The 57,671-nt window shown below is 64.5% G+C and carries 47 protein-coding genes (2 of these 47 running past the window's edge); 24 read left to right on the plus strand and 23 right to left on the minus strand.

Going from position 1 to position 57,671, the window contains the following annotated elements:
* A protein-coding gene (gene prfB, locus SR858_RS10640) for a peptide chain release factor 2 (RefSeq protein ID WP_154819790.1) occupies nt 1-679 on the minus strand; the annotation gives its coding sequence in 2 pieces (ribosomal slippage) (nt 1-597 and nt 599-679; 1,104 coding nt in all) (it extends 426 nt beyond the left edge of the window).
* Between the two features lie 88 nt (nt 680-767).
* Nucleotides 768-1,409, minus strand: a complete 642-nt coding sequence (gene udk / locus SR858_RS10645; protein ID WP_019920765.1) for a uridine kinase — start codon at nt 1,407-1,409, stop codon at nt 768-770.
* 170 nt (nt 1,410-1,579) lie between these two features.
* Here udk and SR858_RS10650 point away from each other — a divergent pair, with 170 nt between their 5' ends.
* The 4 genes from SR858_RS10650 to SR858_RS10665 all read left to right on the plus strand — a co-directional run bounded on the left by SR858_RS10650 (nt 1,580) and on the right by SR858_RS10665 (nt 7,048).
* The gene (locus SR858_RS10650; RefSeq protein WP_019920766.1) at nt 1,580-3,610 is read left to right on the plus strand and encodes a bifunctional 2',3'-cyclic-nucleotide 2'-phosphodiesterase/3'-nucleotidase; all 2,031 of its coding nucleotides are present in this window, start codon (nt 1,580-1,582) and stop codon (nt 3,608-3,610) included.
* 119 nt (nt 3,611-3,729) lie between these two features.
* A complete protein-coding gene (locus SR858_RS10655) occupies nt 3,730-4,458 on the plus strand; it encodes a Crp/Fnr family transcriptional regulator (protein WP_019920767.1) in 729 nt (242 codons plus the stop codon).
* The gene (locus tag SR858_RS10660) at nt 4,455-6,173 is read left to right on the plus strand and encodes a hybrid sensor histidine kinase/response regulator (RefSeq protein WP_019920768.1); all 1,719 of its coding nucleotides are present in this window, start codon (nt 4,455-4,457) and stop codon (nt 6,171-6,173) included. Before SR858_RS10655 ends, SR858_RS10660 begins: the two co-directional genes overlap by 4 nt.
* A complete protein-coding gene (locus SR858_RS10665; protein ID WP_019920769.1) occupies nt 6,170-7,048 on the plus strand; it encodes a response regulator in 879 nt (292 codons plus the stop codon). The genes SR858_RS10660 and SR858_RS10665 overlap by 4 nt, the downstream gene beginning before the upstream one ends.
* Here the strand turns inward: SR858_RS10665 and SR858_RS10670 are convergent.
* On the minus strand, nt 6,980-7,843 hold the full coding sequence (locus tag SR858_RS10670; protein ID WP_084669845.1) for a transposase: 864 nt from the start codon (nt 7,841-7,843) through the stop codon (nt 6,980-6,982). The genes SR858_RS10665 and SR858_RS10670 overlap by 69 nt on opposite strands.
* Before the next feature lie 130 nt (nt 7,844-7,973).
* Here SR858_RS10670 and SR858_RS10675 point away from each other — a divergent pair, with 130 nt between their 5' ends.
* The 3 genes from SR858_RS10675 to SR858_RS10685 all read left to right on the plus strand — a co-directional run bounded on the left by SR858_RS10675 (nt 7,974) and on the right by SR858_RS10685 (nt 10,472).
* Complete coding sequence (locus SR858_RS10675; protein WP_026637088.1) at nt 7,974-8,813, plus strand: aldo/keto reductase; 840 nt, start codon at nt 7,974-7,976, stop codon at nt 8,811-8,813.
* A gap of 26 nt (nt 8,814-8,839) precedes the next feature.
* Nucleotides 8,840-9,922: a DUF4272 domain-containing protein gene (locus SR858_RS10680; RefSeq protein ID WP_019920771.1), complete on the plus strand. Its 1,083-nt coding sequence runs from the start codon at nt 8,840-8,842 to the stop codon at nt 9,920-9,922.
* Between the two features lie 109 nt (nt 9,923-10,031).
* Nucleotides 10,032-10,472: an RcnB family protein gene (locus SR858_RS10685; RefSeq protein ID WP_019920772.1), complete on the plus strand. Its 441-nt coding sequence runs from the start codon at nt 10,032-10,034 to the stop codon at nt 10,470-10,472.
* 58 nt (nt 10,473-10,530) lie between these two features.
* Here the strand turns inward: SR858_RS10685 and SR858_RS10690 are convergent, their stop codons facing one another.
* Nucleotides 10,531-11,292: a lipase secretion chaperone gene (locus tag SR858_RS10690; protein WP_084669847.1), complete on the minus strand. Its 762-nt coding sequence runs from the start codon at nt 11,290-11,292 to the stop codon at nt 10,531-10,533.
* The gene (locus tag SR858_RS10695) at nt 11,292-12,221 is read right to left on the minus strand and encodes a glycoside hydrolase family 43 protein (protein WP_040377538.1); all 930 of its coding nucleotides are present in this window, start codon (nt 12,219-12,221) and stop codon (nt 11,292-11,294) included. Before SR858_RS10695 ends, SR858_RS10690 begins: the two co-directional genes overlap by 1 nt.
* Nucleotides 12,222-12,479: 258 nt before the next feature.
* Here SR858_RS10695 and SR858_RS10700 point away from each other — a divergent pair, with 258 nt between their 5' ends.
* Complete coding sequence (locus tag SR858_RS10700) at nt 12,480-14,363, plus strand: carbohydrate-binding module family 20 domain-containing protein (protein ID WP_322534551.1); 1,884 nt, start codon at nt 12,480-12,482, stop codon at nt 14,361-14,363.
* A 25-nt stretch (nt 14,364-14,388) separates the two neighbouring features.
* Here the strand turns inward: SR858_RS10700 and SR858_RS10705 are convergent, their stop codons facing one another.
* The 5 genes from SR858_RS10705 to SR858_RS10725 are packed head-to-tail and all read right to left on the minus strand — an operon-like array spanning nt 14,389 to nt 18,641.
* On the minus strand, nt 14,389-14,718 hold the full coding sequence (locus SR858_RS10705) for a DUF2288 domain-containing protein (RefSeq protein WP_019920776.1): 330 nt from the start codon (nt 14,716-14,718) through the stop codon (nt 14,389-14,391).
* A 1-nt stretch (nt 14,719) separates the two neighbouring features.
* Nucleotides 14,720-15,409 carry an RES family NAD+ phosphorylase gene (locus SR858_RS10710; protein ID WP_019920777.1) on the minus strand — a complete coding sequence of 230 codons (690 nt, stop codon included), beginning with the start codon at nt 15,407-15,409 and terminating at the stop codon, nt 14,720-14,722.
* Nucleotides 15,409-15,843, minus strand: coding sequence for an antitoxin Xre/MbcA/ParS toxin-binding domain-containing protein (locus SR858_RS10715; RefSeq protein ID WP_019920778.1), 435 nt, complete (start codon nt 15,841-15,843; stop codon nt 15,409-15,411). Before SR858_RS10715 ends, SR858_RS10710 begins: the two co-directional genes overlap by 1 nt.
* Nucleotides 15,844-15,895: 52 nt before the next feature.
* On the minus strand, nt 15,896-17,590 hold the full coding sequence (gene recJ, locus SR858_RS10720; protein WP_019920779.1) for a single-stranded-DNA-specific exonuclease RecJ: 1,695 nt from the start codon (nt 17,588-17,590) through the stop codon (nt 15,896-15,898).
* A gap of 1 nt (nt 17,591) precedes the next feature.
* A complete protein-coding gene (locus tag SR858_RS10725; RefSeq protein WP_019920780.1) occupies nt 17,592-18,641 on the minus strand; it encodes a hypothetical protein in 1,050 nt (349 codons plus the stop codon).
* A 308-nt stretch (nt 18,642-18,949) separates the two neighbouring features.
* On the opposite strand from SR858_RS10725, the gene SR858_RS10730 reads away from it, so the two are divergent.
* From SR858_RS10730 to SR858_RS10785, 12 genes are all read left to right on the plus strand, one after another.
* Entirely contained in the window at nt 18,950-23,743 is a 4,794-nt protein-coding gene (locus tag SR858_RS10730) for an SdrD B-like domain-containing protein (RefSeq protein ID WP_019920781.1), read from the plus strand.
* Nucleotides 23,744-23,791: 48 nt separating this feature from the next.
* Nucleotides 23,792-24,529 carry a PEP-CTERM sorting domain-containing protein gene (locus SR858_RS10735; protein WP_019920782.1) on the plus strand — a complete coding sequence of 246 codons (738 nt, stop codon included), beginning with the start codon at nt 23,792-23,794 and terminating at the stop codon, nt 24,527-24,529.
* Between the two features lie 95 nt (nt 24,530-24,624).
* The gene (locus tag SR858_RS10740; protein ID WP_019920783.1) at nt 24,625-25,890 is read left to right on the plus strand and encodes a lipoprotein-releasing ABC transporter permease subunit; all 1,266 of its coding nucleotides are present in this window, start codon (nt 24,625-24,627) and stop codon (nt 25,888-25,890) included.
* Nucleotides 25,891-25,908: 18 nt separating this feature from the next.
* Nucleotides 25,909-27,174: a lipoprotein-releasing ABC transporter permease subunit gene (locus SR858_RS10745; protein WP_019920784.1), complete on the plus strand. Its 1,266-nt coding sequence runs from the start codon at nt 25,909-25,911 to the stop codon at nt 27,172-27,174.
* Complete coding sequence (gene lolD / locus SR858_RS10750; RefSeq protein WP_019920785.1) at nt 27,167-27,922, plus strand: lipoprotein-releasing ABC transporter ATP-binding protein LolD; 756 nt, start codon at nt 27,167-27,169, stop codon at nt 27,920-27,922. Before SR858_RS10745 ends, lolD begins: the two co-directional genes overlap by 8 nt.
* A 28-nt stretch (nt 27,923-27,950) precedes the next feature.
* Nucleotides 27,951-28,751 (plus strand): TatD family hydrolase, encoded by an 801-nt coding sequence (locus tag SR858_RS10755; protein WP_019920786.1) that lies wholly within the window; start codon nt 27,951-27,953, stop codon nt 28,749-28,751.
* A gap of 115 nt (nt 28,752-28,866) precedes the next feature.
* Nucleotides 28,867-29,715 (plus strand): CsgG/HfaB family protein, encoded by an 849-nt coding sequence (locus SR858_RS10760; protein WP_019920787.1) that lies wholly within the window; start codon nt 28,867-28,869, stop codon nt 29,713-29,715.
* Nucleotides 29,716-29,787: 72 nt separating this feature from the next.
* Complete coding sequence (locus tag SR858_RS10765; RefSeq protein WP_026637093.1) at nt 29,788-32,319, plus strand: DNA internalization-related competence protein ComEC/Rec2; 2,532 nt, start codon at nt 29,788-29,790, stop codon at nt 32,317-32,319.
* A 122-nt stretch (nt 32,320-32,441) separates the two neighbouring features.
* Nucleotides 32,442-33,275 (plus strand): alpha/beta fold hydrolase, encoded by an 834-nt coding sequence (locus tag SR858_RS10770; RefSeq protein ID WP_019920789.1) that lies wholly within the window; start codon nt 32,442-32,444, stop codon nt 33,273-33,275.
* Nucleotides 33,276-33,329: 54 nt separating this feature from the next.
* The gene (dcd, locus tag SR858_RS10775; RefSeq protein ID WP_026637094.1) at nt 33,330-33,896 is read left to right on the plus strand and encodes a dCTP deaminase; all 567 of its coding nucleotides are present in this window, start codon (nt 33,330-33,332) and stop codon (nt 33,894-33,896) included.
* 56 nt (nt 33,897-33,952) lie between these two features.
* The gene (locus SR858_RS10780) at nt 33,953-34,684 is read left to right on the plus strand and encodes a class I SAM-dependent methyltransferase (RefSeq protein WP_019920791.1); all 732 of its coding nucleotides are present in this window, start codon (nt 33,953-33,955) and stop codon (nt 34,682-34,684) included.
* Between the two features lie 112 nt (nt 34,685-34,796).
* A complete protein-coding gene (locus tag SR858_RS10785; protein ID WP_084669849.1) occupies nt 34,797-35,180 on the plus strand; it encodes a FlxA-like family protein in 384 nt (127 codons plus the stop codon).
* On the opposite strand, the gene SR858_RS10790 is transcribed toward SR858_RS10785, so the two are convergent.
* Genes SR858_RS10790 through SR858_RS10800 form a run of 3 tightly spaced genes read right to left on the minus strand, consistent with a single transcriptional unit; the run spans nt 35,177 to nt 38,624 of the window.
* Nucleotides 35,177-36,376 (minus strand): PrpF domain-containing protein, encoded by a 1,200-nt coding sequence (locus SR858_RS10790; protein ID WP_019920794.1) that lies wholly within the window; start codon nt 36,374-36,376, stop codon nt 35,177-35,179. The genes SR858_RS10785 and SR858_RS10790 overlap by 4 nt on opposite strands.
* A 3-nt stretch (nt 36,377-36,379) precedes the next feature.
* Complete coding sequence (locus tag SR858_RS10795) at nt 36,380-37,927, minus strand: sensor histidine kinase (RefSeq protein WP_019920795.1); 1,548 nt, start codon at nt 37,925-37,927, stop codon at nt 36,380-36,382.
* Nucleotides 37,928-37,931: 4 nt separating this feature from the next.
* A complete protein-coding gene (locus SR858_RS10800) occupies nt 37,932-38,624 on the minus strand; it encodes a response regulator transcription factor (protein ID WP_019920796.1) in 693 nt (230 codons plus the stop codon).
* 203 nt (nt 38,625-38,827) lie between these two features.
* Between SR858_RS10800 and SR858_RS10805 the strand changes: the two genes are divergently transcribed.
* The 3 genes from SR858_RS10805 to SR858_RS10815 all read left to right on the plus strand — a co-directional run bounded on the left by SR858_RS10805 (nt 38,828) and on the right by SR858_RS10815 (nt 41,115).
* Complete coding sequence (locus SR858_RS10805) at nt 38,828-39,442, plus strand: Spy/CpxP family protein refolding chaperone (protein WP_019920797.1); 615 nt, start codon at nt 38,828-38,830, stop codon at nt 39,440-39,442.
* Between the two features lie 69 nt (nt 39,443-39,511).
* Complete coding sequence (locus SR858_RS10810; RefSeq protein ID WP_019920798.1) at nt 39,512-40,147, plus strand: hypothetical protein; 636 nt, start codon at nt 39,512-39,514, stop codon at nt 40,145-40,147.
* An 80-nt stretch (nt 40,148-40,227) separates the two neighbouring features.
* A complete protein-coding gene (locus SR858_RS10815; protein WP_019920799.1) occupies nt 40,228-41,115 on the plus strand; it encodes an intradiol ring-cleavage dioxygenase in 888 nt (295 codons plus the stop codon).
* A gap of 53 nt (nt 41,116-41,168) precedes the next feature.
* Here the strand turns inward: SR858_RS10815 and SR858_RS10820 are convergent, their stop codons facing one another.
* The 3 genes from SR858_RS10820 to SR858_RS10830 all read right to left on the minus strand — a co-directional run bounded on the left by SR858_RS10820 (nt 41,169) and on the right by SR858_RS10830 (nt 44,462).
* The gene (locus SR858_RS10820; protein WP_019920800.1) at nt 41,169-41,360 is read right to left on the minus strand and encodes a YqaE/Pmp3 family membrane protein; all 192 of its coding nucleotides are present in this window, start codon (nt 41,358-41,360) and stop codon (nt 41,169-41,171) included.
* Between the two features lie 135 nt (nt 41,361-41,495).
* Nucleotides 41,496-43,748 (minus strand): arginine/lysine/ornithine decarboxylase, encoded by a 2,253-nt coding sequence (locus tag SR858_RS10825; RefSeq protein ID WP_019920801.1) that lies wholly within the window; start codon nt 43,746-43,748, stop codon nt 41,496-41,498.
* Between the two features lie 228 nt (nt 43,749-43,976).
* Nucleotides 43,977-44,462 carry a dihydrofolate reductase gene (locus tag SR858_RS10830; RefSeq protein ID WP_019920802.1) on the minus strand — a complete coding sequence of 162 codons (486 nt, stop codon included), beginning with the start codon at nt 44,460-44,462 and terminating at the stop codon, nt 43,977-43,979.
* A gap of 194 nt (nt 44,463-44,656) precedes the next feature.
* On the opposite strand from SR858_RS10830, the gene SR858_RS10835 reads away from it, so the two are divergent.
* Nucleotides 44,657-47,548, plus strand: coding sequence for an insulinase family protein (locus SR858_RS10835; protein ID WP_040377542.1), 2,892 nt, complete (start codon nt 44,657-44,659; stop codon nt 47,546-47,548).
* 72 nt (nt 47,549-47,620) lie between these two features.
* Here the strand turns inward: SR858_RS10835 and SR858_RS10840 are convergent, their stop codons facing one another.
* The 7 genes from SR858_RS10840 to SR858_RS10870 all read right to left on the minus strand — a co-directional run.
* Nucleotides 47,621-48,340: an alpha/beta fold hydrolase gene (locus tag SR858_RS10840; RefSeq protein WP_019920804.1), complete on the minus strand. Its 720-nt coding sequence runs from the start codon at nt 48,338-48,340 to the stop codon at nt 47,621-47,623.
* Nucleotides 48,337-49,308: a thymidylate synthase gene (locus tag SR858_RS10845; RefSeq protein ID WP_019920805.1), complete on the minus strand. Its 972-nt coding sequence runs from the start codon at nt 49,306-49,308 to the stop codon at nt 48,337-48,339. The genes SR858_RS10840 and SR858_RS10845 overlap by 4 nt, the downstream gene beginning before the upstream one ends.
* Before the next feature lie 250 nt (nt 49,309-49,558).
* On the minus strand, nt 49,559-51,082 hold the full coding sequence (locus SR858_RS10850) for a DEAD/DEAH box helicase (RefSeq protein WP_040377658.1): 1,524 nt from the start codon (nt 51,080-51,082) through the stop codon (nt 49,559-49,561).
* A gap of 80 nt (nt 51,083-51,162) precedes the next feature.
* Nucleotides 51,163-52,251, minus strand: a complete 1,089-nt coding sequence (locus SR858_RS10855; protein WP_019920807.1) for a threonine aldolase family protein — start codon at nt 52,249-52,251, stop codon at nt 51,163-51,165.
* 43 nt (nt 52,252-52,294) lie between these two features.
* The gene (locus SR858_RS10860) at nt 52,295-54,172 is read right to left on the minus strand and encodes an ABC transporter transmembrane domain-containing protein (RefSeq protein ID WP_019920808.1); all 1,878 of its coding nucleotides are present in this window, start codon (nt 54,170-54,172) and stop codon (nt 52,295-52,297) included.
* 28 nt (nt 54,173-54,200) lie between these two features.
* Nucleotides 54,201-55,292 (minus strand): lipocalin-like domain-containing protein, encoded by a 1,092-nt coding sequence (locus SR858_RS10865; protein ID WP_051120282.1) that lies wholly within the window; start codon nt 55,290-55,292, stop codon nt 54,201-54,203.
* Nucleotides 55,292-57,671 carry the 3' portion of an FtsX-like permease family protein gene (locus tag SR858_RS10870; protein WP_019920810.1) on the minus strand. Its footprint extends 191 nt past the window's final position, so 2,380 of the gene's 2,571 nt are visible here — the last part of the coding sequence; the start codon falls outside the window, past its right edge — the gene reads right to left on this strand; it ends in the stop codon at nt 55,292-55,294. The genes SR858_RS10865 and SR858_RS10870 overlap by 1 nt, the downstream gene beginning before the upstream one ends.

Consider the following 57,671-nt stretch of genomic DNA (forward strand, 5'->3'; position numbering starts at 1 on the left):
CGGGTACACGAACAGCGACGTGAACGACGTGTGGCGGCCGTTGGCCGAGTCGAACGGCGACTTGCGCACCAGGCGGTGCACGCCGGTTTCGGTGCGCAGGAAGCCATAGGCGTATTCGCCCTCGACCTTGATGGTGGCGGTCTTGATGCCGGCCACCTCGCCGTCGGACTGCTCCATGACTTCAACCTTGAAGCCTTTGCGGTCGCAATAGCGCACGTACTGGCGCAGCAGCATCGAGGCCCAGTCCTGGGCTTCGGTACCGCCGGCGCCGGCCTGGATGTCGATGAAGCAGTTGTTCGGGTCCATCGGATTGTTGAACATCCGGCGGAATTCCATGCCCTCGATGACCACGCGCACGGATTCGGCATCGACAATCAGCGCTTCCAGCGTGTCGTCGTCGCCTTCTTCCTTGGCCATGGCGAACAGGTCGGCCATGTCCTTGAGGTCGGTGTCGGCCTTGGTCAGCGCGAACACGATGGCTTCCAGCGATTTTTTTTCCTTGCCGAGATCCTGCGCCTTTTTAGGGTCGTTCCAGATCGTCGGGTCTTCCATTTCTTCGTTTACCTGCTCGAGCTTCTCTGACTTTTTATCGAAGTCAAAGATACCTCCGAAGTTCGGCTTCACGCGACGTCAGGTCGGTGAGCAGGGCGGAGAGGGAGTTGATGCGTTCGGCTTCCATGTTTTCTTCTTTTCTAAGGGCGAAATCAAACCCTAGATTATACGCTATGAAAGCCCAACAATCTTCCCCCTCGCGCCAATCGGCCGGATCAGCCGCGCTTCAACTGCTTGATCACGCTTGCCACCTTGGCGGTAATTACATCGATCGCCGGGCCGTTGGCGCCGTGCGGGAAAATCACGTCGGCGTTGCGCTTGGTCGGTTCGATGAACTGCTTGTGCATCGGCCGCACGGTGTCCATGTACTGGCCCACCACGCTCTCGACCGAGCGGCCCCGCTCCGTGATGTCGCGCTGCATGCGGCGGATGAAGCGCACGTCGGACGCGGTATCGACGTAGATCTTCAGCGACATCATGTCGCGCAGGTCGGCGTCGTACAGGGCGAACAGGCCTTCGATCACGATCACCGGCGCCGGCTTGACGGGGATGGTGCGGGTGGAGCGGTTGTGCAGGGTGAAGTCGTACTCGGGCATCTCGATCGACTCGCCGCGGCGCAGGGCCTGGACGTGCTGCACCAGCAGCGGCCACTCGAAAGCGTTGGGGTGGTCGTAATTCTGGTCGGGGCGCAGTTCGGGCGCCAGGTGCGACTGGTCGCAGTAGTAATCGTCCTGCATCACCACCGAGACCATGTCGGAACCGAAGGCGGAGAGGACCTGCTGGGACACCGTGGACTTGCCACTGCCGCTACCGCCTGCGACACCAATAATAAACGGTTGGAATGGGATATTGTTCATACCCCGCATGATACCGGAACCGCGCCTTTACCGACAGAGACCAATGGCGGCAGATTCATGCAAAAATGCGCAGGATGGCTTAAAAATCAACCTTGCATTCAATTGTATATGCCTTGATTCGCGCCCGATCGCTGCGTATTATGCTGCGATCCTCCCTGATCTGATGACTTATGCCGCTGCTGCCGCCTTTCCCCCGTCTCCGACTGTTATCCACCATCCTGCTGGCCGGGGCAGGCAACCTGGCCGTCGCTGCCACTCCGGCTGCCACGCCGGCCGGCTCCCAAGCGACCATGGCCCTGCTGGAGACCACCGACCTGCATGCCAATGTCCTCAGCTACGACTACTACAAGCTCAAACCCGAGCCGGCGCTCGGGCTGGAACGCACCGCTACCTTGATCCGCCAGGCGCGCGCCCAGTACCCGAACAGCCTGCTGCTCGATAACGGCGACGCCCTGCAAGGCACGGCCTTGTCGGATTATCAAGCCAAGGTGGCGCCGGTGCAGTGCGGCCAGCTGCCGGCCATCTACAAAGCGATGGACTTGCTGGGCGTTGATGGCGCCGGCATCGGCAACCATGAATTCAACTACGGCCTGCCGTACCTGAACCAGGTCACCGGCAGCGCTTTCGATGTGGACGGGGTGCCGGCCGATGCGCCGCGCTGCGCGGGTCCCACATTCCCGATCGTGCTGGCCAACGTGGTCAGCACCCGGTCGGGCAAGCCGCTGTTTGCGCCGTACAGCATCCTCACCCGGCAAATTTCCGCCACCGGCCCCGATGGCAAGCCGGTCACCGCCACCATCAAGGTGGGCATCATCGGCTTCGCTCCACCCGAGATCCTGGCATGGGACAAGCGCTGGCTCGATGGCAAGGTGACCGCCGAAGGCGTGCGCGAGACTGCGCAAAAATTCATTCCGATCATGCGCGCGCAAGGCGCCGACCTGATCGTGGCGCTCTCGCACGGCGGCATCGATGGCGCGCCGTACACGCCGGCCATGGAAAACGCCAATTACTACCTGGCGCAGGTGCCGGGCGTGGACGCCCTGCTGATCGGCCACTCGCACCTGCCGTTCCCGCTGGCGACCAGCACGGTCGCGCAATTCAACCTGCCGGGCGTGGACAAGGCCAGGGGCACCGTGCACGGCGTGCCGACCGTGATGGCCAGCCTGTGGGGCAAGCACCTGGGCGTGATCGCGCTGCACATGACCTACGACGGCCAGCGCTGGAATATCGACAAAACCCGCACCACGGTGGAAGCACGCAGCATCCGCAACGCCGACGGTACTTACGTGGCGGCCGATCCGGCCGTGGCGCAACTGGTGGCGGCCGAACACGAGGCCACCATCCGTTACGTGCAAACCCCGGTGGGCAACAGCGACTTCCGCATGTCGTCGTACTTTGCCGATGTGGGGGATGTCAGCGCGGTGCAACTGGTGAACCAGGCCCAGACCGATTACGTGCGCAACTACGTGCAGGCCAATTTGCCACAGTATGCCGCGCTGCCGGTGCTGTCGATGGCGTCGCCGTTCAAGACCGGCGCTGCCGGCGTGGGCGACTACACCGATGTCAAGCCGGGCGCGCTGGCGCTCAACAACGCCGCCGACTTGTACCTGTATCCGAACGAGCTGCACGCGGTCAAGGTCGATGGCGCGGGGCTCAAGGCGTGGCTGGAAAAGTCGGCCGAGCGTTTCAACCGCATCGATCCGGCGGCCACCGCGCCGCAGGAATTGATCAATACCGGTGCGGCCGGTTATAACTTCGACATGCCCACCACGGCCGACATCAGCTACCAGATCGACGTGACGCGGCCGGTCGGCCAGCGCATCGTGGCCTTGAGCTGGCAGGGCGCGCCGGTCACGCCGGGCCAGCAATTCCTGGTCGCCACCAACAACTACCGCGCCAGCGGCGGCGGCAATTTCCCGGGCCTGGACGGCAGCCAGACCGTGGTGGCCGCGCCCGACAGCAGCCGCGACGTGCTGATTGCGTATATCCGCAAGACCCGGAACCTCACGCGTGCCGCCAACGGCGCCACCCGCAGCTGGCGCTTCGCGCCCGTGCAGGTGGCCGGCCCCGTGGTGTTCCATGCCGCGCCCGGCATGATCGGGCTGGCTGGCGAGGCGGGTTTGACGGGCGTCACCGAGTTGCAGGCCGACGACGGCGGCGGCAAGGGGTTTGCATTGTATGCGGTGGACCTGGCGCAATAGTTACCTGATAACCGTGCGCGACGCATGGCGCACGGCATTGTGTGTTACTGTGCGCAACGGTCCTCGTTAACCGTCCCAGTAGACCGCCTAGTTGACGACTGGAACCCAGGACCGTCTTCATGCGTCTTAACAATCCCAATCAAAACCACCTGTTGGCGGCGCTGCTCGACGCCGAGTTCGACCGGCTGTCGCCATACCTCGATCCGATCATGATGCGCCTGGGCGATGTGCTGTACGAGTCCGGCGCCGCCATCAACCACGTCTATTTTCCGACGTCGTCGATCGTCTCGCTGCACTACGTGCTGGAAAACGGCAGCTCGTCGGAGATCGCCGGCGTGGGCAACGAGGGCATGCTGGGTATTTCGCTGTTCATGGGCGGCAACACCACGCCGAGCCGCGCCGTGGTGCAGACCGCCGGCCATGGCTATCGCCTCAAGTCCCACCTGCTGCTCGAGGAATTCAACCGCGCCGGCCCGGTGATGCGCCTGCTGCTGCGCTACACCCAGGCGCTGCTCACGCAGATGTCGCAGACCGCCATCTGCAACCGCCACCACACGGTAGACCAGCAATTGTGCCGCTGGCTGCTGCTGACCCTCGACCGATTACCCACCAGTGAGCTCACCATGACCCAGGAACTGATCGCCAACATGCTGGGCGTGCGCCGCGAAGGCGTGACCGTGGCTGCCGGCCGCCTGCAGGCCAGGGGCTACATCAGCAACCGGCGCGGCCATATCTCGGTGCTCGACCGCCACGGCCTCGAAGGCGATGTGTGCGAATGCTACGAGGTGGTCAAGAAAGAATTTGCCCGCTTGATGTCCGACGTGCGCCAGCGCCAGGAGGTTAAATGAACGCCGGCCTGCCCGTGGCAAAACTGCTGCTCGAGGCCGATGCACTGCAAGCGGCCATCCATAACAGCGCCAATTTTTGCAGCATCGCCACCGATGTCAACGGCGTGATCCAGATCTTCAACGTCGGCGCCGAGCGCATGCTGGGCTACAGCGCGGCCGAGGTGCTCAACCACGTCACGCCCGCCGGCCTGGCCGATCCGCTGGAGGACGTCGAACGCGCTGCCGCCCTGAGCCTGGAAGCCGGCGTGGAAATCGCGCCCGGCTTCGAGGCGCTGGTGTTCAAGGCCTCGCGCGGCATCGAGGACAGCTACGACACCACCTTCATCCGCAAGGATGGCAGCCGCCTGCCGGTGAGCATGTCGGTCAGCGCGCTGCGCGACGCCGGCCAGAGCATCATCGGCTACCTGTTGATGGGCACCGACAACACGGCCCGCAAGCAGGCCGAGCGTGAGCAGGCCCTGCTCGACCAGCGCCTGCGCGAGCAGCAGCTGGCGCTGCAGGACACCAACGTGGAACTGGAAGCGGCGCGGGCGCTGGCCGAGAAGGCCAACCTGGCCAAGTCCGAATTCCTGTCGGCGATGAGCCACGAGCTGCGCACGCCGCTCAATGCGGTGCTCGGTTTCGCGCAGTTGCTGGCGTCGGACAAGCCGCCGCCGACCGTGTCGCAACAGCGTTCGCTCGACCAGATCCTCAAGGGCGGCTGGTATTTGCTCCAGCTAATCAACGAGATTCTTGATCTTGCCATGATCGAATCTGGCAAGGTGACGATGTCGCAGGAGTCCATGGGCCTTGCCGAAGTGCTCAAGGATTGCCAGTCGCTGATCGCGCCGCAGGCGGAAAAACGCGGCATCCGGCTGTTTTTTGCCGCCATGAGCGAGCCGTTTTACGTCCATGCCGACCGCACCCGGGTCAAGCAGGTGATGATCAACCTGCTGTCCAATGCCATCAAGTACAACCGCCGCGGCGGCATGGTAATCGTCGAATGCGCCCAGGCCGAAGGCGCTCGCGTGCGCGTGAGCGTGACCGACACCGGCGCCGGCCTCGATGAAGACCAGGTCGAGCAGCTGTTCCAGCCGTTCAACCGCCTCGGCCAGGAGGAAGGCGCGGAAGAGGGCACCGGCATCGGCCTGGTGGTGACCAAGCAGCTGACCGAATTGATGGGCGGCGAGATCGGCGTGTTCAGCGAAGTGGGCGTGGGCACCACGTTCTGGATCGAGCTCGCGGCCAGCGTCGAGCCGGTGCTGGAAATTGCCGCATCCGACCTGCCGCCTGCGGTGGCCGATGGCGCCGGTGCGCCGTTGAAAACCCTGCTGTACATCGAAGACAATCCGGCCAATCTGAGCCTGGTGGAGCAGCTGGTGCTGCGCCGCAGCGACCTCAAACTGCTGACCGCCATCGACGGCTATGCCGGCATCGAACTGGCGCGCACCTATCAACCGGACGTGATCCTGATGGACATCAACCTGCCCGGCATCAGCGGCTTCGGGTGTTTGAAAATTTTGCAGGATGATGCCGCTACCGCGCATATCCCGGTGCTGGCGCTGTCGGCCAACGCCATGGCGCGCGACGTGGAAAAGGGCGTGGAAGCGGGCTTTTTCCAGTACCTCACCAAGCCGATCAACGTCACCCAGTTCATGTGCGCACTCGACGAAGCGCTGGCCTTTGCCGCCGTCCATGGCAGCCCGCACACCCCCACCGAGGAAACCGCATCATGATAGACCCATCCGACATCCGCGCCGCCCAGATCCTGATCGTGGACGACCAGGAAGCCAACGTCATGCTGCTCGAGCAGATGCTGGCCAACGCCGGCTACACCAACGTGCACAGCACCATGGACCCGTTCCAGGTGGCCGGCCTGCACCTTGAAAACCACTACGACCTGATCCTGCTCGACCTGCAAATGCCGGGCATGGACGGCTTTGCGGTATTGAAAGCGCTGCACGACATCGAGCCCGATGGCTATGTGCCGGTGCTGGTGGTCACGGCCCAGCCCAACCACAAGCTGCGCGCGCTGCAGGCAGGCGCCAAGGACTTCATCGGCAAGCCGTTCGACCTGCTCGAAGTGGAAACGCGGATCCAGAACATGCTCGAAGTGCGCCTGCTGCACCGCAAGCTGCGCCGCTACAACCAGCAGCTCGAATTCACGGTACTCGAGCGCACGGCGCAGCTGCGCGAAAGCGAAGCACGCTTCCAGCGCTTTGCCGAACTGTCCACCGACTGGTACTGGGAACAGGATGCCGATGGCCAGCTGGTGAACTGCCACGGCCCGGTCGCCGACATGGTGGGACTGTCCGGCGCCGCCACCGGCGGCTGGGACGTGGCCGAACGCGCGGAACTGGAAGCGAACATCGCCGAACGCAGACCGTTCCTCGACTTTATCTACAGCCGCACCGCCGAGAGCGGCGCCGTCCAGTACCTGCAGGTGAGCGGCGAACCGGTCTTCGACGAAGCGAGCCGCTTCATCGGCTACCGCGGCGTGGGCCGCGACGTCACCGCCATGGCCACCCACTTCACTTCGGGGTCAGTGCCGACATTTGGACACGAGCTCGGCGTTTTCGATGCTTCTGATCGCCCGGCTGACGGTCTTTGACGATACGCCGAAGAATGTCGCGATCTGCTGCATGGTGTACGCAGTTGAAAAATATGCCCGCGCCATTGCTTCGTCGCGCCGCGGATAAGCGGCGCGATATTCGGGAAGAGACAGCAGGGTGGCGCGTCGTTGGGCCTTGGTTATTGCCACCATGTTGTTGACCGCCCGATTGCCACAGGCTTGGGCAATGAAATGGTCATTTCCCAGCAATAGCTGATGCCTGGTTTGCTCCAGCGGACTGGCGACTCCTATCCCTGCCAGCACGAAGCGGCAATATAGTGTTGCAGCTTCGTTACGGTCGACGGCAAAGTGCTCCAGAATGCCTTCGGCGTCGAACCAGGTCGGTACTGTCATGCTGCCGGTGAGGTAACCGTGGCTGCTCCACGGCCACGCGTCAATTGATGTCACAGCCCCGGCGCGCAGCGGGTTGAGGATCACATAACGGATGAGTTCGAGCAGGTATGATTCGCGTTGCACGAGTATTGCCTTGTAACGGCCTTGAAAGACATGGCCCACCAGTGCGTGGCGGCGATTGAAATACTGCGAATAGCTACCGTTTAATACCCGCATACCCTGCGCCAGGTTGCCGTCGACAGTTTCCACGACCAGGTGGTAGTGGTTGGTCATCTGGCAAAAGCCCATCACAACGAAGTTGTAGCGCTGGCAAACCTGTTCCAGGATGGAAAGCCATACCCTGCGGTCCACGTCGTCGCGATAGATCGCTGCCCGCCGATCTCCGCGAGAGGTGACGTGGTAGAGGGCTCCCGCGTACTGCACTCTTAATGGTCTGCTCATTATCCGAAGCTAACCCTTCCGTGACGACGCATGACTGTGCAAGATCAAAAAAGTTCAAAAATGTCCGAATGTCGGCACTGACCCCGAAGCTGTACACTAGCTGGTCTTTGATGGTCACCGGAGTACGGCAATGAAAACAGTCACATTTGCGTCCGGCGTCAGCGTGCCGGTGCTGGGGCAGGGAACGTGGAATATGGGCGAGGATGCTTCGCGCAAGGCCGCCGAGGTGCGGGCCTTGCAGCTGGGCCTCGACCTGGGCATGACCCTGATCGATACCGCCGAGATGTACGGCGAGGGCGGCGCCGAGGAAGTGGTCGGCGCCGCGCTGGCCGGGCGGCGCTCCGAGGCCTTCCTGGTCAGCAAGGTATATCCGCACAACGCCAGTTTCGACGGCGTGCGCGAGGCGTGCGAGCGCAGCCTGCGGCGCCTGCGCGTCGAGTCAATCGACCTGTACCTGCTGCATTGGCAGGGCCACCACCCGCTGGCCGAAACCTTCGACGGTTTCGAGGCGCTCAGGCAGGCCGGCAAGATCGGGGACTATGGCGTCAGCAATCTCGATCTGCCCAGCATGGAGGACGCGGTCGGCTATGGCGCCCCGGCCACCGACCAGGTGCTGTACAACCTGCTCAAACGCGGCATCGAGTTCGACCTGTTGCCGTGGTGCCGCGCGCGCGGCATGCCGGTGATGGCATATTCGCCGCTCGTGAGCAGTGGGCGCGAACAGGCCGCCTTGCTGGGCCACCCGGCCCTGCGCACGGTGGCCGATGCGCATGACGCCACGCCCGCGCAGATCGCCCTGGCCTGGGTGCTGCACCAGGATGGCGTGATCGCTATCCCCAAGGCGGTCGATCCTGTACACTTGCGCGCCAACCGCGCCGCCGCCGACATCCGGCTCACCAGCGGCGACCTGGCCGCGCTGGACCGCGCCTTTCCGCCGCCGCGCCGCGCGCGTGCGCTGGACATGAGATAACTATGCGATAACTGCCGATCACCACTATGTTCAAACGACTCAAGCAACTGCTCAACCCCACGCCGCCGGCGCCGCAAGGCGACGAAATCCTGGTCAACGCCTACGCCACCGTGGCCCACCTGCCGCCGCGCGACTTCCCGCACGTGACGGGCGGCCTGCGCGGCCTGGCCGATCCCGAGCTGGCCAGGCACCTCAACGGTTTCATGCACCATGTCGCAGATGCCGGCCAGGGCAAGATGACGCGCACCCGCTACCACGTGATCCGCCACATCCAGCGCGTGCAGCAGCATGCCAGCCTGGCGCTGGCGCCGGCCGACATGCCGGCCATGCTGGCGTGGGCCCAGGACGCCAACGCCATCCTGTTCATGGCCGACGGCAGCGTGCTCGATCCGCAGGGTCGCGCGCTGCTCAAACCCGCTGCCGCCGATGGTGATTCGCAAGCGGCGCTGCCATACCCGCCCGCGGCGTGGGACCGCAAGGCCCGCACCGATGCGTTCCTGGCCCAGCGCCAAGTGACGGTGCCGGCCGACCTGCCGCCCGTGGTCTCCGAGCCCGAACTACGCCTGCGCACGCCGGAAGACGTATTGCGGCGCATGCTGGCGCTGTTCGTCGTGGCGATCCGCGCCGAGTCGTTGACGGGCGAGCGCCCGATTGCGGTGGCCGACCTGCAGCAGCGCTTTCCGCCGGCGTTTGCCGGTCTCACCGAACTGGAACGCGACTTCCTGGCCAAGGATGCGCCCACCGCGCAGGAAATCACCCAGTTCCTGTGGCGCTATGAGGCGATCCTGGTGCTGCAATGGGCGCTCGGTTTGCAGGAAGCGCTGCCGTTCCCCGACGCGATCTGCGATGTGGCGGCCATTTCCAGCACCGTCATCGAACGCGGCACCGAAGGCTTGCGCAAGCAGCCGGTCGTGCGCAGCGCTGCCGAGGTACTCGACGCACTGGACCTGCACTACCGCCTGCACTGGGCCTCGCGCCAGGCGCTGCTCAAGAAAACTGCGGTGCCTGCGGGCCTGAACGACAGCGTCCTGCAGGAGCGCCACCACGCGCTGAACTGGCTGGTGCGCTTCGAGGACCGTGAATGGGACGAGGTCGATACGCCGACCTGAGCCGCCTAAGTAAAACCCGTATGTACGCTACCGAACGGAATCAAATGTTTACCGAGAGTATATTTCACTGATCCCAGAGCAATCCTTGGGCTTAACTGAAGGAGCGAACATGAACAAGAAAATTATCCTCGGCGCAGTATTGGCAGCATTCGTGGGCACGATGGGCAGCGCCATCGCCCAAGGTCGCGGCAACGACGACCATCGCGGTAAACCCGACAAGCACGACAACAAGGGCAACAACAAGTACAAGGACAAGCACGACGACCGTCGCGACTTCGATGGCGATCGCCGCAACGACCGCTACGATTATCGCCATGACAATCGTGGCGCGAACAACGGCGCCCATCGTGGCGCCGGTCCGCGCCACGACCTGTACAAGGGCCATCGCCTGCCGCCGCAGTACCGCAGCAAGCAGTACGTGGTGGACAACTGGCGCACCCATCGCCTGAGCGCACCACCGCGCGGCTACCACTGGGTGCAGACCGGCGCCGACTACGTGCTGGTGGGGATCGCCACCGGCGTGATCGCGACACTGATCCTGTCGAATTGATCTTGACGGTAGTAGCAATGACGGGCCGCAGCGATGCGGCCTTTTTTTCGTCCGCAGTTCAGCGTGGCGCGCGGCCGATTGCCGCGTCGATCACTTCGCGCATGTGCTGCGCGTGCAGCCGCTCCTCTTCGGTCGCCGCACGGGCCGACCCATGGGCCGGCCCAGCGGCTGGCTCGCGGGCTTCGGCCAGCGCCTGTTCCAGGTAGGCGTCTTCCGTGCCGAACCACTGATCCGCGACCTCCGCACCCAGCAAGCGCTCGCGCAGCTGCCGGCGCTGCGCCTGCCAACTTGCCAGCCGGTGCAGGTCGGGATCGTCGCCTAAATTTTGTGCCGCCAACAGCGTGGCATGAGCGGCCAGATAGCGGTCGTACCGTGCGGCCAGCGCTTGCGCCTCGGCTGCGGCGCCACCGGGCAGCCTGCGGTGCAGGTGGTCATTGAGTTGTTGCAGGCGCTGCGGATTGCGTCGGTCGTTCAAATACCGCTCCATCACCATTCGCAGCGCGTGGTCGGCAACCAGTCGCTGGTCGTCGGTCAGCGCCAGGTCGGGCGGAACCGCAGGCAGCAGGGCACCCCGCGCGTGCGCAGTGGCCGTGTTCGCAGACTGGTCTGCCGGCGGCGAATCGCCAGCCGCGCCGGGCGGCGCTGGCATCGGGCCGCCTGGCGTGCCGGCTGCGCCGGTTGCCATCGCGTGGTCGGCCGGCCGTGCAGCCGTTGCCGGCAATGGCAATCCCGGTGCGACCATGCCCGGCGCCATTGCCGCTGCCAGCACCGTGGCGGCGAGCACCAGCGTGGCTGCCGCTACCATGGGCGCTGCCTGCATCAGTAGGACGGCCAGCCGTTGGTGAAGAACAGGTCGCTCATGAACAGCACCGGGGTGTAGTTGTTCTGGCTGTCGAGCGCATGGCGCGCCAGCACGCCATTGCTGATCGACTCGGCGCCCGGCGCGATGAAGCGGCCGCCACCCGCATCGAGCACGGTACCGCCGCCATTGCGCATGTCCACGCCGTTCTTGTCGAGGTACGGTCCCGTGACACTGGTCGAGCGGCCGTAGGCGATACGGTAGGTGCTGTTGGCGCCGTCGCAGCATTTACCCTTGGAGACGAACAGATAGTAATACGAACCATTGGCCACGATGAACGGGTTTTCGATGCCGATCGAGTCGGTTGCCAGCCGGGTCCTGGCACCAAAAGGTTTCAGGGTGTTGGCATCGACCCGCGTAATGTAGATCCCGGTCCAGAACGAGCCATAGCTGAGCCAAGGCTGGCCGGCTTTGTCGACGAAGAAATTGGGATCGATGGCGTTGAAGTTGTCGCCGGGAGCCGAGGTGATGACGACGCCCTGGTCCACCCAGTTACCCTGGGCGATGCTCGATGCCGTGGCCAGCCCGATGGCCGACTTCTGGCTGCCGAAGGTCGACACCGCGTAGTACAGGATTGCTTTGCCATTCCACTCGTGCAGATCGGGCGCCCATACCTGCTTTTTATTGCCGTTGTACTGGCCCCACCACGACAGGCCGTTGCCGAAAATCGGCACGCCCTGGGTCCACGCGCGGCCGTTGGCCGAGTACTTGACGCCGACACCGTTGTCGCTGGTTTCCACGATCCACCAGGTGCTGGCGGCCTTGTACAGGTGCGGATCGTGGGTGACGATATCACCGGTCAAGGTCCAGGTGGCGGCAGCCGCGCCGGCCGAGGCGATGGCCAGGCAGCCGGCGGCCGCCCATTGTTTCAGGTGCTTCAGGGTTGTCATGAGGTCTCCGTTTTTTTTATCGATGCCGTTGCTGCGGCAGTACCTCATGCTGTGCCCGGTTCGCTTGCGCGTCTAATCAAATTTTTGAGTGCAGCGATATCGTGAAGCGTATCGCTGCTACAAATATATATGTAGTCAGATTACTAAAAAATGTGGTTAAAGAGGAAAATATTTTCTGCATGATGTGCGAATTGAATGTAGTTCTGCTACATTTTGTGCGGGAGACATGATTCCCAAAAACATAACGACAAGGACACGATGATGACCCAGACGAGACTACGCAACATCGCGCGCATGCTGTGCGCCGCCGGCCTGCTCGGCGCTGTCATGGCGCCCGCGCACGCCGCCCTCAACCCCGCCGACACGTCGGTGCAAATGTTCCGCTGGAAGTGGAACGACATCGCCAAAGAATGCACGAGCTTCCTCGGCCCGCAGGGCTTCGGCGCCGTGCAGGTGTCGCCGCCGACCGCTGCGGCCAGCCTGGGCACGTGGTGGGATGTGTACCAGCCGGTCAATTTCAATTCCCTCAAGAGCAATATGGGGACCGAGGCCGAGTTCAAGGCCATGGTCAACACCTGTCATGCGGCCAAGGTACGCATCTACGTGGACGTGGTGGTCAATCACGTGGCGGCCGGCGCCGGCACCGCCACCGACGGTTCGACCTGGAATTCCAGGTCGCTGACGTACCCGTTCTTCAGTGCCAGCGATTTCCACCCGGCGTGCGACATCGGCGGCGGCGACTACGGCTACCCCGGCAACCGCAACAACGTGATGGTATGCCGCCTGAGCGGCCTGCCCGACCTGAAAACCGAGGGCAGCTACGTGCAAGGCCAGGTGAAAACTTACCTGAACAAGCTGGTGGCGCTGGGCGTGGACGGCTTGCGCTTCGACGCGGCCAAGCACATGCAGCCGGCCGACATCCAGGCCATCATGAGCGGCGTCACGTCAACTACCACGTCCGGCGAGCCGCTGTGGGTGACGCAGGAGGTGATCCCGGACAGCAACGTGGTGCGTTCGACCTATTTTGCGGCCGGCACCCTCAACGAATTCCAGTACTCGTACGCATTGAAGGCCATGTTCCGCAACGAGAACGGCGCCAGCCTGTCGCAGGTGCGCACCATCATGGGCTCGCCAGGCAACTGGGGCGGCAGCTGGGGTTTCATCCCGAGCGACAAGGCGACCGTGTTCGTCAACAACTGGGATACCGAGCGCAATGGCAGCTCGCTGGTCGCCAGCAACTATGTTGCGGGCAGCATCAATGACACGCAGGGCACCAAGCGCTACGACCTGGCCAATATCTTCATGCTGGCGTGGCCGTATGGCGCCGCGCAACTGCATTCGGGGTTCCGTTTTACCAGCTACGACCAGGCGCCGCCGTCGGCCAGCCCGTTCGATGCCAACGGCAATCCCGTCATCAACCAGCAGTGGGATTTCATTCACCGCTGGAGCGATATCTCGAACATGGTGGCGTTCCGCGCGGTGACGCGCGGGCAGGGCGTCGATAACTTCACCACTGGCACCGCCAACCAGGTCGCGTTTGCGCGCGGCGCCAAGGGCTACGTGGCGATCAACAACGACAGCGCGCCGTGGAACGTCTCACTGCAAACCCAGCTGCCAGCCGGCACCTACTGCAACGTGGTGCAGGGCCAGTTGAACGGCACGGCTTCCGCGTGCACGGGCGGCAGCGTCACCGTGGCCGCCAATGGCGTCATCAGCGTGAGCATTCCGGGCAATGGCGGATCGAGCGTGCCGGCGGTGGCCCTGCACGTCAACCAGAAAATCGCCGGCAGCGGCGGTGGCGGTGGGGGAGGCACCTGCACCTCGGTACCGGTGACGTTCCGCGTGGCCAACGCCAACACCGCGTTCGGACAAAACCTGAACGTGGTGGGCAACCAGGCCGCACTGGGCAACTGGACGCCGGGCGCCGGCACCCAGATGACGATCGAAGGCAGCGGCGCCAACGTGCCGTGGTCGAGCACGGTGCAACTGCCGCCGGCCACGGCGATCCAGTACAAGTTCGTCAAGGTTGGCGCTTCGGCCGTGTGGGAGAGTAACCAGGCAACCGCCAGCGGCAACCGCGAGGCAACCACGCCGGGATGCGGCGGTTCGCTCACGCTCGACGGCGGCAGCTTCAGGAATTAGAACCTGTCCCGGCAGGGACAGGTTCTTAATGCAGGTTCGCCGGTACGGCTTTTTGCTGCTGTACCAGGATGAACGGGCTGACCACGGACGCCCACAGCTGGGCGTTCGATTCCAGCCAGCCTTGCGCCTGCTGGTCGCTGACCTTGGCCAGCAGGCCGGCCTCCATCCACCTGGCGATATTGTCTTTGTCGTCGTGCGAGATGCGCACGGCGACGTCGACCAGGTCGAGCGAGTCGGCCACCCACACCACGTTGCCCTGGGCGAAGTGCTTGAGCAGTTCGGTCCATGGCAGGCGCGCGGTTTCGCGGTTGACCTTGTCGCGCAATTCGGTATCTTTTTCTGGTTTGGTTTGCATATCAAATAACTTCTACTGTAGGTTGCGGATTGCCGCGCCATGTTAACCGATAGACCGCGCCTTTGCGCACATTGCCCACCAGCGCAGGGCGGAAACATGCCAGGTTGGTGCCGCCCGGGCGCCGCACGCTCGGGTACAGCACACCGAGCGACCCGCCGTCGAGCAGGCGTTCGGCCAGCGTTTGCGAGTCGACATAGCTGTCCGGCGCCAGGCAGGCGGCGTAGCGCGGCTGGCCGCGCAGGTCGTGGAATGCCGCGGTGAAGTCGGCCAGCATGCACTGGTATTGCACGCTGTCGTCGAATCGGTTGATTTCAGCGTATTCCACGGTCTTGTGGAAGATGACTTCGGCCAGCGCGGTGTCGGCGTCGAACGCGCAATACCAGGCGCCGCGGCGGCTGTCGTTGAAGCGGCTGCCTTGCGGATGGGCGTAGGTGTAGGCGGCGTTGATGATGCGGAAGTTCGGCACGCCGAACACCAGTTCATCGACGCTGATGCCGGACGCGCCGCCGTTCTGCGTGCGCAGGCGGGCATTGGTGGCGTTATCGAGATCGAACAGGTCGCGCAGGTGGGCGTCGTCCTCGGCCAGCGGCGCCAGCACCGAGTCCTCGACATCGGCAAAACGCGACGGCAGCAGCCGGCAGGTGTCGAACTGGCGCAGCGCGGTCAGTGGTGGCACCAGGCTGACCACCACTACAGGCCCCCGCGCCGGGCGTCGAGCAGCTGGCGCACGGTTTGCATGGCCAGCAGGCCACCACCGAGCATGTAGACAAGCGGCGTGCGGCCTTCGAAAATCTGGTTGGTATTGGGCAGGTTGACCCATTCGTCGGCGAGCTTGTCGCCGTACAGGATGTGCAGCGCCTTGTAGATGCCGAGCAGGTAGGAGATGCGCGTGATGCAATCGACTTCCAATACCCGTTCCGGCTTCTTTTTCCAGTCGTACCAGGCGCTGTTGGACAGGCCGCCGAGCAGCTGGCGTGCATCCTCGTCGCGTACCTTCCAGGTGGCGGCCAGCTTGAAAAAGCCCTTGAGCGCGGACGTGGACAACCGCTCGCGCTCGGCCTTGGCGTTCAGATCGACTAGGACGGTGGGCTCGAAGCGGCTGCGGGGGTAGGCATAATTGAGCATAAATCCTCCGGTAATGGATTGTTTATACTCCGTTTTCGGATGAAATGCAATCTCACGCTGCTTCGGCGTGCTCCACCAGCAGCTGCACCTTGGTCACGCCGTTGAACTCGTTGGCATCGAGCCGGAACGCCACCCTGGCGCGGTCGCCGAGAGAATCGATGTGGCCGAACCAGATCGCATCGTAGCGGGCGCCGTTCTTTTCCAGCAGCAGTTTCAGATGGCGCTCCTTGAGGATGCGCTGGCTCACCACGCGGAATTCGTCGCAGAACACCGGCGGCGCGAAGCCCTGGCCCCACACCTGGCCGGCCATCAGGTCGATAAACGAGGTGGTGTAATAGGCATCTTCGAGCGGGCCGTCGGTTTCGATCACGCGTTCCAGTTGCTGCTCGGTGAGCCAGGCGCGGCCCACTTCCTCGAAGGCGATCGAGAACGCCTCGAAGGCGTCGGCGCGCAGGGTCAAGCCGGCGGCCATGGCGTGGCCGCCGAACTTGTCGATCAGGCTGGGCGCCTTTTTATACACGAGGTCGAGCGCGTCGCGCAGGTGGAAGCCGGGGATCGACCGGCCGGAGCCCTTGATCCAGCCGTCGCCGGCCGGCGCGAAGGTAATCGTCGGGCGGAAAAATTTTTCCTTTAAACGCGAGGCGACGATGCCGATCACGCCCTGGTGCCAGCTGTCGTCGAACACGCAGATGGTGCTGCTGTTGGCCGGCTCGAAGGTGTCCAGGTGCAGCAGCGCCGTGTCCTGCATGTCCGCTTCAATCTCGCGGCGTTTCAGGTTGATGTCGTTCAGTTGCTGGGCCAGCACCCAGGCGCGGTCCTCGTCGTCGGTGACCAGGCATTCGATCCCGAGCGACATGTCTTCCAGGCGGCCGGCCGCGTTCAGGCGCGGGCCCAGCGCAAAACCGAGGTCGAATGGCGACGCCGTGCGCGGGTTGCGCCCGGCCACGCGGAACAGCGCGGCCACGCCCGCGTGCATCTGGCCCGCGCGCATGCGTTTGAGTCCCTGGGCGACCAGGATGCGGTTGTTGGGGTCGAGCCGCACGACGTCGGCCACCGTGCCCAGCGCCACCAGGTCGAGCAGTTCCTGCAGCTTCGGCTGGGTCCTGGTGTCGAACACACCGCGCTCGCGCAATTCCGCGCGCAACGCCAGCAGCACGTAGAACACCACGCCCACGCCGGCGATGTGTTTACTGGGGAAACCGCACTCGGGCTGGTTCGGGTTGACGATCACGCGCGCAGCGGGCAGGGTGTCGGCCGGCAGGTGGTGGTCGGTGACCACCACTTCGATGCCACGGCGGTTGGCTTCGGCCACGCCGTCGATGCTGGCGATGCCGTTATCGACCGTGATGATGATGTCGGGCTGCTTTTCGCGCGCGGTCAATGCCACGATCTCGGGCGTGAGGCCGTAGCCGTACTCGAAGCGGTTGGGCACGATGTAGTCGATGTCGGCGCCCATCTGGCGCAGGCCGCGCAGGGCCACGGCGCAGGCAGTGGCGCCGTCGCAGTCGTAGTCGGCCACGATGACCATGCGCTTTTTGGCGGCAATCGAATCGGCCAGGAACACGGCGGCAGCGCCGATATTCATCAGGCCCGACGGTGGGATCATGGCCGACAGCTCGCTCGACAGATCCCTGGCGTCGGTCAGGCCGCGCGCCGCGTACAGGCGCGCCAGCACCGGGTGGATGCCTTCCTGGCGCAGCACTTCTGATTCACGGAACGGGATGGGGCGAATGGCGATGCGGGTCATGTCAGGCTTGCTTCAATAAGTTCAGGTTCGGCTGGCGCCAGAATTTGCGCTGGGCCATTTTCGTGCTGATCACTTCCAGCCAGCTTTCGCGGTGGCTCAGCATCAGGTGCACGCGGCCCACGCGGCCGTCCTTCAGCGCGGCCAGCAGCGGCGCACACCAGTGCTGGTCGATATGCTGCAAGGCGGCGATCCACTCGGCCCACTCGCTGGCCTGGCCCGGCGCGATCAGGTCGGCCACCACGGCCACGCTGTGGCCAGGGCGGGCGAGCAGTTGGTCCACGCTGGCCTGGCGCAGTTCGGGCGCCGCCAGTGCTTGCAGCCACGACGGCCCGCCGCTGACCGCCAGCGTTGGCGCCGATGCTGGCGCAGCGTTCGAAGACCCACCCCAGCACCAGTAAGAATTCACCGACGGCAGCCCGCGCGCTTCGCGCGCAGCGTTGACCGGGTGCTGGTGCCACAACATCTGGATTTCGTTTTGCAGGCGCCGGTAGTCGCGCGCGCGGTCGCCCTCGGGCAGCCAGTCGCCGAGGTTCTGGTTTACCACCGAATCGGGCGAGGCGGTGGCCAGTTCGGCCCAGTCGTCGGCGCGCACGAACCACAGGCCCGGCGCGGCAAACAGCAGCGGCTTGCCCAGTTCCTCGAAATACGGGCGGGCGGCATCGTACAGGGCGCGGGCGTCGGCTTCGTCCAGTTGCAGTGCGCGCGGGTCGGCCAGCGACGGATGGGTGCTCGACACTTGTATGTGCGCCGGTTGCAGGATCAGCCAGTGGCCTGCGGCCGCTTGCGCCGACAGGCCGCAGCCGCGCATGCAGGCGCCGGCCAGCGGCGCGCCGGTCTGGAACGTGATGGGCGAAGGCACCAGGTCGAGGGTGCGCGCCAGCCAGGCTTCATGCGGCAACACCCGGCTGTGCTGGGTAAAACTGTGCAGCTGTTGCTGGCTGTGGCGGCCGAGCAGGGCGGCCAGGGCCGGGGCTTGCAGGGCGCGCAGCAGGTGCGGCGCCATTTCCGCCGGAGGCAGGGCGAAGGGCAGGGCGAGGGTGATATCGGTCATCCCGAGATTGTAGGCGATTGCGGCGCACGACGAGGGATTGTTTAAAAAGTCGCCGCACACCGCGCAAACTTGAATAGTTGCACTGAAGAAAACTGTATTATTTCACGCACAAAACAATTACAAATAAAAAATTATAGTTATCTAAATCAAATCTTCGCTATAATCTCGACAACAAACATGAATGCAAGTCATCACCCAGTCCCGTGATGGCCCCGTAACACCCCATTACCGCCGCTGCACCACCCGAAATCACGTTTCGCTGCGCCGGCTCACTGTCGATAAAAAAACGAACTGAAGAAAGCGAACGCATGAGCTCGATCAATCTTGCTACCACTATTCACATTTGCGAAGATACCGAAGGTAGCTTCGAGATCCGTGACATCCTGGCCAGCGCCGGTTACACCCCCAATGCCGGCAACACGCTCAAGATCAACGCCGTGTCGGTGGTGCTGCCCGATGGTACGGTCACCAGCAAGGACAGCCCGCTGTTCGGCAAGATCGATGCGGATACCCTGTATGTTCGTCCGGGGCAGTGGGCCGCCAACTACAACGGCGAGTTCGTCACCTACGAGTTCGTGCTCGACCAGGGCACCAAGGGCAATACGATCACCCTGAACCTGCGCGTGATCGTCGATCCGGTCAACGACGCCCCGACCGGCGCCGACAAAATCTTCGACCTCGACAATGGCAGCCCGGTGACGCTCACCCAGGCCGATTTCGGCTTTGTGGATGCCGTCGAGCACGACGCGTTCCAGTCCGTGATCATCACCGCGTTGCCGCCGGCCGGCACCCTCAAGCTGAACGGCGTGGCCGTCGCCCTGAACACCGAGATTTCCGCCGCCGACATCCAGGCTGGCAAACTGGTTTTCGAGCCGAGCCAGAGCACGGCCGGCACCTTCGAAGTCGGCTTCAAGGTGCGCGATGCGGGCGGCCTGGTCGGCTGCGGCGCGGCCGATACCAGCGCCACCCCGAACTACCTCACCTTCAAGATTCCGCCAGCGCACCTGGGCGACCTGGTCTGGGAAGACGCCAACGGCAACGGGCTGCAAGATGCCGGCGAAGCGGGCGTGGCCGGCGTGGAAGTGCAACTGAAAGCGGCCAACGGCGACGTCGTGGCTACCACCACCACCGACGCCAGCGGCAACTACCACTTCGACGTCGCAGCCGGCACCTATTCGGTGACGGTCAAGGCCCCGGCCGGCTACGCCGTGGCCGCGCAAGCGCAAGGCGCCGATGGCGCGCTCGACAGCGACATCGATGCCAGCGGCAACACCGGCCTGATCAACCTGGCCGCCAACACCACCAATAACAATGTCGATGCCGGCCTGTACCGTCCAGCCACGCTGGGCGACACCGTCTGGTACGACACCAACCGCAACGGCGTGCAGGACGGTGGCGAAGGCGGCGTGGCGGGCGTGCGCGTGACCCTGCTCGACGCCGCCGGCCAGCCGGCGGGCACGGCAGTCACCGACGCCGACGGCCACTACCAGTTCAGCAACCTGAAACCGGGCGCCTACAGCGTCCAGTTCGACAAGGCCACGCTGCCGGCCAACTACCTGTTCACGGCCCAGGGCCAGGGCGCCGACCGCGCGCTCGACTCCGACGCCAACGTCGATACCGGCGTCACCGCGCAAGTGGTGCTGGCCTCGGGCGACAGCGTGCAGCACCTGGACGCCGGCCTGGTAATCCAGCAAAGCACCGTGGGCGACCGCGTGTGGGAAGACCGCAACGGCAACGGCGTGCAGGATGCCGGCGAAGCGGGCATCGACGGCGTGGTCGTCAACCTGAAGGACGCCAACGGCAACGTGGTGGCTAGCGTGACCACCCATGACGGCGGCCAGTACGGCTTCACCGTCGATCCGGGCACGTACTCGGTGGCGGTAGCGCCGCCGGCCGGCTATGTATTTACCGCTGCCGGCCAGGGCGCCAATGGCGCGCTCGACAGCGACGTGGACGCCAATGGCCAGGCCACCGTGGTGCTGGCCCCGGGCCAGAACAACCTCGACATCGACGCCGGCCTGTACCGTCCAGCATCGATCAGCGAATTCGTCTGGTTCGACAAGAACCGTGACGGCCTGGTCAGCGAAGGCGAAACCGGCGCTGCCGGCGTGCGCGTCACCTTGCTCGACGCCAACGGCAACGCCGTGCCGGGCGCCGTGGCCACCACCGACGCCAACGGCCACTACCAGTTCACCGGCCTGCAGCCGGGCACGTACAGCGTGCAATTCGATAAATCGACCTTGCCAGCCGGCTATGCACTGACCACCGCCAGCACCGGCGCGCCGGGCAGCGGCGGCTCCGACGCCAACCTCGATACCGGCGCGACCGGCAAGGTCACGCTGGCCTCGGGCGACGACGTGACCGTGCGCGCCGGCCTGGTGGCCCAGAAAGCCACCATCGGCGACCGCGTGTGGGAAGACAGCAATGCCAACGGCGTGCAGGATGCGGGCGAAGCCGGCATCGTCGGCGCCACCGTGCAATTGAAGGACAGCACCGGCAAGATCGTGCAGACCACCACCACCGGCATCGACGGCAACTACAGCTTCTCGGCCGACGCCGGCACCTACACGGTTGCCGTCACCGCGCCCAAGGGCTATGTATTCACCACCGCCAACGCGGGCATCGATACCGCGCTCGACAGCAATGTCGGCAGCACCGGCCAGAGCGGCCAGATCACCGTGGCCAACGGCGAAACCAATAACACCATCGATGCCGGCCTGTACAAGACCGCCAGCGTGGGCGACCGCGTGTGGTTCGACAAGAACGGCAACGGCTTGCAGGACAGTGGCGAAGCCGGCATTTGCAACGTCAAGGTGACTTTGCTCGATGCTAACGGCAAGCAGGTCGGTGCGGCGGTGTGGACCGACGCCAACGGCAACTACCAGTTCACCAACCTCAAGCCTGGCACCTACAGCGTGCAGTTCGACAAATCGACGCTGCCAGAAGGCATGAGCTTTACCACCGCCCATGCCGGCAGCAACGACAAGGTCGATTCCGACGCCAGCGCCAGCGGCCTGACGCACAGCTTCACGCTGGTTTCCGGCGAAGTGAACAACAGCGTCGATGCCGGCGTGGTGGCAGCTGCCACCATCGGCGACCGCGTGTGGCTCGACAAGAACGGCAACGGCATCCAGGACAGCGGCGAAAGCGGCAAGTCGGGCGTGACCATGGAACTGCGCGACAGCACCGGTAAAGTGGTCAAAACCACCACCACCGACAGCAACGGCAACTACAAGTTCGTGGTGGAAGCGGGTACCTACAGCGTGGCCATGAAACTGCCGAACGGCTACGCCGTCACCAAGCAAAACGTTGGCAGCAGCGATGCGGCGGACAGCGACGCCAGCGCCAGCGGCAACCTCGGCTCGGTCACCGTCGCCGCCGGCCAGAACGTCACCAACATGGATGCCGGCATCTACCAGACCGGCGCCATCGGCGACCGCGTGTGGCTCGACGCCAATGGCGACGGCATCCAGCAAAGCAACGAGAGCGGTGTGCGCGGCGTGAAAGTCACGCTGTTCGACGAGGCGGGCAAGGCGATCGCCACCGACGTCACCGACGCTTACGGCCAGTACCTGTTCAGCGACCTGGGCCCGGGCAAGTATTCGGTCAAGTTCGATGCGCCGGACGGCTATCTGTTCACCAAGCAGAACCAGGGCTACTACGACAGCATCGATTCGGACGCGGATGTCAACGGCGTGATTTCGCAGTTCACGCTGGCCTCGGGCGCCGTGGACCTGACCCGCGACGCCGGCCTGATCAAGGCATCGAGCATCGGCGACCGCGTGTGGGAAGACAGCAACTACAACGGCGTGCAGGATGCCGGCGAAAAAGGCGTCGATGGCGTGACCGTCAAGCTGTACGACGCCAACAATGTGCTCAAGGCCACCACCGTCACCCACGACGGCGGCCAGTACCTGTTCAGCGGCCTCACCGCCGGCAACTACAAGGTGGAAGTGACCAACAGCAGCGGCTGGTTCTTCACCAAGTCGGGCATGGGTAACGACAGCACCGATTCCGACATCACGAGTGTCAACGGCAACGTGGGCCGCACCGGCACCATCGCACTGGGTACGGGCCAGAACATCACCACCGAAGATGCCGGCATTTACCGCAAGGCCAGCATCGGCGACAAGGTCTGGCGCGACAGCAACCACAACGGCGTGCAGGATGCCGGCGAAGAAGGGATCGGCGGCGTGACCGTATCACTGTTCGATGCGGTAACGAAGAAGCAGCTGGGCGCTTCGGTCAAGACCGATGCCAACGGCAACTACAAGTTTGCCGACCTGACCCCGGGCAGCTACTACGTTCAGTTCGACAAGACCGACGTCAAGTTCAAGGGTGTCAACCTGAGCGACTGGAAGTGGGGCGTCAAGAACACCGGCACCAACGACGCCATCGACTCCGACGTGGCCGGCGACGGCAAGCTGCTTAACAACGTCACCAAGACCGATACCATCACCCTTACGTCCGGCAAGAACGACATGAGCTGGGACGCAGCGATCACCCCGATCGCGATTGACCTGAACGGCGACGGCATCCACACCATCGCCCGCGAAGACATGACCGGCAGCTTCGACCTGCTGGGCACCGGCAAGGCCATCCAGACCGGCTGGTTGTCCAAGGGCGACGGCTTCCTGGCCATCGACGGCAACCACAACGGCCAGATCGACGATATCAGCGAACTGTTCGGCGGGATGGGCAAAGGCGACGGCTTCGCCAAGCTGGCCAGCTACGACAGCAACGGCGACGGCGTGGTCGATGCACTCGATGCGGACTTCGCCAGCCTGTTGATCTGGCAGGACGCCAACAGCGACGGCAAGACCGACGCCGGCGAACTGGTGTCGCTCACGCAAGCCGGCGTGGTGAGCCTGAAGCTGGCCTATACCGACCTGGCGTTCCTCGATGCGAACAACAATCTGCACATGGAAAGCAGCACCGTCACGCTGGCCAACGGCCACAGCGCCGCCATGACCGACGTGTATTTCAACGTGGCCGCCAGCGACGCTGCCGACGCCGGCATCACGGCGCCGACCATCGACCAACTGATTGCCGATGCCGCCCAGGTGCAGCTGGTGGGGCAGTGTCCCGTGTTTGTGGTCTGAGTGATTTAAATCGATAACTATTTAATCAAGATAACCTAAGAGAATAAAATGAACATCACTTTGCAAAACGCCCTGAAATCGTCCGCTTTCGCCATCGCCATCGCCTTCTCCGGCGCCAGCTACGCGGCGCCGGCGCCGGTCGTCACCTACAACCAGAACCCGGTCGAAGGCGGCATGGTCTTCGATGCGGACGCCAAGTTCTTCAAGGAGCCGGCGGCTGGCGACTTCCACGCCCAGGGCGTGGCGCTGTACCAGATGACCAGCAACGACAGCTATGCCCAGCAGTTCTACGCCTATTGCTTCGCGCCGACGGTCGATACCCTGACCAATGCCATCTACACCGCCACCTTCAATGTGTTCGTCAAGGACTCGGTAAAGGCGCTGTTCGAAATGGCCTACGCCAATACCATTAGCAGCGTCGGCAGCGGCGACAATATCAACGCCCAGATCGCCTTCCAGCTGGCGCTGTGGGAACTGCAAGATGGCAACAGCGACCTGTTCTCGGGCGACCAGTACTACACGCGCGGCAATGACGCCAACGTGGAGGCCGCCCAGCTACTGATCGACAATATCCAGGGCTACCAGTTGAAAAACATGTACAGCTACACCTCGTTCACCGGTTTCGAGGGCACCGAGCAGTCGCAGACCATGCTGGGCGTGTCGTCCGTGTCGGCCGTGCCGGAAGTGCAAACCTGGGCCATGATGGGCCTGGGCCTGACGCTGGTGGGCGTGATGGGTCGCCGTCGCCGCAAGGATGACGACCTGGGCGACGAAAAGTTCTCCTGATTCGGTCGCATCGAAGCGGTGCGTGATGGCAATTTCCTGAAGTTGTGGCACACTGCGGCCTCAACCCATCACGCGTGACCGTTTTTATGAGTTTTATGAGTGTCGTCAGCAATTTGCCGTACGAATGGCTGGTCGGCCTGCGTTACACGCGGGCCGGCAAGCGCGGCGGCCGTAATCGTTTTATCTCGTTTATCGCCGCAATTTCCATGGCCGGCATCGCGCTGGGCGTGGCCGCGCTGATCGTCGTGCTGTCGGTCATGAACGGCTTTGAAAAGGAGGTCACCAACCGCATGTTGTCGGTACTGGCCCACGTCGAATTGTTCGACCTGCGCGGCCAGATGCCGGACTGGCGCCAGCAGGCGCTCGAGGCGCGCAAGCATCCCGAAGTCGTTGGCGTGGCGCCGTTTGCCGAAGCGCAGGGCATGCTGGTGCGCGGCGACGTGCTCAAACCCGCGATCATTCGCGGCGTGCTGCCCGAGATGGAAGCGCAAGTGTCCGACGTCATCAAGCAGATGCGCCAGGGCAGTTTCAATGCGCTGCAACCGGGCAGCGACAACATCGTGCTCGGCATCGAGCTGGCGCGCCTGCTCGATGTGAAACCCGGCGAAAAAGTGACCTTGGCGCTGGCCGATGGCCAGCCCACCAGCGCCGGCGTGATGCCGCGCATGCACACCTTCCACGTCGTCGGCATTTTCGAGGCCGGCCACAACCAGTTCGACTCCACGCTGGCCTTTGTGCACCTGGCCGACGCCGAAAGCATCCTCAAGATCGACGCGCCCGCCGGCCTGCGCCTGCGCGTGGCCGACATGCAGCAGGCGCCGCAAGTGGCGCGCGAACTCAAGACGGCCATGCCGGGCCAGCTGTATGTGCGCGACTGGACCATGCTCAACGCCACCTGGTTCGCGGCCGTGCAAAGCCAGAAGCACATGATGTTCATTATTCTCACCATGATCGTCGCGGTGGCCGCCTTCAACCTGGTCTCCACGCTGGTGATGACGGTGACCGACAAGCAGGCTGACATCGCGATTTTGCGCACGCTGGGCGCGTCGCCGTTTTCCATCATGCAGATCTTCATGATCCAGGGGGCGCTGGTGGGCGTGGCCGGCACCGCCATCGGCGTGGGCCTGGGATCGCTGCTGGCGCTGAACGTGGACGTGATCGTGCCGGCCATCGAGCAGCTGCTGGGCATGAAATTCCTGTCGAAGGATATTTACTTCATCAGCGCCTTGCCGTCGGACCTGCGCTGGGGCGATGTGCTGCGCATCGGCGGCGTGTCGGTGCTGCTGGCGTTCGTGGCTACGCTGTACCCGAGCTGGCGCGCCGCGCGCGTGAAGCCGGCGCAGGCGCTGCGGTATGAGTAATCCTGGAATCAACCTACTATGAGCATCATGAAAAATTTGCCGTACGAATGGCTGGTGGGCCTGCGCTACACGCGGGCCGGCAAGCGTAGCGGCCGTAACAGTTTTATCTCGTTCATTTCGCTGATCTCGATGGCCGGCATCGGCCTCGGTGTGGCCGCGCTGATCATCGTGCTGTCCGTGATGAACGGCTTCCAGAAAGAGGTGACCGGGCGCATGCTGTCGGTGCTGGCCCACGTGGAAGTGTTCGACGCCAATGGCTCGATGCCCAACTGGCGCGAGCAGATCGTTGCCGCCCGCAAGAACCCGGCAGTGGTGGGCGCGGCGCCGTTTGCCGAAATGCAGGGCATGCTGGTGCGCGAAGATATCCTGCGGCCCGCGATCGTGCGCGGCGTGCTGCCGGACCTTGAACCGACCGTCTCCGACGTGGCTGCGCAAACGCGGCGCGGCAGCTTCGCCCAGTTGCAGCCGGGCGCCTACAATATCGTGCTGGGCGTGGAGCTGGCGCGCTCGCTGCACGCCCAGCTTGGCGACAAGGTGACGCTGGCGCTGGCGCAAGGCCAGGCCACGCCGGCCGGCGTGCTGCCGCGCATGCGCTCGTTCACGGTGACCGGCATCTTCGAGGCCGGCCACAGCGAATTCGATTCGTCGCTGGCGTTTGTGCATCTGACCGACGCCGAGAAGATGCTGCGCCTCGACGCCCCGGCCGGCCTGCGCCTGCGGCTGGTGGACATGCACCGCGCGCCGCAGGTGGCGCAGGAACTCAAGCGCAGCATGGCGGGCGACCTGACCGTGCGCGACTGGTCGCAACTGAACGCTACCTGGTTTGCGGCGGTGCAGATCGAAAAACGCATGATGTCGATCATCCTGGCCCTGATCATCGCGGTGGCCGCCTTCAACCTGGTGTCGACCCTGGTGATGACGGTGACCGACAAGCAGGCCGACATCGCCATCCTGCGCACCCTGGGCGCATCGCCGGCATCGATCATGAAGATCTTCGTGATCCAGGGTGCGCTGGTGGGCATCCTCGGCGCCATGCTGGGTGTGGCAGGCGGCGTGCTGGTGGCGCTCAATATCGACGTCATCGTGCCATTCATTGAACATTTATTGGGAGTGCAGTTCTTGTCCAAGGATATCTACAGTAACAGCACCGTGCCATCGGACTTGCGCTGGCCGGACGTATTCAAGATCGGCGGCCTGGCCGTGGTGCTGGCCTTCCTGGCCACGCTTTACCCGAGCCGCTGGGCCGCGCGCGTAAAACCTGCGGAGGCGCTGCGTTATGAGTAATACCAATCAGCCGGTGGTTCTGTCATGCCGCAACCTCGGTAAAACCTTCACCCAGGGCAGCTACTCGGTGCAGGTATTGGCCGGCATCGACATCGACGTGCGCCGTGGCGAACGGGTGGCCATCGTCGGCGCCTCGGGCTCCGGCAAATCGACCTTGCTGCACCTGCTGGGCGGCCTCGATACGCCTACCAGCGGCACTGTCACCTTGCTGGACCAAGACTTCGCCACCCTGAGCGAAACCGCACGCGGCGACTTGCGCAACAAGTCGCTCGGCTTCGTGTACCAGTTCCATCACCTGCTGCCGGAGTTCTCGGCGCTCGACAACGTGGCCATGCCGCTGCTGATCCGCCGTGTGAAACGCGCGGAAGCGAGCAGCGTGGCCCAGCAGATGCTGGCGCGCGTCAATCTCGCCAAGCGCGTGACCCATGTGCCGGGCGAACTCTCGGGCGGCGAACGCCAGCGCACGGCACTGGCGCGCGCGCTGGTCACGCAGCCGGCCTGCGTGCTGGCCGACGAACCGACCGGTAACCTCGACCAGGCAACCGCCCAGCAGATTTTTGATTTGATGCTGGAACTGTCGCAAACGCTCGGTACGGCATTCATCATCGTCACCCATGACGTGGAACTGGCGCGCCGCTGCGACCGCGTGCTGCGCCTGACCGAGGAAGGCTTGCGGCCTTATGAATCGGCCCCACCGGTAGCTCCGGCATCGGGCACGCCTGATACCGATTACCGGACCTTGGTGTAAAACGACGGCCAGGCTGAAGGAGCACATCGTGTGGATCGATACGCATTGCCATCTTGACGCCGGCGAGTTCGGCGACGAATCCATTGCCCAGGCGGCATTGGCGCAGCAGCAGGGCGTGGAGATGATCGTCATCCCGGCGGTGGAGGTAGCCACCTTTGCCACCGTGGCGCAACTGGCCGCCAGCATCCCGAACGGCTGCTACGCGCTGGGCATCCACCCGATCTTCGTGCCGCACGCCAAAGAGGACGACTTGCGCGTGATGCGCGAGCAGGTGGCTGCCGCCATGGCAGACCCGCTGTTTGTCGCCATCGGCGAAGTGGGTCTCGATTTCTTCATTCCGATGCTGTGCGAACCGGCCATGCGCGAGAAGCAGGTCTTCTTCTTTCGCGAACAACTGCGCATCGCGCGCGACTTCGGTTTGCCGATCCTGACCCACGTGCGCAAGTCGCAGGACGTGGTGCTCAAGCACGTGCGCCAGATCACGCCCAACGGCGGCATCGCCCACGCCTTCAACGGCAGTTTCCAGCAGGCGCAGGGTTACATCGACGTCGGCTTCAAACTGGGTTTTGGCGGCGCCATGACCTTTACGCGCGCGCTGCAGATCCGGCGGCTGGCTGCCGAGTTGCCGCTGGAGGCTATCGTGCTGGAGACCGATGCACCCGATATCTCGCCGGCGTGGGTACATCCGGGGCGCAATAGTCCGGACCAGATACCGCGCATTGGACAGGTGTTGGCGGAGTTGAGGGGGATGTCGCTGGAGGAGGTGGCGGTGGCCAGTTCGGCTGCGGCCAGGGCGGTGTTGCCGAGGATGAAGCTGGCAGCCGATTGAGCGCTATCAAGGCCTGCCGGACGTCGGTATAAGCGCCACACTGGCGCGCGTGGGCCGGAGCATAATGGTTTCTTGACTATTGTCATAAATGAATCATTGCTTATGAAAGACTCCCATGATCGCCTATCCCCGCCCGATGCTCTGCCTGCCGCTCGGCCTGCTACATCGCCCGTTGCGCTGCCTGCTGTGCAGCCTCTTGCTGCTACCCGTCCTGTGCCTGGCCGACCCCAGCGATGTCTCCGAACGCCAGATCGACGTCCCCAAGTGCGCCACGCCGGCGGCCAAGGTGGTTTTCACCGAGTTCAAGTGCAAGTCCGCCGATTGCAGTTCGGGCGCCGGGCAGCAGGATCCGCGCCAGTATCGCTGGTGGCAGTCGGGCGGCACCGTCTCGCAGCCGCATTACACCGGGGTGGGCACGGGCATGACCGAAATGCTGGCGACCGCGCTCACGCAAACCGGCTGCTTCGACGTCCAGGAGCGCGCCGAGCTCGAGGAAATCCACCGCGAAATGGCGCTGATGGGCAAGCGGGTGGAGGCAGAAGCCGCCGACTACATGATCACCGGCTCGATCACTTCGCTCGGCTTCGAGCAAAGCTCCACCGGCCTGGGCGGGCTGAGTTTTCTCAAGGGCCCGCTCGGCCTGATAGCCGGCGCCGTGGACTACAAGCAGTCGAAAGTGCACATGAACATCGACATCCGCGTGGTCGATGTGCGGCGCGCGCGCATCATCGCTTCCAAGACTTTTCAGGCGAACAACCAGAAGAACGGTTTCGGCGTCTCGGCCATGGGCTGGGGCGGAGGTACCGGCCTCGGTGGCAATCATGCCAGCATCAGCGGCTCACCGCTGGAGGAAGTCGCGCGCGATTTGCTGGTCAAATCGACGGCCTTCCTGACCGAGACCATCGCAGCCAGAAATATTACCGAGCATGTGGTGGTCAAGGCCGGAGAGGTGGCGGCGAAGTAGCTCGGCGCACCTGACCCTGTGTTGAGCTGATGGCTTCGAAGCCGACAATGCGGTGACTGACAGGGGCGCGCGATGAGGGCGGCAATCATCGGATTTGCCATCGGTACAGCTTGCTTGCAGCAGCAGGCAGCGCTGCCTGAGCCCGCCATCCTCGTCGCTGGCGTGGCTGGTTTAATAGTTTTCCTGGTCGTCGGGCATTTCCTGTTCAGGAGACTGTCGCAGCATGGCAGTGCTTGGCCCATAGTCTTTATCACAGATGACAGCGCCGCGTGGCCCAGGGTCCTGATCAAGCTGGCGTCTGGCGTGGCGGGATTTATTGCCGGCTTTTTGTGGGCCGCGTGGCTGGCCCATCGCGCCATGGCGCCGTCGTTGGCGCCTGACGACGAGGGCCGCGACTTCATCGTCATCGGCACCATCGATAATCTGCCCTACCGTTTTGCCCAGGGCGTGCGTTTCAACTTTGCCGTGGAGCGGGTGGAGGATCGTACTGGCACCGCCATCCTGCCAACGCCGGTGCCACCGCGCATAGCCATCTCCTGGTATAGCGGTTTTCGCGATCAACAGACCGACGCGGTCGGTGACGTGCAGCCAGGTGAGCGCTGGCGCCTGACGGTCCGGCTGCAACGCCCTCACGGCAACGCCAACCCGCACACCTTTGACTACGAAGCGTGGTTGCTGGAGCAGGGCGTGCGCGCCACCGGCTACGTGCGTGCCGACCGCGACAACCGCCGGCGCGAGGCGTTTGTGGTCAGCGCCAGCAACCTGGTCGAGCGCAGCCGCGCGGCGCTGCGCTCGCGCATCGAGCAGGCCCTGGACGGCAAGCAGTACGCGGGCGTGATCGTCGCGCTGGTGGTGGGCGACCAGCGCGGCATCGGCCAATCGGACTGGCAGGTGTTCAACCGCACCGGCATCGGTCACCTGGTCAGTATCAGTGGCCTGCATATCACGATGGTGGCCGGGCTGTTCGCGCTGGTGGCGCTGACGTTGTGGCGGTACTCGTTTTTTACCGGCGCCCAGTTGCCGTTGCTGCTGCCGGCGCAAAAGGTGGCGGCGCTGGTCGGGGCGGCCAGCGCGCTGTTGTACGTGCTGCTGGCCGGCTTCGGCGTGCCGGCGCAGCGCACGCTGTACATGTTGATCGTGCTGGCGGCGGCACTGTGGTGCAACCGCTTGTCCGACTTTTCGCACGTGTTGTGCACGGCGCTGGGCGTGGTGGTGGTCATCGATCCGTGGGCCGTGCTGTGGCCGGGCTTCTGGCTGTCGTTCGGTGCTGTGGCGATCATCGTGTATGCCACGGCGGGGCGGACCGCGGCAAGGCCAGTGCGCCTGCAACCGGGCGAGGCGCAGCCCGCCGAGCCGATTTACACGCGCGCGCAGGCGTGGGTGAAACAGCTGTGGCCGGCACTGAGGCTGGGCGCGCATACGCAGTATGCCGTCACGCTTGGCTTGCTGCCGCTGACGATGCTGCTGTTCTCGCAGGTGTCCGTCATCAGCCCGGTGGCCAACGCGGTGGCGATCCCGTTGATCAGCCTGGTTATCACGCCGCTGGCGCTGGCTGGCAGCATGTTGCCGGCTGTGCTAGGTACGCCGTTGCTGGTGTTGGCGCATGCGCTGGTCGAGTGGCTGGCGGCTTGCCTGGTATGGTTCAGCGGACTGCGCTACGCGGTGTGGACCGCACCGGTGCCGCCGTGGTGGCTGTTTTGCCTTGCCATGGTCGGCACCCTCTGGCTGCTGGCGCCACGCGGCTGGCCGGCGCGCTGGCTGGGACTGGCGACGTGGATACCGTTGCTGGCGGCCGAATCCGTGCATCCGGCGCCGGGACGGATGACCGTGACCGCCTTCGACGTGGGGCAGGGCATGGCGCTGCTGATCGAGACCAGCGGCCACCGGCTGCTGTATGACACCGGTCCGGCGTACGGGCCTGACAGCAATGCGGGCGGACGCGTGCTGGTGCCTTACCTGCGGGCGCGCGGCATCGGCAGGCTCGATGGCATGGTGGTGAGCCATAGCGATGTCGATCATGCGGGCGGCGCGCTGGCGGTGCTGGACAATGTTCGCGCCGACTGGGTGCTGTCGTCGCTGAGTCCCGGCCATCCGATTGCCCAGGCGGCGCGCCAGCATGTGCCATGCGCGGCCGGCCAGCGCTGGACCTGGGACGGCGTGCTGTTCGAAGTGCTGCACCCGTTGGCCGCCAGCCATGCGGATGCGGCGATGAAATCGAACGCGCGCAGTTGCGTGCTGCGCGTTACGGCAGCCGGTAAATCGATACTCTTGGCTGGCGATATTGAAGCAGCGCAGGAAGCGCAGCTGTTGGCCCGCGGCGCTGGACAACTGCGCGCCGACGTGCTGCTGGCGCCCCATCATGGCAGCGGCACCAGTTCCACGCCCGCTTTCTTGCGGGCGGTCCAGCCGCGGACGGCGATCTTCCAGGTCGGACGTCGTAACCGCTACCAGCACCCCAAAAAGGAGGTGTATCAGCGCTATGGCGAGCTGGGCATCGAACGCTTGCGCACCGACCGCACCGGCGCGCTCACGCTCGACTTCGGCCCTAGGCTGGAGATTCGCCCCTACCGGCTAACCAACGCCCGCTACTGGCATGACCGATAGAGTGGGATAGCTGGCGCACAGCGTCGGGGCAAGTGGCCGTTTAGAACCTTTCCACCAAGCAGGCCAGGCATCCACCCGTTACAATTGGCAGCTAACATAAAAACAATCTACGGAGATCGCCCGTGAGCCTGCCCAAGCTTCATTTTGCCCACGCCAACAGTTACCCGGCCGGCGTGTATCGCCAGATGTTCAGCCGCCTGGGCGAGCACTTCGACATCCAGGCGCTGGACATGCACGCCCACAACCCGCATTACCCGGTCACCGACTGCTGGCCGCACCTGGTGGACGAGTACATCGCCGAGCTGGTGGCGCGCTACACCGAGCCGGTGATCCTGGTCGGCCATTCGCTGGGTGGCATGCTCAGCCTGCTGGTGGCGTACCAGCGGCCCGACCTGGTGCGCTGCGTGGTGATGCTCGATGCGCCCGTCGTGGCCGGCTGGAGAGCGCTGGTGTGGCGCCTGATCAAGCTCGCGGGCAAGGAGTACGACATGCCGCCAGCCAAGTTCTCCAAGCGCCGCCGCTTTGTCTGGCCCGATGCCGAGACCGCGTATCAACACTTCGCTACCAAGGATATTTTTGCCGCCTGGGCGCCGGGCGTGCTGGCCGATTACATCGCCTGCGGCCTCGAGCCGCACCCGGACGGCGTGCAACTGCGTTATACGCGCGAAGTCGAAACCAAGGTGTATGCGACGCTGCCGCATCACCTCGGTGGCATCCTGCGCCGCGGGCTCAAGGTGCCGATCGGTTTTATCGGCGGCGCAGATTCTTGGGAAACCAGCCAGTCGGGCCATCAACACACCAAGGCGCTGGTGGGATCGCACTTCCGCATCGTGGCCGGTGGGCATTTGTTTCCGATGGAGACGCCACTGGCGGCGGCGGACGCCACCATAGAAATGATCGGCGAATTACTGATGGAGCAGCCTAAAAATATGTTGAAGGCCGGTGCTTTCGCGTAAAATCTCGTCCATTCGGCGCAGCCGCGCCCTCCCAGCACCCAGGATGACTTTGCGATGACGATTAAAAGCGATAAATGGATACGCCGCATGGCGCAAGAGCACGGCATGATCGAGCCGTTTTTCCCGGACCAGGTGCGCATGGAAGAAGGCCGCAAGGTCATTTCCTACGGCACCTCGTCGTACGGCTACGATATCCGCTGCGCCGACGAATTCAAGGTGTTTACCAACATTAACAGCACCATCGTCGATCCGAAGAACTTCGACTCGAACTCGTTCGTCGATATCAAGAGCGACGTCTGCATCATTCCGCCGAACTCGTTCGCGCTGGCCCGCACCGTCGAATACTTCCGCATTCCGCGCAGCGTGCTGACCGTGTGCCTCGGCAAATCGACCTATGCCCGCTGCGGCATCATCGTCAACGTCACCCCGTTCGAGCCGGAATGGGAAGGTTATGTGACGCTGGAATTCTCCAACACCACGCCGCTGCCAGCCAAGATTTACGCCGGCGAAGGCTGCGCCCAGGTGCTGTTCTTCGAAAGCGACGAGCTGTGCGACGTCTCGTACAAGGACCGCAACGGCAAATACCAGGGACAGCACGGCGTCACCCTGCCGCGCGCATAACTGCGCGCGAGCCTGCAATCGATTAAAATTTGCTTTTTAATTAATCAGGCGACCAGATGGCAACGCAAGGCGAGCACGAATATTTCGAGAAAATTGGCCATGACGGCATGCAGCACGCCACGCACAAGCCCTGGTCCGATGCCGAATGCGGCCTGTACCTGATGGAGCTTGGCGCCATGCTCGGCTTGATGCCGGAGCGCGGGCGGTTGCTCGACATGGGCTGCGGCACCGGGTGGACCAGCGTGATGTTCGCCAAGCGCGGCTACGACGTGGTCGGTACCGACCTGGTGCCGCAGGCGATTGCGGCCGGTTACCAGCTCAAGGAAAAGGAAGGGCTGGAGAACCTGCAGTTCGTGGCGGCGGACTACGAGTCGCTTTCCTTCCGTGAAGAGTTCGACGTGGTGGTGTTTTTCGACTGCCTGCATCACGCGGTGGACGAAGTGAGCGCCCTGCAAAGCGCCTGGCGCGCCCTGAAGCCTGGCGGTATCTGCATTACCTCGGAACCTGGTTTGGGCCATGCGCGCCGGTCTGCCGCTGTGATGGCGGAGTTCGGCACGACCGAGCGTGATATGCATCCGGCCAAGATCATCCGTTCAGGCAAAAAAGCAGGCTTCCGCGACTTCAGCGTGCATCCGCATGCCTCTTATCTCTACATTGCCTTGTACCGCCAGACCGCCAACAGCCGCCTCGGCAAGCTGCTGCGAATTCCCGGCATGCGCACCTTGGTCGGCTTGTTTACCGTGCTGCTGTCGAAGCACCAGGCCGGGATCGTGGTGCTGCGAAAATAAACGCCAGCGGCCGGTGGTCTTAACGCTGCTTTACATCGCTTTACATGACGCGGGCTTCGGCCCGCGTTTGCTTTGCCGTTAACTCTTTAACAGAAACGTCAAGGAGTAAAAAATGGTATCAGCAATAGGATCGAGCACGGCAGCGGTGAGCACGAATTCGAGCACAAGCAGTGCATCCTCGGAAAGCAGCACCATCGCCAACCTGCAAAAGCAGATGCAGGCGCTGCAGAAGGATTTAACCGAGGCGAACAAGGATACCTCGGAGACGGGCCAGGCCAAGGCCAAGCTGCTGCAAACGCAGGTGGACGCGCTCCAGCAGCAGATCGCCCAGTTGCAGGCGCAGGCCGCGCAGAAGGCTCAACAACAGCAGGCCGCATCGGCTGCATCGGCCACGGCCGCCGATACCGCCACCACCGACACGGCAACCGCCACCAGTACCAGCGCCGCCAAGTCGCGCTACGACACGCTCGGTTCCATCATCGATACGACGGCTTAAACGACACGCTCCATGACGGCGGCCACCAGCGCCGCCGACGCCCGGTACAACGGCACATGGCCGCGCAACAGCACCTGGGCGCTGCGCCGATAGGCGGCGCTACGGATCTCGGGCAGCCCGGCCGCCATGCGCGCCACCACGGTCGCATCGAGGATGCCGGCCGGATTTTCGATGCCGACCTCCACGTCGGCAAACGCGCTGCCAAGCGACGGCACGCCGTGCGCCACCCGCTGCGCCACCGAGCCCGGCACCAGCACGGCCGCCGCCAGGCAACAACCGCCGGACACCGCCATCGACGCGTGCCCCAGTTGCGGCGTGAAGTAGCGGGTGGCGATATTGCCGCCTGCTTGCGGCGCGCCGACGATGCAAATCTTGGGGATGGTTTCGCTGCGCGCCAGCTCGTCTTCGGTCATCAGGGCGCCATCGCGCCGGCGCAAGCCCATGCGCAAGCCCGCTGCCACCCACAGGCGCTGCAAGGTTTGCTTGAAGACCGGGTCGGCATCGAGTTCGGCGATCGATTCGTGCGCGGTCTTGCCCAGCTCGGCCGCATCGCAGATCACCATCGGCACCGCCACATCCACGCACGACACCGAATAGCCGTCGATCAGATCGACCACGCTGCCGGTGGGCAGCAGCCGACCGGTCTTGGCACCCACGGGCGATTGCATGAACAGGTCCACGGCCGGGTAGGCGCCATCGACGCCCGGTATCTCTGCGGTGACGAAGCTGCCGTCAGGCGCCGCCTGCATGCGCGAGACAGTGTTCACGCCCGTGTTGGCGTTGCGTATCCGAAGGTCCGCCGATGAAGTCACCAGGCCGCTATCGGTCGCCCACAACTGCAGGGCAGCCGACATATTGCCGCAATTAACGCTCCAGTCGATGGCGCCGTGGTTGTGCGCCAGCTGGGCCAGCGTGCTGACCAGCACATCGCCTTCCGGGTCCGGTTCGATCGCGGCGAAGAACACCTTGTTGCTGGTGGGGCTGCCGCGTCCCAGGCCGGTGATTTGCTTGTTGCGGTCGTTTTTCCCGGCCAGCGGCACGCCCATCAGGTGGCGCAGCAGTTCTTCGCGCAGTGCCAGGTCCTGCGGTGACCAGCGCTCCCACAGTACCAGCCCGGTGGAGGTGCCGCCGCGCATGTGGTGGACCGGAAATTCCAGCACACCGTGGCGTAGGCGCGGGGCGAAGGATTCATCCATGGCTCAAATCGGCTTGACCGGCAAGATGATCTCCACGCACAGCCCGCCACCCTCGCGGTTGCTGGCACGGATGAAGCCGCCATGCGCTTCGATCACGTGCTGGGCAATTGCCAGGCCGAGGCCGTGGCCTTCGGTGCTGGCGTTGCTGGAGCGGAAGAAGGGCTGGAAGATGGTGTCCAGGTCGGCCGGCGCCACGCCGGGGCCACGGTCCAGCACGCGTATCGACAGGCGTTGCGCACCGGGCAGTGCCTGCACTTGCAGTTGCACCTCGCCGCCCTCGGGGCTGTGCTTGATGGCGTTGCGCACCACGTTTTCGATGGCGCGGCCCAGCAGGTCGGTCTGGCCGATCACGATCACGTCGGCTTCGCCTTGCTGCGTGACGGTGCGCTGCTGGCTGGTCGCTTCGAAACGGGCGTCGTCGGCAATCTGGTCGATCAGGTCGGCCATGCTGATTTCTTCCTGGCTGGCCTTGATGGCGCCCGCTTCCAGGCGGGCCAGGGTGAGCAGTTCACCGACCAGCTTGTCCATGCGTACGCTTTCGCGCTCCACCCGCTCCATCGACGCTGCCATCTTGTCAGGCTGCTGGTGGGCCAGGCCGATTGCGGCCTGCAGGCGCGCCAGTGGCGAGCGCAGTTCGTGCGAGACGTCGTGCAGCAGGCGGGTCTGGCCGTCGATCAGGCTGCGCAAGCGCGCGGTCATGCGGTCGAAGTCGCGGCCCAGGTCGTTGAGCTCGGTACCGCGCTTGCCGGTGGCATTGACAAAGCGCGGCGACAGATCGCCGCCGGCGGCAGCGTCGAACGCCTGGCGCAGCGCCTGGATCGGACGTGAAAAATACCAGGCCAGCAGGAACGAGAACAGCAGGCTGGCCAGCACGGCCGCCATCAGCGGCACCCACGGCGTGAGCGGCTGGAAGCGCGGGCCCATCGGTCCGCGCATGTCGCCGCCTGGCGGCCCGCGCAGATCGGCGCCTGGCGTTGCGCCCGGATTCATCTGGCCTCCTTGTCCACCTTGACCCGCCCGGTTCGGTTGGCCCGGCTGCTCCCAACGCGGTGGCGGCTGGCCACCGGGCATGCCCTCGCGGCTCATGAACATGCGCACGTCGCGGTCGTTGATGCCAAGCAGTGAGCGCTCCTTGTCGTAGCCGCGCATCCGTTCGGACGACGGCAGGAACAGCAGGTAGCGGTTGCCTTGCGGATCGTAGACATGGCGCACCACGCGGCGGCGCTCCTCGTCGCGCAGCAGGGCGCGCGATTCGCGCAGCATGGCGTCGCTGACGATGCGGCCCAGCAGCTCGCGGCCGGCATCGTTGACGGCGTACACGCGGCGGCGGTCCATGTTTTCCAGCATGCGCTTGAGCGCATTGGCGCCGCCAAATTCGAGCGTGGCGGCAGCGGAATTGATCGCCATTTCCGCCGGCGGGCTGGTGTCGATGTCGGTTTGCTCGGCCTGCTGGTTGCGGTTCTTGAGCCACACCGCGCCGCCGATGCCCACGGTGGCCGCCAGTTGCGCCAGCAGGATGCACACGAAGAACTTCCAGAACAAACGGCCCACGGGCTTACTCCTTGATCAGCTGATAGCCCAGGCGATACACGGTTTGCAGGCAGGAGCGGCCGTCGGCGATGGTGCCGAGCTTGTGGCGCAGGCTCGACAGGTGAACGTCGATGTTGCGGTCGAAGCGCGCCAGCGGACGGCCCAGGCCCTGTTCCGACAGGGTGTTCTTGCTGACCGGGCGGCCGGCGTTGCGGGCCAGCACTTCGAGCAGGTTGAATTCGGTGCTGGTCAGCTCCAGCTTGCCGCCGGCCCAGGTGGCGCGCCGCTGTTCCGGCCACATGGTCAGCTGGCCGACCACGATGGCCGAGGCGTTGCCGCTATCGGCCGGCACGCTGTGGGCGCGGCGCAGGATGGCGCGGATGCGCGCGGTCAGTTCGCGCGGGGTGCACGGTTTGGCGACGTAATCGTCGGCGCCCAGTTCCAGGCCCACGATGCGGTCGGTGTCGTCGCCGCGGCCGGTCAGCATCAGGATCGGCAACTGGCTGTTGGTGCGGATGCGGCGCAGGGTTTCCAGGCCATTCATGCGCGGCATCATGACGTCGAGGATGGCGATCGCATAGGCGCCCGTACTCGCTTCGATGGTGCCGGCCTCGCCATCGTGCACGGCCTTGACGTCGAAACCTTCCTGTTCCAGGTATTCCTTGAACATGCCGACCAGTTCGATGTCGTCGTCTATCAGCAGTACTTTGCTCTTCATGTGCAGCGATTCTTTCTATGGGGATCGCCCATCATAACAGCCCTTGTATACGGAAAGGGGCGTTTTACCCCGTTTTACAACGCGTTGCCTTTCAGAAATTAACTGTCAAAACGGCCTCTTTACGCGTTTTTACGTTGCTCTTACGTCACTTAACACCGGGCAACTAGACAATGATGGTTCCCTGAGCAACCCGAGGATGACGCATGAAAAACACCAAACAACGCTTGAACCATATCCTGCTGGCTGCCGCCGTGGCGCTGCCGCTGCTGTCCGCCGCTGGCGCCGCCCGCACCGAAGAAATCAATGGCGAGCACCCGCCTGCCATGGACGGCGGCGAGCATGGCGGTCCTGGAGGCCGCAGTGGCCCCGGTCCTGCTGGTCTGGATCGTGGTCCCGGCAATGATCCCCATGGTGCTGGCGGTCCGGGCGGCCTGCCACCCGGCTTCGGTCCAGGACCCGGCTTCGGTCCCGGCCCCGATGGACACCCACCGCTGTTCCGCGACGTGGAACTGACCGACGCCCAGGAAGACAAGATATTTGCCATCCTGCACGCGGAAAAGCCTTACCTGCGCGAACAAGCCAGGGCTGCCGCCAAGGCCGACGAAGCGCTGCGGGCGCTCGCCACTGCCGACAAGTACGACGATGCCAAGGCCGCGTCGCTGGCACAAGCGGTCGCCACGGCCGGCGCCAATATCGCGCTGCAGCACGTGCGCACCCGTCAAAAGCTGCTGGCCGTACTCACGCCGGAGCAGCGCCAGAAACAGGCCGAACAGCGTAAAGAGCGCGACGACCGCCAATCCCGCCGTCCACGCGGCTAGGCCAGCCTGAGCTGTCAGCAAGTCATTAATGAGTCGTACTGAGCTTTAACTTTATTTGCGGAGCATCCCATGTCGATCAGTGCCATCAATTCCACCTCTGCCACCAGCGCCGCCAGCTTCCTGAGCCGTGTGGGTAGCAGCAATGCCGCCAGCAGCGCGGAAGCCGCGCGCCGGCCGCCACCGCCTGACGGCGGCGGCCTGATCGGCGCCATTTCGGATGCCCTTGAATCGATCGGCATCAGCGACCTGTCCACCGCCGGCACCGACACCAGTACCGCCGACACCGAAGCGGGCGCCAGCAGCGACGAAGTGGCGGATGCCCTGGGCGGCTTCCTGCAAAGCCTGATGGGGGCGCTGCACGCCCAGCACGCCAGCAGCAGCGAGGCGTCGTCCGCTTACAGCGAAGGCCAGGGGCAGGGCGGCCCGGGCAAGCTGGAAACCGACCTGCAAAGCCTGCTGTCGAAGCTGACGTCGGGGGGCAGCGAGAGTGCCGACAGCAGCGACGGCTTGAGTGACCTGGAGGCAGCATTCCAGAACCTGCTCGACAAGGTGGACACCAGCACCGCCGGCAGCGACAGCACCAGCGGCACCAGCGGCACCAGCGGCAACGACACCAGCGCCAGGCTGGCCAGCTTCCTGCAAGCCTTGCAGTCGAAGGTGGGCAGCAGTGGCAGCAGCGGCAACCTGGTTAACACGACGGTGTAGCCCAACAAATCCAGCCAGCCAATCGCCGCGCATGCCGCCGGCGGTTTTATTTCTTGAATTTTCAGAGTAGAGGAGCAAGCATGGACCACCATGATGACCACCACCCGCATGACCACAGCCTGGCCGCCGACCTGGCCGCCATGCTCAACCTGAGCAGCGACCGCCGCCAGACCTTGCGCTGGCTGCTGGCCGGCGCGTCGGCGCTGCCGATCCTCGGTTGCGGCGGTGGTTCGGACTCGGACACCTCGACCGGCACAACCACCACCACGCCGGCGACCGGCACCACCACCACGCCCGTGACCACCACCACGCCGACCGGCTCGTGCTCGGTGATTCCGGAAGAAACCGGCGGCCCGTATCCGGCCGACGGCACCAACAGCAATGCCAGTGGCGTGGTCAATGTGCTCACGCAGTCGGGCGTGGTGCGCAGCGATATCCGCAGCAGCTTCAATGGCGCCACCGGCACGGCGGCCGGCGTGCCGCTGACCATCAAGCTGCAAATCGTCAATGTAGGCGGCAGTTGCGCCACGCTGGAAGGCTTCGCCGTCTACCTGTGGCATTGCGACCGCGACGGCAACTACTCGCTGTATTCGAGCGGCGTGACAACGCAGAACTACCTGCGTGGTGTGCAGGTGAGCGACAGCAGCGGCAATGTGAGTTTTACCTCGATTTATCCGGGCTGCTATTCGGGTCGGGTGCCGCACGTGCACTTCGAGGTGTATCGCACGCTGACGGCGGCCACCAGCGCCTCGAACCGCCTCAAGACGTCGCAATTCGCATTCCCGGATGCGGCCAGCAACGCCGTGTACGCCACCGCCGGCTACAGCGCCAGCGTGCGCAATATGGCGCAGATCAGCCTGGCGACGGACAACGTGTTCAGCGACGGCGCAACGCTGCAAACGGTGACCATCACCGGCAATGTCACCGATGGCTACGTGGCGACGCTGACGGTAGGGGTCGCGGCCTGACGGGAGGCAGGCGTTTGCACAGGAATAAAGGCAGCCGAGGCTGCCTTTATTGTTTACCGTCCGCCCATGGCGTTGCGGATTTTCTGGTCGGTCTTGTACTGGCTCAGCGCGTACACGGCCCAGATCGCGGCGGGCAGCCAGCCGATCACCGTGACTTGCAGGATCAGGCAAATGATGCCCGCCATCGGACGACCGATGGTGAAAAAGGTGAGCCACGGCAGCAGCAGTGCAATGATCAGGCGCATACGTTTATCTCTCTTGGCCTGCGAACGACAGGAGCGTTCGGACAACATGTCCGTAGAGCCAATTTAGCATAAAAAAAGAGCGGCCGAAGCCGCTCTCTCTTGTGCAGTGTGAGGCAGTAAACACTGCCCGCTACATCACTGTTTCACGCAATCGACGAAGTAACCACGCTTGCCGTCCACTTCGCGTTTTACCAGGCCGTGCACATCGGTTTCGAAGCCGGGGAAGCGCTCGTTGAAATCGCGCGCGAAGCGCAGGTAATCGACGATGGTCTTGTTGAAACGCTCGCCCGGGATCAGGAGCGGAATGCCCGGTGGGTAAGGCGTCAGCAGGATCGACGTGATGCGGCCTTCCAGGTCTTCGATCGCCACGCGCTCGATTTCGCGGTGGGCCATCTTGGCAAATGCGTCCGACGGTTTCATGGCCGGGATCATGTCCGACAAGTACATCTCGGTGGTGAGGCGCGCCACGTCGTAGGCCTTGTAGAAGTCGTGGATCTGCTGGCACAGGTCGCGCAGGCCCATCGACTCGTAGGTCGGGTTGGCCGCCGCGAACTCTGGCAGGATGCGCCACATAGGCTGGTTCTTGTCGTAGTCGTCCTTGAACTGCTGCAGCGCCGTCAGCAGCGTGTTCCAGCGGCCTTTGGTAATGCCGATGGTGAACATGATGAAGAACGAATACAGGCCGCACTTCTCGATGATCACGCCGTGTTCGGCCAGGTACTTGGTGACGATCGACGCCGGAATGCCGCTGTCGGCGAACTGGCCGTCGAGCGACAGGCCCGGGTTGACGATGGTGGCCTTGATCGGGTCGAGCATATTGAAGTTGGGCGCCAGGTCGCCGAAGCCGTGCCAGTCGTCTTCCGCCTTGATCACCCAGTCTTCGCGCGAGCCGATGCCTTCTTCGGCAAACTCCTGCGGGCCCCATACCTTGAACCACCAGTCTTTGCCCCACTCGGCGTCGATCTTCTTCATGGCGCGGCGGAAGTCCAGCGCTTCCAGGATCGATTCTTCCACCAGCGCGGTGCCGCCCGGCGCTTCCATCATGGCAGCCGCGACGTCGCACGAAGCGATGATCGAGTACTGCGGCGACGTGGACGTGTGCATCAGGTACGCCTCGTTGAAGGCGTCGCGGTCGAGCTTGACCGACTCCGATTCACGCACCAGTACTTGCGAAGCCTGCGACAGGCCCGCGAGCAGCTTGTGGGTCGATTGGGTCGAGAAGATCATCGACTCCTTGGCGCGCGGACGGTCCTTGCCGATCGCGTGCATGTCCTTGTAAAAATCGTGGAAGGTGGCGTGCGGCAGCCAGGCTTCGTCGAAGTGCAGGGTGTCGATCTGGCCGTCGAGCAGTTCGCGCAGCGTTTCGACGTTGTACACCACCCCGTCGTAGGTCGATTGCGTGATGGTCAGGATGCGCGGCTTCTTGTTGACGGCTTCGCGCGCGAACGGGTTGGCTTCGATCTTGCGGCGGATGCTCTCCATCGAGAATTCGGCCAGCGGGATCGGGCCGATGATGCCCAGGTGATTCCGGGTAGGCATCAGGAACACGGGAATGGCGCCGCACATGATGATCGAGTGCAGGATCGACTTGTGGCAGTTACGATCGACGACCACGATGTCGCCCGGCGCCACGGTGGAGTGCCACACCATCTTGTTCGACGTGGACGTACCGTTGGTCACGAAGTAGCAATGGTCGGCGTTGAAGATGCGCGCGGCATTGCGCTCGGATTTTGCGACAGGACCGGTGTGATCGAGCAGCTGGCCCAGTTCTTCGACGGCGTTGCAGACGTCGGCGCGCAGCATGTTCTCGCCGAAGAACTGGTGGAACATCTGGCCGATCGGGGATTTGAGGAATGCCACGCCGCCCGAGTGGCCGGGGCAGTGCCACGAGTACGAACCATCGTTGGCGTATTCCACCAGCGCGCGGAAGAACGGCGGCGCCAGGCCGTCGAGGTAGGACTTGGCTTCGCGGATAATGTGGCGCGCCACGAATTCCGGCGTGTCCTCGAACATGTGGATGAAGCCATGCAGCTCGCGCAGGATATCGTTGGGGATGTGGCGCGAAGTGCGGGTTTCGCCGTACAGGTAGATCGGGATGTCGGCGTTTTTATGGCGGATCTCTTCGACGAACGCGCGCAGCGATTTGAGCGCCACGTCGGTTTCCTCGAACGAGCCGGCGCCGAACTCCTCGTCATCGATCGACAGCACGAAGGCCGACGCGCGCGACTGCTGCTGGGCGAACTGGGACAGGTCGCCGTAGCTGGTCACGCCCACCACTTCCATGCCTTCTTTTTCCATCGCATCGGCCAGGGCACGAATGCCTAAACCGGACGTGTTCTCGGAACGGAAATCCTCGTCGATAATGACGATGGGGAAACGAAATTTCATGCATGTCTCCAAAAAAGCAAGCCGCCCAACACTTTGTATAAGGGGCGGCCCTGGGCGCGACCACTGTAGTACAGCGTCGCCGAAAAAAATAAGAACGGGATTCTCGCAGAAATGCAGCCGCTGCGGGGAAAAAATATCATATCCAAATACGGCCAAACCCGGGCAGAATGCCGCACCGGTGTGACCGCATTGTTACACGCATCGTTAAAATATGCGCTCAAGCGGTATTTATCCGCGCCGGCTGTACGTCACGAACGCGTACGGCAGGCCGGATGCGGCCGCGACATGGCTTGCGCGCGCGGTTTCCAGCCAGGCAGCGGCATCGATTTCCGGAAAAAAGGCGTCGCAAGCGAAGGTCTGGCCGATCTCGGTGACGATCAGGGTGGTAGCCAGCGCCATCGATTGGGCATAAATCTCGGCGCCGCCAATGACGTAGCCGTCTGCACCATCCAATAGCGCAACAGCCGCCTTGAGCGAGGCGACCGTCTCGACGCCGTCGTGGCGCCAGTCCGCGTTGCGGGTGACGACGATATTGCGGCGGTTGGGCAGCGGGCGGCCGATCGATTCGAACGTCTTGCGGCCCATGATGATCGGGTGGCCGGTGGTGAGGCGCTTGAAATGCGCCAGGTCTTCCGGCAGCTTCCAGGGCAGGGTGTTGTTGATGCCGATGCCGCGCTGCTGGTCGGTGGCGACGATGATGGTCAGGTTACGCATGAAAATACCGGTTCTGGGATGGAATAGCCGACATTATCGCGGAAATCGGCGGGTGCGGCCATTCGGCAGCGAGGCAGTCGCACCCGGGCGTGCACCTTGTCCGACGAGATTGCCGATCTGCGTTACACTGTGTGATACGTACCACCCTCTGAAATCCGGCTTTTTAGCCTAACGAAAAGCCCAACCGAGTGCCTATGACGACGACTTTTGAAAAAATTGGTAGCCGCGTGATTCCTTCGCTGCAAGCCACCGTAGAAGAATACATTTCACCGCGCACCGGTGCGCGCCACATCCACCTCGCCAGCGACCAGGCGGAAAAGGTGTTCGTCGTGGCGTTCCCCACCGTGCCCGATGTCAGCGACGGCCGTGCCCACATCCTGGAGCACCTGTCGCTGTGCGGCTCGCAGCGCTACCCGGTGCGCGACCCGTTCTTCTCGATGATGCGCCGGTCCACGGCCACGTTCATGAACGCGTTCACCTACGCCGACCGCACCGTCTATCCGTTCTCGAGCACCGACAGCAAGGATTTCTACAATCTGCTCGACGTGTACCTCGACGCCACGTTCTTCCCCAACCTCGACTACCTGAACTTCCTGCAGGAAGGCTGGCGCTACGTCCTCAAGGACGGCAAGCTCGGTTACCAGGGCGTGGTGTTCAACGAGATGAAGGGCGCTTTCAACGACCCGATCCGGGCGCTGTACAGCGGCATCGAGCACACGCTGCTGGCAGGTACCACGTACGAAGTCGAATCGGGCGGCGATCCGCTGGTCATTCCGGAACTGACGCACCAGATGCTCAAGGACTTCCACGCCAGCCATTACCACCCGTCGCAAGCCGTGTTCATGACCGCCGGCGATATCAGCGCGGTGGAAGTGCAGCAGCAGATCGAGGAAAAAGTGCTGTCCAAGCTGCCGGCATCGAGTGCGCCGCGCATGCTGCCCGAACTGGCCGCCGCCTGGACCGAACCGAAGTCGAACGAAGTGCGCATCCCGTCGCAAACGGCCAAGCCCGACGAACATGGTGTGCAGCTCACGTGGCTGATGGGCGAATCGTCCGACATCGACGTGTTCTTCAATACCTACCTGCTGTCGTCGGGCCTGTTGGGCGACTCGTCGTCGCCGGTCATGAAGGCGATGGAATCGGCCGGCTTTGGCCGTCCGTCCGCCCTCAATGGCCAGGACAACGGCCCGCGCCAGATGATTTTCCACCTCGGCATGGAAGGCCTGACCGAACCGCAGATCGACGAAGCGCGCGCCCGCATCTGGGCCGCGCTGGAGCGCGCAGCGGAAGAGGGCGTGCCGACCGAGTCGCTGCAGGCGGCCCTGCGCGACGTGCGCTACAGCCAGCGCGACACCGCCTCGGGCCGCATGCCCAACGCGCTGTCGCGCCTGCTGAACGCGCTGCCGATCTCGATGCGCGACGGCGACGTGTTCCTCGCTTTCGACAATGAAGAGCACCTGGTCAAGCTGGAACAGGCAATCGCGGATCCGGCGTACTTCAAGGGCCTGGTGCGCAAGCTGCTCGACAATCCTACCCGCCTCACCACCCGCGTGGTGCCCGACGCCGACTACTTCAAGAAGCGCGACGCGGTCGAGGAAGCGCGCCTGGAAGAGCGCACCCGCGCCCTGACCGACGCCGAGCGTGCCCGCATCGAACAGGAATCCGCTCAACTCGAAGCGCACCAGCAGCTGCCATCGAACTCCGACGTGCTGCCGCGCATCCGCCCAAGCGACGTCAGCGCCGAGCCGCGCGCTGCGTTGCCGCTGCCGGCGCCATTGGCCGATGCCGGCGACGCCATCGTGCTGCCGTTCGAGATTGCCTCCAACGGCCTGTCGTATCTGCGCGTCAGCTACGACGTTTCCGGCTTCGCGGTCGAAGACTGGCCGTGGCTGCGCCTGTGGGTGGACCTGGTCACGCAACTGGGCGTTGGCGACATGGACTATGAAGACGCCGATGCCTGGCGCCAGCGCATGGCGCCGTCGTACGACCTCAATTTCGACGCCACCCAGCACCCGGGCGGCCACCTGAGCATGGAACTGTGGTTCTCCGCCAGCGGCCTGCGCGAAGAACACGCGAACATCGCGCAACTGGTGTCGCGCAGCCTGGCCGAAGCCCGCTTCGACGAGCATGAACGCCTGGCGTTCCTGATCGACAGCCAGGTACAGGACCGCCTGAACGGCCTGGCGCAGTCGGGCAACCGCTACGCCATGCTCACTGCCGCTGCGCCATTGTCCGTGCTGCGCCGCTTCGAGGATATCGTCAGCGGCGCCGCCAGCCTGGCATTCCAGGGTGAGCTGCTGGAACTGAGCAAAACGCCGGAAGGCCTGGCGCACATCGCCGGTCGCCTGAACGCGCTGCACCAGCGTGTGATCGCCATCACGCCAACCGTGCTTGCTGCCGGCGCCGGTAACGACGGCGAAGCGCTGGGCCGCCTGCTCAAGCTGCCGGCCTCGCAAGCAGCCGTACCCGCCGTGGCGCCCAAGCTGGAGGCCATCGCGCTGGAAAACGCCGGCCTGCACGCGGTCAGCCAGATCAACCACTGCGTGGTGTCGTACCGCGCGCCGATGATGCAGGAAGATGGCGCCGCCGCGTTGGCAGTCGCCGCCGAACTGATGACCAACCAGCTGCTGCACGTGGCGCTGCGCGAAAAAGGCGGCGCCTACGGCGGCAACGCCGGCTACAACGGCGGCACCGGCACTTTCCTGATGGCGTCGTACCGCGATCCGCGCCTGGGCGAAACCTATGCCGACTTCGACACGGCCATCGACGACCTGCTCACCGGCGAGTTCTCGCAGGAGATGCTGGAAGAGGCGATCATCTGCGTGATCAAGGGCATGGACAAGCCGAATTCGCCGTACGACCAGGTGCTGCACGCCTGGGGCTTGAAACGCCGTGGCATCGACCAGGCCCTGCGCCAGCGCTTCCGCACCGAGGTGCTCACGTGCAGCATGGACCAGATCCGCACTGCCGTGCGTACCTGGCTCAAGAACGGCGAACCTAGCCGCGCGGCGTTTGTCGGTGATACGACCAAGGATGTGGCGGGGTTGCAGGTGGTTGACTTGCTGGGCCTGGCCAAAAAAGCCTAGCTAGCGAATGGCGCGTGAGTCGGGCCACCGACCCATGCGCCGTCATCCTCGCGTACGCGGGGATGACGGCTTTCAGGCTAGCGGTAAAAACTCCCGCATCTGCGCCGCCAGCGTTACCGGCGCCTCCAGCGGCACCATATGCCCGCTGGGTTCCTCTGCATCTTCGGCTATCATGTGCAACCGCGCATTCGGCAGCAGCGCCGCCATCGCGCGCAAATCATCAGCGTCGGCTAATTGGTCGCCCTCGGCACCCACGATCAGCACCGGGAATGGCAACTCGCGCAGCCGGTCCATGTAATCGACACGGTCGATGGTGGTGGTGAACTGCGCTAGCAGCACTTCCTTGCCCAGATCGACAGCCATGTCCTGGATTACGCCAGTGATCGACGTATCTTCCAGGTGGGCAGGAGCGAGCAATTCGCGCAGTCGATGCCGCGTCATGCCAGAATAGGCATTCTTTTCCAGCATGCCCACGATGCGCTTGCGCGCTTCCGCTTCCGTCGGCAGCAACCCCTTGCAGGAGTTGGCGATCAGGACCAGCGTCTCGATGCGCTCTGGGTGCGCCACTGCGTATTCGACGGCCAGGTAGGCGCCCAGCGAAAATCCCACCAGGTTGGTTTTCGGGGCGCTGTGCGCGGCAATCAGCTCGCGCATCTGCTCACGCGTGCGCGCCTTGTGCAGCGGCACGTGGTGCAGGTCGAAACCGTCCAGCAGCGGCGCCACGCGCGACCACATGCGCTCGTCGCACAGGGTGCCGGGGATCAGGTCGAGACGAATGTTCCGGTCCGTCATACCGCCATGGGCGCAGTGATCGGCGCATGGTGTTGGTAACCTTCGAGCGAGAAGTCGGACGGTTCGATTTTTTCCAGCCATTCCGGCTCGTACTTGCCGGTCCTGGCGAAGTCCGGCACGCGGTCCGAAATGCGCAGCTGCGGCGCGGCGAACGGCGTGCGGGTGAGCTGTTCCTTGACCATGTCCATGTGGTTCTCGTAGATGTGCGCATCGCCGATGAAGTAGCTGAACCAGCGCGGCGTGTAGCCGGTGAGACGGCCCACCAGGTGCATCAGCGCGGCCCCTTCGGCCAGGTTGAACGGTGTACCCAGTCCCAGGTCGTTCGAGCGCACGTACAGGCACATCGACAGCTCGCGCGTGGTCGGATTCGGGATGAACTGGTACAGCAAGTGGCACGCGGGCAGGGCGACCGCATCGAGCACCGCCGGGTTCCAGCCGTGGAACAGGATGCGGCGGCTGCCCGGGTTGTTGACGATGGTGTCGAGGCACTCGCGCAGTTGGTCGATCGACTTATGCAGCAGCACCTTGGTCGCGCCGTTGTCGTCGAACTGCGAGATCAGGCGGAAGCCGTTCTTCTGGGCGTCGGCGATTTGCGCGTGCTGGTCCACGTCCAGCAGCTTGAAGCCGGGCCACTGGCGCCACTGCACGCCATACACGGGCCCGAGGTCGTCTTCACCGAGGCGGTAAGGATTATCGAGCCATTGCCGGTTTTCGTTGGCATTCTGATCCCAGACCTTGCAGCCCAGCGCGCGGAACTCGGCCGCGTTGCGCGAAGCGCGCATGAAGGCGCACAGCTCACCGATCACGGACTTGAAGGCCAGGCGCTTGGTGGTCACGGCCGGAAAACCCTCTCGCAGGTCGAAGCGCATCATGGCGCCGGGAACGCTGAGCGTGCGGATGCCGGTGCGGTTGTCCTGCCAGCTGCCGGTGTCGAGGATGGTTTGGATCAGGTCCAGGTATTGCTTCATTCAGATCTCCAACTTGGTGCGTTTGTTGCGGGGAGCGAGGCGGCATCAAGATCAGTTGTTACGCGAAAGTCCGTCATTCCCGCGCACGCGGGAATCCATGCAGAGTTTGCAAATATTGGCTGCGAATTTAGGCGGCGCAGATCAACGGGCCTTTGGATTCCTGCATGCGCGGCGGTCCGCCTGAGCGCAATGACAGACCGGCGGACAACGGTACTGTGCCTGTGTCGCCAGCCCCAAACCCGCTATTTTATCAGGAGCGGGGGCCGGCCTTCGGCTTGCGGTTTCCTGCCTGTGCCGTGACCTTGCCGGCAGCGCGCGCCAGCGATTTGGCGCCACGTCCTCCGGTGACCACGACCGCGCCCTTAGGCGCAGCAGCCTTTGTCAGCGACCGGGACGCGGGTTTGCCGCCGCCCGAGACCGGGCCGGACGGCGAGCGCGCCGCTGCTTTGGCGCCGCCGGCCGATGCCGTCGCCTTGCCGCCGCGACCAGCCGCAGGCGAAGGAGCCGCTGAAAGCGCACGCGCCGCCGACTTGCCACCCGCCGGCCCGGTAAACGGCCGCTTCTTCTTGCCCGGCGCCGCCGCAGCAGCTTTTTTAGCCGCTGCTGCCGCCGCAGCGGCAGGCGCCGTCTCCGGCACGCGGTGATCAGCCTCGAAGCCCGGCTCCTCGAAGCGCGCGATCACCTGGCGTGTCATGGTTTCGATGGCTTTCAGCATGTCTGCCTCGTCAGCGCACACCAGCGAGATCGCTTCGCCTTCGAGGCCCGCGCGGCCGGTGCGGCCGATGCGGTGGATGTAATCTTCCGCCACCGAGGGCAGGTCGAAATTGACCACCTGCGGCAGCGCCTCGATATCGAGCCCGCGCGCGGCAACGTCGGTGGCCACCAGCAGCTGCACTTCGGCCTTTTTGAAGCGGGCCAGGGCTTTCAGGCGCGCCGGCTGGGTCTTGTCGCCGTGGATGGTGTCGGCCGTGATGCCGTGGTCGTGCAGGGTTTTGACCAGCAGCTCGGCGCCCTTGCGGGTTTTGACGAACACCAGCACCTGGCGCCAGCCGAATTTGGCCAGCAGGTGCAGCAGCAGGTCGGGCTTCCTGCGCTTGTCGGTCGGGATCAGCCATTGACGTACCGACTTGGTGATCGAATTGCTGGCCTCGACCTGCACGGTGACCGGGTCTTTGAGCAGGCCCTTGGTCAGCTTGCGGATCTCGTCCGAGAACGTGGCCGAGAACAGCAAGGTCTGGCGCTGTTTTGGCAGCGCCGCCAGCAGGATGTCGAGGTCGCGCTCGAACCCCAGGTCAAGCATGCGGTCCGCTTCGTCGAGCACCAGCGTTTGCAGCTGCTTGAAGCTCACCGCGCCCTGGTCGAGCAAGTCGATCAGGCGGCCGGGCGTGGCCACCAGCACATCGAGCCCCTTGCGCAGCTTGGCGATCTGCGGCTCGATCGGCACGCCGCCGTAGGCGACAGCCGCGCGCAGCGGCAGGTTGCCGCCGTAGCTGCGGAAGCTCTCGAACACCTGTTCGGCCAGTTCGCGGGTAGGGGCCAGCACCAGGCAGCGTACGGCCGTGGGCGCGTTTTCGCCTTCCAGAGTCAGGCGTTGCAGGATGGGCAGGGCGAAGCCGGCGGTCTTGCCGGTGCCGGTTTGGGCGGCGGCCATCAGGTCGCGGCCCGCCAGCACGGCGGGAATCGCCTGCTTCTGGACCGGCGTCGGCTGCTTGTAGCCCAGGGTGTCCAGCGTTTGCAGGAGGGGGGCGATCAGGCCCAGTGCTTGGAAAGTCATGGTATGTGCGGTGATGTCGTTCAACAGCTCGCAGTGTAGCCGGTCAGGCCCCATTACGCGAAAAAAGATGAAAAGCTGCCTTATTGATCGGCCAGCGCATCGGACCACAGTCCGAGAATCTCGTGCGCCCGCGCATCCGGCAGGTACAGCAGGTTGTCGCCCACGTACAGCTCGACGTAGCAGCGACCGGCCAGCGCTGCGTGCTGGGCGCCGTTGAACAGCCACACGCCGTGCTGGCCGGCGATGCGGTTGCGGATGTCGAGCGCATGGTCGCGCGCTACCGGCAAATGCAGGTGCAGCATGTTGGCGTGCGGGCGCCCCGGATTGGGCACCAGCAGCGGGTACTTGCGCAACTGCTGGTACAGCCACTCGGTGCGGCGGAAGTAATCGGGCATGGCGGCCAGGCGGGCGTCGAACTGCATGGCGGCGGCCACCACGTACGGCGTGCGTTGATAGACATTGCCACCCTGGCGTCGGAACCATTCGCGGGCGCGGTCGATGAAGGCGGCGTCGCCTGCCAGCATGGCGCCGGCCATGCCGCCGATGCCCTTGTACAGCGACACATAGACGGTGTTGAAACCGGCGGCAATCTGCGCCACGTCGCGGCCGTAGGCGGCTGCCGTTTCCCACAGCCGGGCGCCATCCATGTGCAGGTGGATGCCTTGATCGCGGCAGTAGTCCTTGATGGCGGCCAGTTCGTCCCAAGACGGGCACTGGCCGCCGATTTCGCGCATCGGCAATTCCAGCAAGGCCGCGCCCAGCTTGTCGGGGATGCCTTGCAGGTCTTCCACCGACCATGGCCGGTGCGGGTCGCCGATCTGCAGCGCCTGGAAGTGGTCGAACAACTGGTGATTGCCGCGCTCGTGCCTGAGGATGTGGGCGGTGGGGTGCAGCGCCACCAGCCGGCTGCCGCGCTCCATGCACGCCAGGCGCAGCGCGGTCGCCTGCGCCATGGTGCCGGTGATGCAGAACAGCGCCGACTCGAAGCCCAGCAAGCGCGCCACCTTGGCTTCGAACTCCTGGATCAGCGGCCCGCAGCCGTAAATATCATGGGTGACGTCGTTGGCATTGCACCACTCGGACATGGCGGCGAACAGCTGCGCCGGCGTCGGTTGGCGGTGGCCGGGCAGCAGGGTGTGGCAGGTCTGGCGCAGTTCCGTGTCGTTCAAGGGGTTCCCCTTCGAGATCGGGCAATCCCCGCATGATACCGGATCAGTGGACCGTGTGAACGTTGTGAAACTGCAGCGCGGCCAGGTTGGCGTAGATGCCGCCCAGCGCCACCAGCGACGCGTGGGTGCCGGTTTCGACGATCTTGCCATCTTCCATGACGATGATGCGGTCGGCGCGCTGCACGGTGGCCAGGCGGTGGGCGATGATCACGGTGGTGCGGCCGACCATGGCTGCTTCCAGCGCGCTTTGCACCAGGCGTTCCGACTCCGCATCCAGCGCGCTGGTGGCTTCGTCGAGCAGCAGCAGCGGCGGGTTTTTCAGCAGCGCGCGGGCAATCGCGATGCGCTGGCGCTGGCCGCCGGACAGGCGCACGCCACGCTCGCCCAGGAATGACTGGTAGCCCTGCGGCAGGCGTTCGATGAATTCGTGGGCGGCAGCCATGCGGGCGGCGGCAATCACCTCGTCGTCGGTGGCGTCGGCCCGGCCGTAGCGGATGTTTTCCATGGCGTTGGCCGAGAAGATCACCGTGTCTTGCGGGACGATGCCGATGGCGCCGCGCAGCGTGTGCAGGTCGAGCTGGCGGATGTCCACGCCATCGAGCTTGATGGCGCCGTGCTGCGGATCGTAAAAGCGCAGGAACAGCTGGAACAGCGTGGTCTTGCCAGCGCCCGATGGGCCGACCACCGCCACGGTTTCACCGGGCTTGATGTCGAGCGAGAGGCTGGTCAACGCTGCCGATTCGGGGCGCGACGGATACAGGAAAGTCACGTCCTCGAGGCTCAGCGACGCGCCATTGGCCGCGCGCGGCGGCAGCGCCAAAGGTTTGACGGGCGCCTCGATGGCCGACTTGACCGCCATCAGTTCCAGCAGGCGCTCGGTGGCGCCGGCTGCGCGCTGCGCTTCGCCCATCACTTCCGACAGCGCGCCGATGGCGCCGGCCACGATCGATGCGTACAGGATGAACTGGCCCAGGTCGCCGCCCGTCATTTCGCCGTTGATCACCGCGTGGGCGCCGAGCCACAGCACGAACACGATGGCGCCGAACACCAGCACGATGGCGATCATGGTCAGCATGGCGCGCGCGCGAATGCGGCGCATGGCGGTCTGGAACGCGCCTTCCACCGATGCGCTGAAGCGGTTCGATTCGATCTTTTCGTGGGTAAAGGCCTGTACCGTGGGCATGGCGTTGAGGATTTCGCCGGCCATGGCGGAGGCGTCGGCCACCCGGTCCTGCGAATCGCGCGAGAGCTTGCGCACGCGGCGGCCGAAAATGATGATCGGCAGGACGGTGAGCACCAGCAGGCCGATGATGATGGCCGAGAGCTTGGGGCTGGTCACGAACAGCATCACCAGGCCGCCGATGAACAGCAGCGAGTTACGCAGCGCCATCGAGATGCTGGTGCCCACCACGGCCTGGATCAGCGTGGTGTCGGTGGTGATGCGCGAGAGGACTTCGCCGGTTTGCGTGGTTTCGAAAAACTCGGGGCTTTGCTTGACGACGTGGCTGTAGACGGCGTCGCGGATGTCGGTGGTGACGCGTTCGCCGAGCCACGACACGGTATAAAAACGCGCGGCCGTGGCCAGCGCCAGCACCGTGGCCAGGCCGAACAGCGCCAGGAACACCAAGTCCACGTGCTTGATGCTCTTGTCACCGACTGCGCCCGGCACGCTGGCGGCGCTGCCGAAACCGAGGTCGATCATCTGCTTGAAAGCGGCGGGAATGGCCAGTGTGGCAGCGGCGGCGACCAGCAGCGCCAGGCCGGCCATGACGAACTGCCGTTTGTATGGCGCCAGGAACGGCAGCAGGCCGCGCAGGGTGGCAATGCTGCCTTTTTCGGCGATGCGCGCGGTGGAGGGCGCGGTGGACTGCGCGGGGGCGGGCTTGCTGTTGCCAGTGCTGGCGGTGGTGCTATTGGTCATCGTGTGGCTTATCTGGTTATTCCAACTACTACAATTTCATGGGGCGGACATAGCCCGTCAGTTCGAGGTACGCGCGGCCGACGCGCCGGCCGTCGCGGCGCAGCAGCACCGCGCCTTCCCAGTACACGGCGCCGGTCGAGCGGCGCGAGTCGAGTTCCTGGTCGTCCTGCAGCGGTTCCACCTGCCAGATGGTGGCGCCGGTGGTCAACCGCAAGGCCACCGGATATTCTGCCTTGGTACGCGGCGAACGCCAGCGCCGCTGCGGTGTGAAATCCACCTGTTCCGGCGCAAACTGCGTGATCTTACCGGAAGCGTCGCGCCATGTCGCGTGGGCCCATAGTTTACCACCTGTCTTGCTGCGGATCTGGAAAGCCATCAGGGCGCCGCCGTCGTCGAGGTTGGCGCCGATCCATTCCCAGCCCGCCGCCTCGGCATCGAGCACCTGCGACGACCATTCGTGGTCCAGCCACGACGCGCCTTTGACCGGCACCGCCTTGCCGGCGCGGGTGATGGTGCCGGTGGTGGTGAGCTGCGGCTCGCTGTAATAGTAGCTGGCCTGGGCGGGGCGCGGTCCCTTGCGCGAAAAGCCGCCCACGCCCTGTACCAGCACCGGCTGCGACGGCGCCAGCTTGAGCTGCAAGGTAAAGCCGGACGCCTCGACGTGGACCGCGTAGCTGCCGTCAGGCTGGCGCGCCATGCGCCAGTCTTCGAGCTTGATGTCGGTGTCGCCCACCTTGGCGTAGGCCAGTCCCAGGCCCTCGCGGGCGCTGCGCTGGTCGTGCAGCAGCTTGCCGTTGGCGGTGTCGGACAGCGCCGCGTGGCCGATGATCAGTTGCTTCGGTGCGAACTGGCTGGGGTTGGCGCGGTCATGGTCGCTGGCGCTGCGGAAGAACGTGACCTGGTAGCCGAGCGACTTGCCGTCTGCGGCCTCGACCCAGCCGGTCACGTACCACCATTCGGTCTTGTAGTCGGGGTGGGCGCCGTAATCAAGCGGGAATTGCAGTGCCGCGCCGGGCGCCAGCGGGGTGACGGCCGCGAACTTTGGCGCGGCGGCCCATGCGGGAACAGTCCCAGCCCACAGCAGGGCCACCATGGCCAGCAACAATCGTACGAGCGGCATTACCAGTCCTCCCTGACGGCGCGGATCGGACCACCGGACAGCGATTGCCGGCCCGCCAGCAGCGCCGTCAGCGCGGCGGCCGCCAGCAGCAGCGCAGCGACGGCCGCCAGCAGGCCCCACGGCAGGTGCAGTTGCATGGTCCAGTGGAACGACTGCGGATTGACCACGAACACCAGGATCAGGCTGATCACCCAGCCCAGCACGAAACCGGTGGCGATGCCGAGCGCGGTGAGCGACCCACCCTCGATGGCCAGGATGGCCAGGATCTGGCGCCGCGTCACGCCCACGTGGCGCAGCATGCCGAACTCCCTGGCGCGCGCCAGCGTCTGCGCTGAAAAGGTCGCGGCCACGCCGAACAGGCCGATGACGATGGCGATCGCTTCCAATAAATAGGTGATGGCAAAGCTGCGGTCGAAAATCTTCATCGACATGTCGCGGATGTCCGAGGGGGTGCTGATGTCCAGGGTGGCGGCGAACGGCAGCGCCTTCAAGTCCCGTTCCACGCCGGCGTGGCTGCTGCCTGGCGCGAGCCACAGCGCCACGCTGCTGGCATCCCGGTCGCCGGTGATGGCGCGGTAGTCAGCCAGACGCATCTGGATCGAGCCGGTGGGCCGCGCATAGTCGCGCCACACGCCGGCCACCGTGAACGGCTGCTGGCGGCCTGCCAGCGGCAATTCGATGCGGGCGCCCACCTGCATGCCGTACAAATCGACCATCGCCTCCGAAATCCAGACGGGCGGCGGCTCGCCCGGCACTGGCGTGCGGATAGCGCCGACCATCGCCAGCACCTTGCCGGGATCATTCGCATCGACATCGCGCGCAATCAGCGCCACGGCGGGGCGGTCGGCCGCCAGCGCGATGGCCTGCACGCGCAGGAAGTCGGTGCCATCGACGCCGGGCAGCGCGGCGATGGCCTGCTGTTCGGCCGGCCGCAGCCTGGCCGTGGCGCCGCCGCTGACGGTGCTCACGTAGATATCGGCCGGCAGGATGTGGCGCATCCAGTCGTCGAGCGACACCCGGAAGCTCGACACCATGATCGCCATCGCCACCATCAGGCTAAAGCTCGACAGCACGCCGCCCAGCGCGATGCCGGCCTGGCTCGACGCATTGGCCAGCCGCGCCAGCGTGAGCGTGAGCACCGGTGAGGCGCCCGGGCGTCTGGCGACGACCGCGCTCCAGCGCCGGTGCGCAGCGTGAAACACGCCGGCAGCCAGGCGCGGCATCAGCGCGATCACGCTGATCAGCAGCAGCGCGATCGACAGGTAACCGAAAATCGGCAGCTCGAAGACGGGCGGCGCCTGCGACAGCAGCGCCGCCACCGCGATGCCGGCCAGCGGCGGCCACACGGTGGCCAGGCGCGAAATCGCCGCTTCCTCGGTACCGGACTTGAGCGCCACGGCCGGCTTGGCGCGTGCCGCATCCCAGGCCGGGGCGGCGCAGCCCAGCAGCGCGACGGCGACGCCCAGCGCAAAATACACGCCAGCGGCCACCGGGGTGAAATGCACGGTGGGACGCACGCCGGAAAAGAAGCCGGCGCCCAGGTCGGCGCCCATGAAATGCAGTGCGGTTGCCGCCAGCGCATAGCCGGCAGCGATGCCGAGGGCCGAACCCAGTACGCCCAGGCACAGGCCTTCGAGCAGGATCTGGCGCAGCAACCGGCGCCGCTCCATGCCCAGCACGCGCAGCAGCGCGAACTGGCTGCGGCGCCGGATCACCGACAGGGCCTGGGTGGAAAATACCAGGAAGGCGCCGGTAAACAGCGCGACCAGCGCGAGAACCGTCAGGTTGACGCGATAGGCGCGGCTCATGCCCTCGTTGCGGCTGCTCTGGTCTTCGTCGTTGGGCTGGTTCACCAGGAAACGGCCCGGGTAGTGGCGTTGCAGGCGCTGCTGCAGCCGGGTTTTGAATACATCGCGGTTGACGCCGTCGCGCAGCTTGAGGTCCACCCGCGACAGCTTGCCCAGCCGGTCGAAGCGCCACTGCGCCGCGCCGATGTCCATCACGCCCAGGCGCTGGCCGGCGCGCGCGCTTTGCAGGGCGCCCGCGTAGCGCAGCGCCACCGTGCCCACGCCGAGCTGGAAGGGCAATGGCTGCTCTGCCTTTGCCGAGAGCCACTGCTGCGCGGCTGGCGACAGAAAAATCGCGTCGTCGGCAAGGGTGTCCTGCAAGTGTTCTTCGGAGGGGGCGCCCACCAGGTCGGGCGAAATGAAGCCAGCGCGGAAGACGTCGATGCCGATGATCTTGAGCGCGCTGCGCTGGCCCGGAATCGAGGCTTCCACTTCCAGGATGGGCGAGGCGACCGCCACTTCCGGCAGGGCGGCAAGCAGCGGGTAGACCGCTTCATCGAAAGTGGGTTCGGTGCCGCGCACCTGCACATCG

This window comes from Duganella zoogloeoides, assembly GCF_034479515.1.
GTDB lineage: Bacteria > Pseudomonadota > Gammaproteobacteria > Burkholderiales > Burkholderiaceae_D > Rugamonas > Rugamonas zoogloeoides.

Bases quoted from the DNA above. Each gene is read 5' to 3' on its own strand.
- udk (WP_019920765.1), bottom strand. From the start codon at position 1,409: ATGAACAATATCCCATTCCAACCGTTTATTATTGGTGTCGCAGGCGGT.
- SR858_RS10650 (WP_019920766.1), top strand. From the start codon at position 1,580: ATGCCGCTGCTGCCGCCTTTCCCCCGTCTCCGACTGTTATCCACCATC.
- SR858_RS10655 (WP_019920767.1), top strand. From the start codon at position 3,730: ATGCGTCTTAACAATCCCAATCAAAACCACCTGTTGGCGGCGCTGCTC.
- SR858_RS10660 (WP_019920768.1), top strand. From the start codon at position 4,455: ATGAACGCCGGCCTGCCCGTGGCAAAACTGCTGCTCGAGGCCGATGCA.
- SR858_RS10665 (WP_019920769.1), top strand. From the start codon at position 6,170: ATGATAGACCCATCCGACATCCGCGCCGCCCAGATCCTGATCGTGGAC.
- SR858_RS10670 (WP_084669845.1), bottom strand. From the start codon at position 7,843: ATGAGCAGACCATTAAGAGTGCAGTACGCGGGAGCCCTCTACCACGTC.
- SR858_RS10675 (WP_026637088.1), top strand. From the start codon at position 7,974: ATGAAAACAGTCACATTTGCGTCCGGCGTCAGCGTGCCGGTGCTGGGG.
- SR858_RS10680 (WP_019920771.1), top strand. From the start codon at position 8,840: ATGTTCAAACGACTCAAGCAACTGCTCAACCCCACGCCGCCGGCGCCG.
- SR858_RS10685 (WP_019920772.1), top strand. From the start codon at position 10,032: ATGAACAAGAAAATTATCCTCGGCGCAGTATTGGCAGCATTCGTGGGC.
- SR858_RS10690 (WP_084669847.1), bottom strand. From the start codon at position 11,292: ATGCAGGCAGCGCCCATGGTAGCGGCAGCCACGCTGGTGCTCGCCGCC.
- SR858_RS10695 (WP_040377538.1), bottom strand. From the start codon at position 12,221: ATGACAACCCTGAAGCACCTGAAACAATGGGCGGCCGCCGGCTGCCTG.
- SR858_RS10700 (WP_322534551.1), top strand. From the start codon at position 12,480: ATGATGACCCAGACGAGACTACGCAACATCGCGCGCATGCTGTGCGCC.
- SR858_RS10705 (WP_019920776.1), bottom strand. From the start codon at position 14,718: ATGCAAACCAAACCAGAAAAAGATACCGAATTGCGCGACAAGGTCAAC.
- SR858_RS10715 (WP_019920778.1), bottom strand. From the start codon at position 15,843: ATGCTCAATTATGCCTACCCCCGCAGCCGCTTCGAGCCCACCGTCCTA.
- recJ (WP_019920779.1), bottom strand. From the start codon at position 17,590: ATGACCCGCATCGCCATTCGCCCCATCCCGTTCCGTGAATCAGAAGTG.
- SR858_RS10725 (WP_019920780.1), bottom strand. From the start codon at position 18,641: ATGACCGATATCACCCTCGCCCTGCCCTTCGCCCTGCCTCCGGCGGAA.
- SR858_RS10730 (WP_019920781.1), top strand. From the start codon at position 18,950: ATGAGCTCGATCAATCTTGCTACCACTATTCACATTTGCGAAGATACC.
- SR858_RS10735 (WP_019920782.1), top strand. From the start codon at position 23,792: ATGAACATCACTTTGCAAAACGCCCTGAAATCGTCCGCTTTCGCCATC.
- SR858_RS10740 (WP_019920783.1), top strand. From the start codon at position 24,625: ATGAGTGTCGTCAGCAATTTGCCGTACGAATGGCTGGTCGGCCTGCGT.
- SR858_RS10745 (WP_019920784.1), top strand. From the start codon at position 25,909: ATGAGCATCATGAAAAATTTGCCGTACGAATGGCTGGTGGGCCTGCGC.
- lolD (WP_019920785.1), top strand. From the start codon at position 27,167: ATGAGTAATACCAATCAGCCGGTGGTTCTGTCATGCCGCAACCTCGGT.
- SR858_RS10760 (WP_019920787.1), top strand. From the start codon at position 28,867: ATGATCGCCTATCCCCGCCCGATGCTCTGCCTGCCGCTCGGCCTGCTA.
- SR858_RS10765 (WP_026637093.1), top strand. From the start codon at position 29,788: ATGAGGGCGGCAATCATCGGATTTGCCATCGGTACAGCTTGCTTGCAG.
- dcd (WP_026637094.1), top strand. From the start codon at position 33,330: ATGACGATTAAAAGCGATAAATGGATACGCCGCATGGCGCAAGAGCAC.
- SR858_RS10780 (WP_019920791.1), top strand. From the start codon at position 33,953: ATGGCAACGCAAGGCGAGCACGAATATTTCGAGAAAATTGGCCATGAC.
- SR858_RS10785 (WP_084669849.1), top strand. From the start codon at position 34,797: ATGGTATCAGCAATAGGATCGAGCACGGCAGCGGTGAGCACGAATTCG.
- SR858_RS10790 (WP_019920794.1), bottom strand. From the start codon at position 36,376: ATGGATGAATCCTTCGCCCCGCGCCTACGCCACGGTGTGCTGGAATTT.
- SR858_RS10800 (WP_019920796.1), bottom strand. From the start codon at position 38,624: ATGAAGAGCAAAGTACTGCTGATAGACGACGACATCGAACTGGTCGGC.
- SR858_RS10805 (WP_019920797.1), top strand. From the start codon at position 38,828: ATGAAAAACACCAAACAACGCTTGAACCATATCCTGCTGGCTGCCGCC.
- SR858_RS10810 (WP_019920798.1), top strand. From the start codon at position 39,512: ATGTCGATCAGTGCCATCAATTCCACCTCTGCCACCAGCGCCGCCAGC.
- SR858_RS10815 (WP_019920799.1), top strand. From the start codon at position 40,228: ATGGACCACCATGATGACCACCACCCGCATGACCACAGCCTGGCCGCC.
- SR858_RS10820 (WP_019920800.1), bottom strand. From the start codon at position 41,360: ATGCGCCTGATCATTGCACTGCTGCTGCCGTGGCTCACCTTTTTCACC.
- SR858_RS10825 (WP_019920801.1), bottom strand. From the start codon at position 43,748: ATGAAATTTCGTTTCCCCATCGTCATTATCGACGAGGATTTCCGTTCC.
- SR858_RS10830 (WP_019920802.1), bottom strand. From the start codon at position 44,462: ATGCGTAACCTGACCATCATCGTCGCCACCGACCAGCAGCGCGGCATC.
- SR858_RS10835 (WP_040377542.1), top strand. From the start codon at position 44,657: ATGACGACGACTTTTGAAAAAATTGGTAGCCGCGTGATTCCTTCGCTG.
- SR858_RS10840 (WP_019920804.1), bottom strand. From the start codon at position 48,340: ATGACGGACCGGAACATTCGTCTCGACCTGATCCCCGGCACCCTGTGC.
- SR858_RS10845 (WP_019920805.1), bottom strand. From the start codon at position 49,308: ATGAAGCAATACCTGGACCTGATCCAAACCATCCTCGACACCGGCAGC.
- SR858_RS10850 (WP_040377658.1), bottom strand. From the start codon at position 51,082: ATGACTTTCCAAGCACTGGGCCTGATCGCCCCCCTCCTGCAAACGCTG.
- SR858_RS10860 (WP_019920808.1), bottom strand. From the start codon at position 54,172: ATGACCAATAGCACCACCGCCAGCACTGGCAACAGCAAGCCCGCCCCC.
- SR858_RS10865 (WP_051120282.1), bottom strand. From the start codon at position 55,292: ATGCCGCTCGTACGATTGTTGCTGGCCATGGTGGCCCTGCTGTGGGCT.